A 57,671-nucleotide genomic window follows, 5' to 3' on the forward strand; every position below is an offset into this window, starting at 1 on the left:
CTAAAGTCCAATCTCTTTTAATAATTTCCCCATTGGCTTTATTGGTCCAACGACGTCTTTTGATATGTAAATATACAAACCTGCCTCTTAAAGGGAAATCCTGAATCGTAATCTCATCCATGAAACCCTTGGAAACCAATTCTAGAGCATTGAACTCTTGCGGAGGTTTTATTTTTTCTTCAAAATACAGATGCAATACTTCTTCTGTGTTGCTGGTGGAAACTACTTCAAAGTGATCTACTAAAAAATCAGGAAGCATAAATTTTAAAAGTTCTAAAGCAGTCATGTGTAATTCTTAGACTGCAAATTTCTGATTTTATTTTGATATTCTTCCCCAAGTTTTGTTCTTGATCCAAAATCTATATTCCTGACTCCTCTGAACTGCGCTCTAAAAGCTTTTATTTTAGCATTAAAGCATTCTGCCGAAGCATTTGTGCTTCTGTTGTCAAAATAGTTCAAGATTGACTGGTTGACTACCTATACTTGATATTAATGCTAATTATATCAGAAGTTAAGTCATTAGATCTGGTATAATGGCCATAGCGTATCTCCAGTGTGTTCCAATGTTTCAGTCCAAAAATACCGTCAGGAGGCGTAAATTTTAACCCCATTCCCACAAAATTGCTGTTGAATTTCGATAAGTCATAATTGCTGGTATAATATTGATCATCAGCAGTATGTTGCCCATATGGCTTGAAATACTTGGCAGCACTCTGTGAGTAGTATCTGTAGAAAGGACTGAGCGAAAAAGCCTGAGTCAGTTTTACAGGAATTTCAAGATCTGCCGTATGCGCTTTTAAATTCCAGTCATCGGTATAATAACGGTAATAAGCCCTGATAATGATGTTGTCCCCCATAAAATAGCTGGCTCTGATTCCGAGAGGAATTTTAAAACGTGTATCGGGCATTTTTTCCTGATGAACCGAGCCGTCTGCAAAATAGACCCTGTGGAATGGAAGGCTTAAATAACCACTCTGGCTGATTACATCCCCGACAAGCATTACCTGAAGCCTTTGATTGATAACCTGTGAGTAGCTCAAGGTTCCGGCAAAGGTGTTTCTGTTGGCACTGCCATAACCTTCACTGCCAGGATCTCTAAGCTCTATAGGCTGGATAAGTTTCAGCTGGTCGATAAAAGTCTGGAAGCGGGCTGTAAACTCTCCATTTCTGTCTTTTGTTTTTTGTGAAAAACTGATATTTCCTCCAAAAGACTGATAATCAAACTCTGTTGATGAAGAAACTCCGATGCCAATAGTGCGGCCTTTCTGCTCGTTCTCTCTAAGATAAGTCAGCGATGGATAAAACCTGTTGTCTGATGAAGAGGCTGAGGAATTGGCACTCAGGTCAATCATATCAGAAGAGGCAGAGGTATAGTGGTCAATTCCCGCTTCAATATCAAAGGTATGTTTGATGCCTGTCTGCCCATATTTGATCAGTTTGACATCAATGGTGTTGGCAATATCGGTAAGCTTCTGGGTTCCGATGCCTCCAGTTACGGCGGAATGATCGCCATTCTGGCTGTAATAGCTTGATACGAGATTTACCTCTTCAACTTTAAGCTTTCTGCTTTTATAGCCTGTAGAATCAGCTGGGATATCCTGCGCTCTTGACTGGAACAATGCCAGCAACGCTGCTCCTGTAAGAAATACTCTTTTCATCTTTAATAAGGCATAAAATTAATTGCATCCGCAGCCTCCGCCGCTTTTTCCTGCATTTGCCCCGGAAGCTCCTTCTCGGTAGGATTGGAAACTGAGTTCCGTTTTTTCGATTTTCCTGTTCGAAAGCACCATTTCAGAATCGTTGAGTTTTCCTTTCTGGTATTCCTTTACACTAGTGCAAGAGGCAAGCAGCAGGCCGGCAAGAGCAGTACTGCATAACAATACGAGATTTTTTTTTGTTGGCTTTTTCATGTCAGATTAATGTTTTTGGATGTATAAATTTTATTGCTGTCATCAATTATAATGCAGTATAGATCAGGAATCTGATCTATTAAGAACAATCCAGCTTTGATGCCCATAACAGCTATCGGTGTAGCCATTGCATCTGCAAATTCCACATTTGAGGCTATAATGGTCACACTTTTGATTCCAGTTATGGGAAGGCCTGTTTTTGGGTCAATTGTATGCGAATATTTTTTTCCGTCTATGGTTATATATTTTTCATAGTTTCCCGAGGTGGCAACTGCTTTGCCGGATATCTCCATATAGGAAAATGCAGCATTCGGGGAGTCTGGATCGGCCACGCCGATTGTCCATTTCCTGCCATCGGGTTGTAGCCCCCATGCAGAAAGGTCACCGCTGGCATTAATGATGCCACTTTGGACACCGCGCTGTAGCAGAACCTGTTTGGCCATCTCAGCGGCATATCCTTTTCCTATTCCGCCAAAACCGATTCTCATTCCTTTTTCCTTAAGAAAGACTGTTGTGTTTTCCCTGTCAAGAATGATATTTCGGTAATCGATAAGATGTACCATTTTTTGCGCAGTCTGCGCATCGGGCAGTTTGGTCATGGATTTGTCAAAGTTCCAAAGGCTTTTGTCTATACTTCCATAGGAGATGTCAAAAGCGCCCTGTGTGATTCTTGAAATTCCAATAGATCTTTCAATTAGGCTAAAAATTTCAAGATCTACTTTAACGGGCCTGATTCCGGCATTTTCATTAATCAGATTGGTTTGGCTGTCCTCTTTGTAAGTACTCAAAAGCCTTTCGATCCGGCTTATTTCTTCAATAGCCAGATTGATATTCTCATTTCCCTTTTTTTGATTCTCGGCCACAACTGTAATGGTGAAGCTGTTGCCCATGAGCTTTAGGGTTTGGGAATATTTTTGATTCTCTGATGTGTTATTTTCGGCTCTCACAGATCGATTTTATTTCTGCCGTCCACTGTTCAGGCGATGCTTCCGGTTTTCCATGCCAGATTTTGATCACCTTACCCTGGGCGTCAAGAAGAAGCGTCAGGGGAAAGCTTCCTTCCTTATTGTATATTTCAGCTAAATCCTCATTGCGTTTTATCTGCTCTGCCGTTCCGATATTTTTCTTTTTTCTTGGAAAATCAGCATTGACCAGCACCAGATTTTCATTTGCCATATCGGTGAATCCCTGGCTTTCAAAGTAGTCCCTGCGAAGCACGATGCATGGCCCGCACCAGTCCGAGCCCGAGAAGTTTAGAAGAATCAATTTATGGTCTTTTTCAGCAGTTTTTTTTGCATTATTAAAATCAGGCTCCCAGTTTATGGAAAAGACAGTTGCCAGTACAAGGAATATATTAATTAGTTTCATTTTTTTCCTTTTTTGTTATATACGAAATAACGAATATCTGCGGATCTTATTTCTGCGGGTCGCTTAAGATTAGATTAATTTTTAAGCGGTTATAAGCCCTATTTTCCAAGCTTTAGGCAGTCTTTACTCCAAAAACATATCCGGCCAGGGCCGAGGCAGCCATAGCAAAGGTGCCCCAAATGCAGATCCGAACAACTGCCTTAAGGATATTTGAGCCTCCCGCCTTGGCGGCCAGAATTCCTGAAAAAGCCAAAAAGAGAATCGAGAAAGCATATTGGTAGAAAATCATGTCTTTAATGGGAGCAAAAATTGCCACCAGCAACGGAAGAAAGCCTCCGGTGATGAAGGACACTGCTGATGCAATTGCGGCAGTGAGAGGATTGGCCTGCGTGATTTCGTTGATCCCCAATTCATCCCTTGCGTGGGCTTCAAGAGCGTCATGAGCCATTAATTCAGAAGCTACCTGCTTGGCCAATTTTTCATTTAATCCTCTTCGGATATAAATCTCTGCTAGTTCTTCCAGTTCCTCTTGCGGCATATTCTGTAGAGCCAATTTTTCCCTTTGCAGATCGGCCGATTCAACATCTGACTGCGAACTTACCGAGACATATTCCCCAGCAGCCATAGACAGTGCGCCTGCCACAAGTCCAGCCACTGCAGCAAGCAGGATAGGTTCTCTGGTTATGCTTGCTGCGGCAACACCGATTGTTAGGCTGGTGGTTGAAAGAATGCCGTCGTTGGCTCCAAGGACTGCCGCCCTAAGCCAGCCACTTCTGTTGATGTAATGGTTTTCAGATTCCATAATTTTTTATTTAGCAGTTTCACCCAATTACGGTCTTTGGAGTTTTCTTGAGTGCTTCCAAAATTTGTTTTGATCATTTCCCTGATCTGGAATTGTGTTGTATTTCTGGTACTGTTTTTTATTGATTAAAGTCGTAGATATGAATCTGCTGTGCATGAGGATTTATCACAAAAGAGATTCGGGAAATTGAATCCTTAAACTTTTTGATTTCATTTAGAATATTCCGATTAGGCACAATAATGAGAATGATTTCTGACTCTAGAAAATCTTGTGGGAATATCTTCTCTTTCAAATAATTCCATACCATCAAATAAAGCAGTTAATTTTTGGTTGTTTAAGTTGCTGATTTTTTATCTATGTCGATAAGGGGGGCTGGCTGCATACGGTCTTTAATACTCATTTTTAATAAGCTAAAAAATCATAATAAAATTACCCTAAAATATCTTTTGTTATTAAATTAACTCTATTAGAATAGTTCTAAATTTCATATGAATTGTTTTATTGTGTTTTATTTCTTGTTAATTGTTATTTAAGTTATAATAATACTTATTTTTTACGGTTTTTGTTTTCTGTACTTTTTTGCTTCAGTACATGCTCTGTAAAAATGCTTTTTTTTATAGTTTTGGAATGATTTTTATATGTGAGTGTTTTAGTAGAATCATTAACTATATTAGGCATGAGAAAAAAAAAATGAGTTTTTTTTTACAGGTTATTCGCTTTTTAAGAAAAGACTGTAAAAATTGGATTTCGATAAAATATTCTTAGAAAATCGCCATAAAATTTTCGACAAAAAAATATTTCCTTTGTTTTATTTGAAAAAAAAATATTGAATGTTATTAATAACAAGTAAATGTATTTTTTTGAAATTTTAAGTCGAAATTGTATAGTATATATATATTCAATATGTTAAATTTGCGCAATGTAAAGTGTTGTCTTTACACCAATTTGTTTTTTATTAGAATAATGAGCTATAGTTTATAACTTTATTTGTTATTCTAAATTTCCAGATTTAATCAATAACATTTTGAATCAATACATGGTTGATCCAACTCGTTAAGTTGTAATTGAGAGAAAGGACACAAGTGTATTTAGTTATTAGCTTAGATTTTTCTAGTTAAACTTTTAAACTGAATAATTGATTTTAGGAGTAAACACCAATATGTTACAAAGCTTGATTTCTTATTATTTATATGCGCTTAAAATTTATTCTTCTCCTATTCATATTCTTAGTTTCTTATAGCTTAAGTTATTCCCAGGGCTCGAAATTCGATAAAGTTTTTGATGAGACATCGAAAGTGTTGTTGAGTTCAAACCCAGAAAAGGCTTTGCGAAATACGGCTTATCTTTATGAAATCTCTACAAATAATGTGGAGCGTATTAAAGCTTCTATGCTTAGGGCCACTCTTTTGCGTCAGCACGGTATGCGAAATGAAGCTGTTAGAGCCTTAAAGCGTGCGGATAGTTTGGCAGTGTTGGATAAAAATTATAATCTTCAAGCTAGGATAAATGGTTTTCTTTCGACGATTTATCGCGAATATGAAATTTACAGTCTTGGCAAGGTGTATTTGCAAAGAGCAATTACAGCTAGTAAAAAGATTCAAGATAAAAATGAAAAGTATAAATTTCAAGGAACCTTATCTCAAGAGATCGCTTATTATGCAATGTACAATTCTAATTTTTCCAAAGCAATTCAAGATCTTAAAGCTGGGAAAAAGAAATTTGAATTGGCAGATTCTAGTATTGATAAAAATTTCCATATTGCAGTTAATGATGAACTTATTGGAAAAAATTACCTTTCGCTGCAGAAGATTGATTCGGCTTTGGTTTATTTTCAAAAAGCAGAGAAAGAGCTTTCGGAATCAGAATCTTCTAATAGTCCGCTGAAAGGATTTATTTTTAATGGTTTCGGAAATGTCTATGCAAGAACTGGCGATGATAAAAAGGCGCTTCTTAATTATCAGAAAGCGGAAGAGATTGCTGAAGCTTCTGATTTCTTTACATTGAAACAAGAATTATATACTTCTTTAATGCAATTTTATAAAAAGACGGACTATAAAAAGTATATCAAGTATAATGAATTGAATTTGAAGTTAAAGAAAGACGAGGAGGATAGTCGTAAAAGTAATACAGATGAACTGATTAAAACGTTAAGAGAGGAACAAAAAAATAATCAGTCAAAAAATGATCAGAGTAAAATTATTATTGCTCTTGGCTGTTTTATTTTTATTGTTTTGATTATAATGTTGGTCTATGTATTTAGAAGAAAAAAAGATTACATAAAACCTGAAGCAGTTAGTGAAAATAACGACGTGATGGAAATCGAAGAAGATTTAACACCCAAGCAGGAATCTTCTAAAGAATATATGTCGGAAGCGACGGAAAGTGCTATTTTGGAAAAAATACAAAAGCTAGAGGAATCTCATTTTTATCTTGATAAGGATATTTCTTTAAATTATGTTGCCGTAAAACTCTCAATCAATCAGCGATATTTGTCTTATGTAATAAACAAAAACAAATCAATAGATTTTGCGGGTTATATTAATGAGTTGCGAATACATTATATTACAGATCGTTTGAGAAATGATAGTAACTTTTTAAAGTATAAAATTAGTTTTCTTGCTGATCTCTGTGGTTTTTCTTCTCATAGCCGATTTACAACTACATTTAAAAAGGTTACAGGAGTTTCTCCCTTAACTTTTATTACGGATCTTCAAGAGCAACGTGATGAAGAGAAGAAAGAACTCTAAGGAATCGACTTAAAATATTATTATGATAAAAAACATCAATTTTGATTTTTCGAAATTGGTGTTTTTTCATTTTTAAATTTATCTATTCAAGAGAGTAAAACTAAAAGTATATTTTGTCTTTTTGCTGTATTAAGTAGTTCTTGAATTAGCAGTTTTTTTTATAACAAATGCGACTTTTTTTTGGTTCAATTTAGTTGACTTCTTTAAAAGGAGATGCTGTTAATGAGCGAAAAATAGCATAAATTTTTAGTAAGTTTAGATTGTATTCTTCAATCTTGAATTAGTCGTGTAATCCACTTCTTATTTTCTATTCAAAAAGGCTTGATCAATGGGTTTTTAATAATCATCTGTTATTTAGTTAGTTAGTGATTTTTAAATTGTTTAATGCTTTTTATTTTACGTAATCTAGCAAGCCTTCTTCTAAAATTAAGTCCATCCATTGGTTAATTTCGCCCGGAATTTATGCAGGTTGATGCATAGGAATATTTATTAATGGAAGATATTTCTCTTTGTATTTCTCCTCCATTTGGTATGAAAGAAACACATACTTTTTTTGTTTTTTCAACTTGTTTAGAGTGGCGAATCTGCTGCCTAAAATAAGATGATGGATAAAAAAACGAAAAAATTAAACTTTTAAAATTAGCAGGTCAAGGAAGTCAACACAGCTTCTAATGACCTTGCTTAGTTTAATTATTTCGATTTGTTATAAAATGATTTTTTTAAGAATTTAAATAAAGAAGATTTAAAAGGAAACTTTTATAGAAGAACATTATTTTAAGATTATTGTATGGAAAAAAACTACTCGTCTAAACACAAAAAATCCAATTTTAATACTGTACTTACGTGTTTTTTAGCACTGTTTGCTGTTCTTTTTTTTAGTGAAAGCGCTTATTCTCAGGATTGTTCTGTAAATGCAGGAATACCTGATGAAATTTGTGCCAATGCTCCACTTGTTTTGAATGGTGTTGTAGGAGGTAACATAGTAAGTCATAGGTGGACTCAAATAGCAGGTCCTTCGGTGGTTATTCAAAACCCCAATAATGCTGTAACATCAGTTCTTGGAGCTGTTGGAGGTAATACTTATACCTTTCGGTTATCAGGTACCTGTGCGATAGGAACAACTTATCAAGATGTTAGTTACATAGTGCATCCGATAACTGTGGCAAGAGCCGGCAGTAATATACAAGGCTGTCCTGGTACTTATGCACTGTCTGCAAATGCTCCTTTAAATCCAGGCGAAACAGGATTATGGGTAAAAAGCGGTGCAGATAATGCAGGTGTGACAATAAATAATCCCAATTCACCAAATGCAACGATAACATTGTCTCCAAGTGCAGCTGGTAGTACGCAGTTAACTTGGACGATTACTTCTTCTTCTTGTACATCGTCTTCTTCAATCGTAGTAACCAACTATGGAGGTGAAGTTATTGCAAATGCCGGTCCAGATCAAAATTTATCAGAATGTTACACAGCTACACAGTCCGCAGGTTTAAATGCGTCCATAGGCGGAAATGGAACTGGAACGCAGCAGGGAACATGGTCATTTGTATCTGGTCCTACAATGCCGACGATTACAAATGCTAATACTCCAAATGCAACAGTTTCTAATTTAACACAAGGATCTTATGTATTTAGATGGTTAGTTCAAGGTCCATGTGCGGTTGGTTCTGACACAGTTACTATAAATGTACCTGCAGCAACACAAGATGTTACAACTGCTGGAGGAACAAATAACTCACAAACATTTTGTGACAATTCCATAACTTCGACAATTTTACAAGGAAATATCCCTTTGTACGCAGGGGAAACTGTGGAATGGACTACAAACTCAGGAGCAACTATTGTTTCTCCTGATAGTCCAACCACCCAAATTACGGGGTTAAATTTTAATACTACTACATCTTATACTTTTATCTATAAGATTAAAGGGAATAGTAATGTAAATCCAAATTGTGAAACGCAATCTACTTTTACGGTAAATTATTTTAATAGCCCAACAACTCTTACTTTAAACAATGGCGTAGATACTGTTGTTTTACCAGTAAACACGACTTCAGGAAGTGTACCGATGGTTACAACAGGTGGTAATGCCAGTCAGGCTATATTTGTAAGTGGCCCTGCTGGTGCTTCACCGACAGCCAATGTTAGTGGAGGTAATCTTACTTTTTCAGGTTTAAGCAGACCGGGAACATATACTTTTAGAGCAAGAAGATATACAAGCGGTAGTTTTGCTACTGGCTGCTCAGAAGCATTTGCTGATATTAAAGTTGTGGTTTCATTAAGACCAGAACCATCAAATGCGGGTACTACAGTTGCTTTACTTTGTGGGGTTACATCAACTCAATTATCAGGTAATAATCCAGCTTTAATGGCAACAGCAGGTTTATCAGGTTATTGGTCACAAGTTAGCGGACCTAATACAGCGACTTTTGATAATATAAATAATTATAATCCTAATGTAAGCGGTTTGATTCCGGGGGTCTATGTTTTTAGATGGAATATCTCAGGTGGACCAAATTCAGTTGATACTTTTAGTGAAACATCGATAACAGTATCACAGCCACCGGTTGCAAATGCAGGAGCTACTCCTGTTACTGTATGTGCTGGCAGTTATTTATTGGATGCAGCTCCATTAGTTGATGGTCAAACTGGACAATGGACTCAAGTTGGAGGTCCTTCGACTGTTTCAATTGTAAATCCAGCAAGTCCGCAAACTTATGTTAATGGAATGGCAGAAAGCAGTTCTTATACTTTTAGATGGACTGTGACAAGTGCTGCAACGAATTGTGCCCCTGACTCAAGTGATGTTATTGTGAATACTACAAGTACATTTTCACCGTCTCCCGCAGATGCAGGATCAGATCGATGTCTGCCTTCAGGAACAACTACGGCTGTATTAGCAGCTACAGCTCCAGCTGCGGGTACTACAGGAACTTGGACTCAAAAGTCTGGACCAACAACAGTTGCTTTTAATGATCCTAATAGTCATAATACTAACGTAACAGGATTATCAGACGGAACTTATGAATTTGAATGGACTACATCAGTTGTTGGTTCAGGATGTTCTACTTTTTCAGACATTACAACACTTACAATTGCTGCTATACCAACTTCTGCGGCAGGAGCTAATCAAGATATCTGTACTGATAGTTCAGGGAATAGTGTTACCATGAACGGAAACAATCTTACTCCAGGTTTAGTAGGAACATGGGTTCAGGTTTCAGGAAATAGTTCTTGGACTGTTTCTAATATAAATGATCCCAAAGCGGTATTTAGTAATTTAGCGCCTGGAAACTATGTTTTCAGATGGCTGGTTAAAAGAGGAAATTGTGATTCTGCTTCAAGTGAAGTAAGTTTTAAAGTAAGCTTACCGCCAACTACAGCGGTAGTGACAAACTCACCATTAGCAGTTTGTACTACAAGTACAACTTTAACAGGAAACACCATCACAGCCGGGGTAGGAACTTGGCAGGTTGTTTCTGGGCCAAGTAATCCAATATTTGCTAATGTAAATAGTGGCAATACTGGTATTTCTGGACTTACAACAGGAACTTATGTATTAAGATGGTCTAGTACAAATGGTCCATCATGTGCAACATCGACAGCTGATCTAGTATTAAATGTGAATGCTCCTGCAGACGCTGGACCAGATCAGGTTTTATGTAATGCGACTGAAATTATTTTACAAGGGACAAAGGGTTCTACAGGTACTTGGAGCGTAACTACAGGAACTGGAGCAACCATTACACCGCTTTCTTCTTCTACAGCAAGAGCTTCAATTGTACCCGGAAATAACTATACTTTTAGATACGATATATCTAGTGCGAACGCAGGAGGTTGCGGAGCAAGCAACGATAGCATGACGGTTACCAATAGTGCTTTACCTACAATGCCTGATGCGGGAGTTGACCAAGATATTTGTTTGTCAGCAGGTAACTCTATTACTTTAACTGGTAATACAATTACTTCAGGAACTGGTAGATGGAGTAAAATAAGCGGGCCGGCTGGTGAAACAATAACATCACCAAATTCAAATATTACAAGTGTTACTGGATTAGCGGAAGGATTGTATATTTTTGAATGGAGAGCTAGTAATGGAAGTTGTAATAATTTAAGTGATGTTGTCAGAATTAACGCTTATTCGCCACCGAGCCAAGCTGATGCTGGACCAGATCAAAGTGCTTGTCAATTAGCTACTCAGCTTAATGCAGTAGAACCGACAAGAGGAATTGGAACATGGACATTAACTACTGATCCATCTAATGGAGGAATTGTTATTGACAGTCCAAATAACCCAAAATCGACATTATCAATTGCTAACCCATATTTATTGCCAGTAGGAACCTACACTTTTACTTGGACAGTAAGAAATGGATCTGTTTGTGCTGTAAGTACAGATACTGTAAATATAACATTTACAGGAGCACCTCCAACACCTGCAAACGCAGGACCTGACCAGAATTTATGTAATGCTACTACTGCAGTGATGAATGCTAATCCTGTTAATCCAGGAACGGGGACATGGACACAGGTTTCAGGACCAACAACAGCTATTTTTTCTAATAGATTTAGCGCACAATCTACTGTTTCTGCTTTGACAAATGGAACTTATGAATTTAAGTGGTCAAGTTCTAATGGTGGAGGATGTAATTTAGAGGATACAATGCTGATAACCATTAATCCAGCTATTGCAGCTGTGAATGCTGGTCCAGACCAAACTTTAGGAGAATATAGCACTGTTACTATGGCGGCTACAGATCCTGCACCAAATACAGGAACATGGTCATTTGTATCAGGACCTAACACTCCATTTATTTTAGATGTTAATAGCCCTACTACGCAAATTGCAGGAACTATTCCAGGTAAATATGTGTTTAAATATACCGTTTCAAATAGCTCTTGTGCTGTTGATTCTGATACTGTAGAAATTACATTAATCGGTCAGACTGATTTAAGTTTAGCTAAAACGGCTGATATTGCATCGCCTAGAGTGGGGGATATAGTAACTTTTACAGTTGCTGTTGGAAATAACGGAAATCGTGATGCAACCGGAGTTGCAGTAAGAGATAATTTACCGGCTGGTTTCACTTTAATTACAGGAAGTGTTACTAATCAGGGGAATTATAATGCTGGTGGAAATGCAATAAACTGGTCAGGTTTATCAGTTGCAAATGGAGCTACTTTAAACTTAACTTACAAAGTTAGAGTAAATGCGGCGACAGGAACAGCTAATGAATATAGGAATACAGCTCAAATCACAGCAAGTGATCAGGTTGATCCAAATTCAATACCAAATAATGATATTCCAACAGAAGATGATCAGGCTTCTCTAACGCTTACTCCAATTCCAAATGTTGATTTAGCGATAACAAAAAGAATAAATAATGCCACACCAGATGTGGGAACGAATGTTCAGTTTACACTTGAAGTTGTAAATAACGGACCAAGTACTGCTACGGCAGTAGTGGCAAATGATATTTTACCAAATGGCTATACTTGGTTAAGTACTACTGGAACAGGATATAATAATGTTTCTGGCCAATGGACTATCGGGAATTTAGCGAACGGTGCAAAAGCAACTTTAATTATTAATGCTAGAGTAAATGCAACTGGAAGTTATGTTAATACTGCAACTGTAACCAGCGCTGAAACAGATTCAAATCCTGCTAATAATACAAGCAGTGTTTCTAGTAATCCAAGAGCAATTGCAGATTTAAGTCTAACAAAAACAATAAGTGCAGGGCCATACAATGTTGGTGCTAATGTTACTTTTACAGTAACGGTTACTAATGCTGGACCAAGTGCGGCAACCTCTGTAAATGTATTTGATTATTTGCCAACGGGTTATACTTATGTGAGTCATACAAGTACAGGAACTACATATTCCAATACTACAGGTTCATGGAACATAGGAACTATTCCTAGTGGTGCTTCCAGAGTATTAACTGTTGTGGCAAGAATAAATGCTACTGGTGATTATCGAAATGTTGCCGAAGTAGTTCATTCTAATGAATTTGATCCAGATTCAACACCTGGAAATAATAATCCGGCTGAAGATGATCAACAGCAAGTTGTAATTACGCCAGTTCAGTTAGCGGACTTAGAAGTTATTAAAACTGTAGATGTTGCGTCTCCAAAAGTAGGGGATAATATTAAGTTTAGAATTGCATTGAGAAATGTTGGACCAAGTGATGCAACAGGAGTAATTGTAAATGACTTATTACCTTCAGGTTATACTTTTGTAAGTTATACTTCGACTAATGGAGCTTATAATACAGCGAATGGAAACTGGACACTTTCAGGAAGCGTTTTAAATGGAAAAACAGAATATTTAGATATTACAGCAAAAGTAAATCCTATAACAGGAACAGCTAATGAATATAGAAATATCGCTAGTGTAACGGCAAGTAATCAAACGGATCCAAATCCTGCGAATAATACTTCAGATGCAACTACTGTTCCAACAGCTTTGATTAATTTATCATTAACTAAAGCCGTAAGCAATATTAGTCCATTAGCGGGATCAAATGTAGTGTTTACTGTAAGAGTTTCAAACGCTGGACCAAGCAATGCAACAGGAGTACAGGTTAGAGATTTATTGCCTAGCGGATATACTTATGTTAGTTCGACAGTTTCAAACGGAACTTATACTAATGGAACTGGATTATGGAATATTGGAACTATTGCGAATGGAAGTTCAGCCGTTTTAAATGTTACCGCTACAGTTAATGCGACAGGAAATTATACCAATGTTGCAGAAGTTATTCAGGCGAATGAAACGGATGTAAATTCGACACCAAATAATAATGTCTTAACAGAAGACGATCAAGATGAAATCACAATATCACGTGGTCCATTGGTTGATTTAAGTTTAGTTAAAACAGTTGATAATAATACGCCTAATGTTGGTACTATTGTAAACTTCACAATTACCGTTCATAATGCTGGACCAAGTGATGCAACAGGAGTTGTAGTTACAGATAAATTACCTTCAGGATATTTATTTGTAAACGCTACACCATCTGCTGGAAGTTATAATGATACGCCAGGTTCATGGACACTGGGAACTCTTTCAAACGGAGGAACTGCTACTTTAATTATTCAGGCTCGTGTATTGCCTACTGGAAATTATAATAACGTAGCAGAAGTTACAGGAGCTAATGAAGTAGATAGTAATTCTACTCCGGGAAATAATGACGCTACAGAAAATGATCAAAGCGAAGTTATTGTAACTCCTGTACAGATTGCTGATTTATCGGTTAATAAAATTGTTGATGTAGTTACTCCAAAAGTAGGCGATAACGTAGTCTTTACCATTGCAGTTTCAAATGCAGGGCCAAGTAATGCTACTGGTGTTGTTGTTAGAGATTTATTGCCATCTGGTTATGAATTCGTAAGTGCAGTTCCAACTGCAGGTATGTATAACAGAACAACAGGAAATTGGACAGTTTCAAGACCAATTATTGCAAATACAACAGAAACCATTCAGATAACTGCTAAAGTTCTGAAAAATGGTAGTTATGTAAATAACGCAGAAGTAATTGCAAGCGATCAACAAGATCCGGATTCGACACCAAATGATGGAACCGGAGATGATTTTTCAACAGTAACAACAACACCATCTGCATTGGTAAATCTTGCAGTTGTGAAAAGAATAAATAATGCAACTCCAGATGTAGGATCTACAGTGGTATTTACAATTGATGTTGTAAACAATGGACCAAGTGATGCTACAAATGTGGTTGTGAATGATGTATTGCCGACTGGTTACAATTATGTAAGCGATGATGCAACGGGAAGTTATATCAATACTTCTGGTAACTGGACAATAGGTAACTTGGCAAGCGGAGCAAGAAGAACTTTAAACATTTCTGCTACCGTTAATCCAACAGGTAATTACCTTAATACTGCTACGGCAACAAGTACTGAAACGGATGGGAATCCTACGGATAACACAAGTGAAGTTTCTAGTACTCCAAGAGCGGTTTCTGATTTGAGCTTGCTAAAAACAGTAGTAAATGCATCTCCTAATGTTGGCGAAAATGCAGTATTTACTATTACTGTAAATAATGCAGGGCCAAGTAATGCTACTGGTGTTGTAGTTACAGACAGATTACCATCTGGATATTCTTTTGTAAGTGCAGTGCCTTCAGTAGGAACATATGATAGTAATTCTGGCGGTTGGTCAGTTGGTAATTTAGCTAACAGCGCTAGTGCGACTTTAACTATTACAGCTAGAGTATTAGCGACAGGAAATTATAACAATGTTGCGGAAGTTACAGGTGCAGATCAATTTGATCCTAATTCAATACCTGGAAATAATAATCCGTTAGAAAATGATCAAAGTACTGTAGTAGTTACTCCAGTTAATGTATCAGATTTAGTTACCGTAAAAACAGTTTCGGCTGTTGCTGTGACAGGTATTTCCGCATCAAGACCAAATGAAGGAGATACTATCAGATATAGTATTGTGGTTACAAATAATGGTGGCCCAACTAGTGCTACAGGTGTTGGTTTAACAGATATTCTTCCTGCAGGTTTAACCTATGAAAGCCATACAGTTACTGCTGGAGCTTATAACTATGCGTCTGGAGTATGGACTATTGGAAACTTAGCGGTTAATGGTACAGCTACTTTAGAAATTACAGCAAAAGTAAATTCAGGTACTAAAGGCCAAACAATTATCAATAGAACAACTGCAGCTAAAGGAGATCAAACAGATCCTACAACAGCTGGTGATGATTTAGAAGAAACAATTGTGGTTAGTTTGCCGCCAATTGCTACAAACGATATTAGTAATGGAAATACAACAAATCAGCCTTCAACTCCATTAAACATTCTAACAAATGATAGATTAGGAGATGGAACTCTGGCAACTCCTGCAAATACTATTGTTGATTTAAATCCTAACACACCGGGAGTAGAAACAACATTTACAGTGCCTGGAGAAGGAACATGGAATTATGATGCAACAACTGGTTTAATTGTATTTACGCCACAGACAGGGTTTACATCAGATCCAACGCCATTAGAATATAAATTAACAGAAACACAAACGGGCTTAAGTGACACTGCTACTATAACAGTAACTTATGTGGCTCAGGCACCAATTGCCTATAATGATTTAAGCAGTGGAAATCCTGTAAATACAGCAGTAACAGTAAATCCATTAGCAAACAACGGATCTGGAATAGATGCAGATCCAGATGGAACTATAGATTCTTCAACGGTTCGTTTATTGAGTCCATCAGGAGCAACGGCTATCGTAACAGACTCAAAAGGAATTACAAGTTTTGATGTTCCGAATGAAGGAAAATGGAGTGTTAATCCGGTAACTGGTGCAATTACATTTACGCCATTTCCAACGTTCCATAAAGATCCAACGCCTATTGAATATAATGTAAAAGATAATGATGGCAATGTATCTAATAATGCAAGGGTAACTATAGATTATGTACCAGTTGCAGCCAATGATAGAAATACAACACCGGGAACTCCAGGTTTACCAGTTGTACTAAATGTTTCTGGAAATGATACGGCAGGAGATACAGTTGATGTATCGACAGTAGTACTGGATGCAACAAGTGTCTTTGGAGGAATTCAGGTATCTCCAAGAGAAGTTTCTGTAGTAGGAGTGGGGAACTGGATTGCAGATCCTCTTGGAAATGTAACATTTACTCCAGAGGCAGGATACACAATTGATCCGCCGGTAATTAATTATACGATAAAAGACAATCAAGGAAATAGTTCGAATGTAGCTACTATCACAATAGATTATGCTCCAATCACTTCACCTGATTTATCAATCGGAAATCCAATTAATACACCAGTAGTTGTTGATGTTACAGCTAATGATACAACAGGGGATTTAGTCGATCCAACAACAGTAAGTTTGGTTAATCCAGGAAATGGAACCAACATTGTTCAGGATCCAACAGGAGATATTACAAGCATCACAATTCCTGGAGAAGGAAGATGGAATGTAGATTTAGTAACCGGAAGAGTGACATTTACTCCAAATCCTGGTTTCATTACAGATCCAACTCCGATCAATTATAACATTAGAGATAATGAAGGTAATGTTTCAAATAACAGCTTAATCACGATCAGAGTTATACCTCAGGCAGATTTGGTTGTTACTAAAACAGATAATAAAGAGAAATATGTTCCTGGAACAAATAGTGTTTATACGATAACAGTTAAGAATAATGGACCATCGGTAGCGACTAATGTAGTAGTACTTGATGATATTACAGATCCAATATTGGAAGCTGCAACCACATGGACGGTTGTTGGTACAGGAGGAACAATACTTCCAAATGCAAATGGTACTGGAGATATAAACGCTGGTAATGCAACTATCAGCAGTTTAAATGTTGGAGAATCGGTTACATATACTGTAACAATTGCAGTTCCAAGTAGCTATACTGGTCAGATTGTGAATACAGCAAGTGCAACATCGGCTGTTCAGGATCCGAATGTTAATAATAATTCTCAAACGGATATTGATACTGTAAATGCACTAGCAGAAATTGCACTTACCAAAGCAATTGTAACTGCAGCTCCTCACAGAATAGGAGATAATGTTGAGTTTTTAATTACAGCAGTAAATAATGGGCCAAGTGATGCTACAGGAATAAACATTGTGGATAAACTGCCAAGCGGTTACACTTTTGTTAGCGCAACACCTAGCAGTGGAACTTATAATGCATCGAATGGTTTATGGAATTTAGGAGGTTTAACCAATACCTCTAATGCAACATTAACTGTAATTGCAAGCATTAATGCAACAGGAAATTATACAAACGTTGCTGAGGTTACTAAAGTAGATCAATTAGATCCAAATGGAATTATTCACGGAAACAACACACCGAATGAAATTGATCAGTCAGATGTAACGATTGTTCCGGTAAAAATAGTTGATTTGGTTACAACAAAAACAGTTGATAAATCAAATCCAAATCAAGGAGATATTGTACAATATACAATAACAGTTGTAAATAACGGTCCAAGCACAGCGACTGGAGTAAATCTAACAGATAATTTACCTGTAGGTTTAGCTTATGTATCGCATGTAGCAACTGGAGGAACAGTCAATACCTATTCTGGAGGTCTGTGGAATATTGGAAATATTAACATTGGATCTTCTGCAACATTATTAATCAATGCAAGAGTTACTGCAGCAGGAACGGTTAGTCAAACCCCTATTGTAAATACAGTTACTCCTGCAACAGGAAATGAATCAGATCCAACAACAGTTGGAGACGATTTAACAGAGCCAATTATAGTGACAAGTTCAGATTTAGTAACTGAAAAAACAGTAAGTAAAACAAACCCTAGCGAAGGTGAAACAATTACTTACACTATTAGAGTGACTAATAACGGTCCAAGTGATGCAACAGGAGTTCGTTTAACAGACATTCTTCCAATTGGAGTTACTTATGTGAGCAACAATCAAGGAGCCGATTATAATTATGGTTCTGGTATTTGGACTATAGGTGATCTTGCAAACGGAGCAACTAAAGTTTTAGATATTAATGTATTAATTAACTCTGGATCTGCAGGTAAAACGATTGTAAATACAACGACTGCTGCTAAAGGAGATCAATCAGATCCAACAACTGCTGGTGATGATTTAACAGAAACTATCGTAGTTCAAAATGGTGCCGATGTTGTATTGACTAAAGTAGTAAACAATAGTACACCTAACATTGGAGAAACCGTAACTTATACTGTTACCGTAACCAATAAAGGAACAACATTAGTAACAAACTTGGTAGTAAAAGATGATCTGCCAGCTGGTTTAACGTTTGTTTCAGCTACTCCAGGAAAAGGAGTGTGGACAACACCAAACTGGACAGTAGGTACATTACAACCAGGCGAAGAAGGATCTATCGAAATTAAAGCAATTGTAGGATTAGATCAGGGAGGTAATGTATTAGTAAATACAGTATCGAATACACAGGATCAGTTTGATACAAACAGAACGCCAGATGATCCAACCGAAGCAATAACTGTAACGAACTTAGATTTAGCAGTTGTTAAAACAGTAAACAATGCTACACCAAATGAAGGAGAAACCATTCGTTATACTATTAGAGTGACAAACAACGGTGCTAGTGATGCGACCAATGTAAGTTTAGTAGATAAATTACCTGTAGGAGTTACTTATGTAAGTGATGTAGTTTCAGCAGGAAATTATAACAACGGTTCTGGATTATGGACAATTGGTAATCTTGTAAATGGTGCTGTTGCAACGCTTACAATTGATGCAACAGTAAATGCAGGAACTTATGGTACAACAATTACAAATACTACTAGTGCAGTAAAAGCGGATCAGGCAGATTCTAATCCGGCAAATAACATTGGCAGTGTGGCTATTGTACCAACGGCTTACATAGACTTGAGTTTATCAAAAGAAATTGTTGGAAATGTTACGAATCCTGCTGTAGGCGATGTAATCACTTTTGAAATTAGAGTGATGAACGACGGACCTACAAAAGCAACAGGAGTAGAAGTAGTAGATTTAATTCCTTCTGGATATAAGTTTATCACGTATAGTTCGACTATTGGAACATACAGCCCTTCAACAGGTCTTTGGAAAGTAGGTTTTGTAGAACCTGGAAACACAGCAGTTTTATTGGTAGATGTTAGAGTTCTGGATAATGGAAATTACATGAACTGTGCAGAAATTACTAAAGCCAACGAACCAGATATTGATTCTACTCCAGGTAATGGAAATGATTTAGAGGATGATTATGCTTGTGCTGCGGCAGCGCCTAATCAGTCGGTGGATTTGGCTGTTGTTAAGACAATCTTGAAGAATACAATGAATCCAAAAGTAAATTCTGAGATTTCATTCGAGATTCAGTTAACAAACAATGGAGATATAGATGCAACAGGTGTTGTCGTATCAGATGTACTACCTTCTGGTTATACATTCGTTAATTATAGTTCTACTAGAGGAGCTTATGATTATGTAACAGGAGACTGGAAAGTAGGCAAGATATTAAACGGAGAAACAGAGATTTTGATTGTTGATGTTATTGTTAACGAATCTGGAAACTATCAAAATTGTGCAAGTATAAAAGCAATGCACCAAACAGATATAGATCCAGCTAACAATCAAAGTTGTATTACGGCAGCTCCAATAGCTCTAATCGATTTAGAATTAACTAAAGAGGTAGATATCTTAAAACCAGTTGCTGAAACTAATGTTGAATTTACAATAACATTATCAAACAGAGGACCGAGTAGAGGAACAGGTGTAGTGGTAAAAGATTTACTTCCGTCAGGATTCAAATTCTTAAATGCTACTACAACGATTGGAACTTACGATGCGGTTACAGGAATATGGAACATAGGAACTATTGATATCAATGCAATAGAAACATTAAAAGTAACAGCTTATGTATTACCTGCAGGTGATTTTACCAATGTGGCAGAAGTGATTGCAGCAAATGAAGTTGATATCGATTCTACTCCTGGAAATAATAAATTACAGGAAGACGATCAAGATGCTGTGACATTAGAACCTACAGTTCCTTTAAACATCCCTGAAGGATTCACTCCAAATGGTGATGGTATAAATGATGTTTTTGAAATAGAACATTTACAAGTATTGTATCCAAACTTTAGTATGGAGATTGTAAATAGATATGGAAATCTTGTGTACAAGTACAAACATAATGGAGACAAGTTTACAACGCCATTATGGTGGGATGGTCATTCAACAGGAAGACTTAATGTCTCTGGAGAGACAGTTCCAGCTGGAACTTATTTCTATACTATTCACTTCAACAATAACGAAAGAAAGCCACAAACAGGCTGGGTATATTTAAAAAAATAAAACTATTCTTTAAGGAGAGAAGAGGTTAAAAATCTTCTCTCCTTTCAAAAATTAAACTCATTTTTATGAAAAAAATTAAAATACTAATTGGATTTTTTGTTTTGATATTTTCCACTAGTACTGTTTTTGCTCAACAAGATCCTCAGTATACACAATACATGTATAACATGAACATTATAAATCCGGCTTACGCAGGTTCAAAAGGATTTACAAGTATCGGTATCCTAGGAAGAACACAGTGGGTTGGAGTTGATGGTGCGCCTCAAACGGCAACATTGTCTATCAATGGCCCTGTAGGAAAAAATGTGGGATTAGGATTCTCTGTTATTCACGATGAAATCGGACCTGTTAAAGAAGACAACGCATACGTTGATTTCTCCTATACTTTAAATCTTTCTGAAGAAGATAAGTTCGCATTTGGTATTAAAGCTGGAGCAACTTTTTTGAATATACGAGAATTTACGACAGTAGATCCAGATCCGTTAAACGCACCAATAAATCAGGTTGCACCTAATTTCGGTGTGGGTGTAATGTACTATAATGAGCGTTTTTATGCTGGTTTATCTGTGCCGAATTTTATTGAATCAAGATATTTGGACCAGAAAAACGGAATCTATTCGTCTGCTTCAGAAAAAGCACACATTTTCTTTACTTCTGGATATGTGTTTGATTTGGATGAAAACCTAAAACTGAAACCTTCAACCATGTTAAAAGCAGCGTCAGGAGCACCTCTTTCAGTTGATTTGTCTTTAAACTTATTAGTGCAGGAAAAAGTAGAGTTTGGACTTTCAATGAGATTAGATGACTCAGTGAGTGCAATGGTAGGATATAACATAAGCGAAGGTATAAGAATTGGTTATGCTTACGATTATACGACTTCTAATTATGGAGTGTTTAATTCAGGTTCTCATGAGATTATGATACTATTTGATTTGTATAAGAAAAAAATAAAAAGTCCTCGTTTCTTCTAGATAAAAAATAAGATATGAAAAAAATTACTTTAATTATAGTATTGTTATTTGGAGCTGGCGTTTATTCTCAAAATTACAATATCAAAAATATAGAAGCCAATACTAAATACTCTGATTTTGGTGTAACCTATTATGGTGAAAACACGGCAATATATGCGTCATCAAAAAAGACCAAACAGTCGAGAAATAAAAAATGGTATTTAAACAAGCAACCATTTTTAGATTTGTACAAAGCAACTATAACCAATACAGGCGAATTTACAGAATCAGAATTGTTTTCAAAAGACCTGAATACTAAGATGCATGAATCTAATGTAACCTTTACAAAAGATTTAAAAACAGTCTATTTTTCTAGAGATAACTACAATAGTAAAAAGTATAAGACAGATGATAAAGGCTGGGTTTTAATTCAATTGTATAAAGCTGATATCGATGCTGAAGGGAATTGGAAAAATATAATAAAATTGCCATTCAACAGTGATCAGTTTGATACAGGACATCCGTCATTAAATTCGAATGATACTAAGTTGTATTTTACATCAAACAGACCAGGTTCATTGGGACTTACAGATATTTGGGCAGTAGATATCAATAAAGATGGAACTTATGGCGAGCCTTATAATTTAGGACCGGAAGTAAACACAGTTAAAAGTGAAATGTTTCCTCACATTGATGCTGATGATGTACTTTATTACTCTTCAAATGGTAAAAAAGATGGAAATGGCGGTTTAGATATCTATGCTATAGAAATTCAAAATAAAAAAGGAGTAGGAGAAGCAGTTAATTTAGGTTTCCCTATAAACAGTGCAAAAGACGATTTCTCTTTAGTTTTCCAAAACGGAAAAAAAACAGGTCACTTTTCTTCTAACAGAGAGGGTGGAAAAGGAGATGATGATATCTACTTTTTCGAAGAATTAGTTAATCCGATTGCTACAAAATGTAAACAATTTGTTCAGGGAACTGTTCGTGAAAAAGAATCACAAGCACTTTTGCCTGGAGCTTTAGTAACTCTATATGATGCAAAAGGAGATAAAGTTGAAAGCACAATTGCAGATCAATTTGCTGTTTTTAATTTTAAAGTAAATTGTGATTCTTCATATAAAGTAACTGCTGTAAAAGATTACTATGATATGGACGAAAAGACTTTTGCCTCATCAAACGAAGCCAATTTGGAGCTCGCGCTTAATCTGGATTTAACTTCAGGTGAATTTGTTTATGTAAGAGGTAAACTAATGGTCAAAATTAATCCAATATATTTTGATTTAGATAAGTCGTTTATCCGACCTGATGCACAGATTGAACTTGAGCGAGTAGTGAGAATTATGGAGAAATATCCAAAACTTAAAATTAATTTAGGTTCACATACAGATAGCAGGGCACATGATGATTACAACTGGTCTCTGTCTACAAGAAGAGCAAGATCTACTAAAAACTGGATTGTAAGAAAGGGAATTGATCCGGCTAGAATCAAAGCTGAAGGTTTTGGTGAAACAGAATTGGTCAATAAATGTTCAAATGGTGTGAATTGTTCAGAAGAAGACCACCAATTAAACAGAAGAACCGAATTTGTTATCGTGAATCCTGAAGTAATAAAGGAAGTTGATGGTGCAGTAGATTTGGTTTCTACAAAAAGTAACGATATACGTTAATCAAAAGATATACAATAATCAAAGAGTCTATTTCATCGCGAAATAGACTTTTTTGCTTTTTAGATGTACTCAGAAAATAATAAACACTTTTTTGGATGTTAGTTTTATTTATGCTGTTTTAGTTAAATTTAGAAATAATAATTTATTGATCTTAATTATATCAATGATATGAGAATAGCAATACTAGGAGCACATTTAGTAGGGAAGACTACATTAGCAGAAAAACTGCAAGAATCATTTCCTAATTACGAGCTTTATCCGGAGCCTTATTTTGAAATGCAGGAAATGGGTTTTGTTTTTTCTGAAATACCAACTTCAGATGATTATATGGCACAGTTAGACTATTCCTTAAAACAAATTTTAAGAAGCAACAAAAATGCGATTTTCGACCGCTGTCTTATTGATCTTTTAGCGTATGCTTTAGCAGTTGATGATTCCGTAAATTTTCAGTCAGTGTTTAATAAAATTCAAGACGCGATTAATAAAATTGATGTTTTTGTGCTTGTTCCAATTGAAGACCGCGATAGAATTTCATGCCCAAATTCCCAGTTGCCAGAACTTAGAAATGAAGTAAATAATATGATAGTTGAATTGATTAATGATTTTGATTTAGAAGTAATTCAAGTCAAAGGAAATGTATCTGATAGATTAAATCAAATTCAGAAGAGAATACTTCGGTTAGAGTTTTAAAAAGATTCTTTTTAAGATTAACAAGAAAGGAATGTCTCAAAGGTGCAGCTCATTTTATGTAAGCTTCAAAGAAGCGGCATATTTATAGGAAAGGGTAAATATTTCCAATATAAAGCTCCAGAGAGCGACATGTTTTTTTGCAATCTATACTATATTCCGCACCTCTGGAGCTTTTTTTCATTTTCTCATTGAAACTCTATAAATATTCAACCCCTCTTGGGTTTATGGTAATGTTTTTTAGAAAATATTACCTTTTACTAAAAGAGGCTGTCCTTTTGAAACAGCCTTTCATCAACTTTAATATAATTATTATATAAAAATAGAGCTATTAGTTAGTCTGTTTTTAAAATCAATTGCTGTCCAGTTGTGATTAATCCAGGAACATAAAACGTTATGGTTGCATTGAAAAATGAATTAGCTGGAATGCTCCAGTTTGCCAGATTCTGTGCTGGTTGTGTTGGAGTGGTGTAAATGTTTTTTAAAGCTCCATTTAAATAAAGAGGCCCATTAAAAGTAAATGAAGGTGAATTAGTTCCAGATGTAAAATTGGAGGCAAATGTAAGTGATACATTTTTTGCAGTGCTATTGGCGTTGTTGAGTTTAAGCGTTAAGCTATATTTATGTCCGTAGTTTCCATAGGTATTTTGTGAGGCTCCATTTAGTTTATAAGAGTATGGAGCGTTTTGATTTTGGAGATAAGTGCCACTTACTGCAAATTTAGAACTTGTATTCAAACATAATCCCATGTATGCAGGGCCGGTAGGTAAATCAATATCTGTAGTACCCGACCAGCCAGAATCGGTATAAATACCTGCTTCTCGGCCATAAGTGTTAGTGCTTTCTGTATAAATATCTCCCGCAGCGGCACTCTGAGTAGCGGTTACAGCATCATTAATATCTCCCGTTGAAGTAACAACAGTATAGACATATACGCCTTGTGAAGCGGTTATTTCATAAGAACCATCTACCATATTGTTGTTTGCTAATGTTGCTTTGTAAACTTCATAAACTTTTGAAGGATTAATTGTAACATTACTAAAAGTAGTTCGAGGTGTGTTTTGAAGCCAGTCTTTGGAAACAAAATAACTTTGTCCAGTTGCACTTCCATTTAATGGTTTTTCAGCGTTTGTATAGGTAGATCCTTTTCCAGAAATGGTAACAGCTGAAGTTTGTGGATTTGAAACTAAAACATGCAGGTATTTTGTAGAACCAGATTGATTGATGTGGAATAAATAAACACCAAAAGTACCAGAAAGTGGATTTGAAGAACCGCCTCTATTAGCATCAACTCTTGCATTTTGCATTAACCATCCGTTCCCTTTTATAATTTCGGGATTGTTACTTTTCCAAATCGGTTTTTCGGACAGGTTACCGCTTAAATATTTTAAATTTTGAGGTGGTACAATCGAAGTTGACAAAGTTCCAGAAGTCCAATCAGATGAAACTAATGAATTTAAAGCTAATTGTGTTTTTGCTGTTGTATGGGGTGTGTTCTGAACAGCTGTTTCAACAGTAGTTTTTTCAAATGATTCCTCGTTTGAACAAGCATATGTAAGAAATCCCGTAATAACAAAGCATAGTAGTTTTTTTGTTTTCATGGTTGGTTAGATTTAATAGATTTGACAATCAGTTAGTTGTTGGCTAAAATAACAAAAAATTAATATCTTTTATTTTATTTTTAAAAATATTTAAAAAGTATTTCATTGTTAGTTTATATTTTTTTTAAATCTTTGAATAAAATAAAAAACAACTATTTTTAAGCTGTTTTTTCTTATTTGCTTGAATGTTGTAAAAAATCATGATATTAGGACTAGAAACTATCGAAGTCTAAATTGTAAGATTGCATTGCGATTTTTGTAGTGAAAAAAAGAAAGGGTTAAGTTAAAAATGGATTATGTTTGTATAAGAATTTAGTAAAATCGAAGATAAATGAACTTAAAAGATTTACTTGATGTTAGTAAAGACAATAGTCTTTCCGGGCAAAAATGGCACATGCTGAGGCAGTCAATTGTGAAAAGATTACTTTCTGCAGGAAATGCTACAATTGCCGAAATAAGCTCTGAATTACAATCCAGTGTTCCTACTGTGACCAAGGCTGTAAATGAACTTTTGCAGGAAGGTAATGTTGTGGATATGGGAAAAATTACCAATAGCGGAGGACGAAGACCTTCACTATATAGCATCAATCCTACTTGTGCTTTTTTTCTTGGTGTTGAAGTCGGAAGAACTCATATGTCTATTGGATTGCAGGATATCAAAAATGAATTTATAAGCCTTGATTTACGTGTTCCATTTGCATTGAAAAATTCTCAGGAATCTCTTTTGGAATTTTGCGCTTTAATAAATAATTATATTGAAGAAAGCTCTGTAGAGAAAAAATTGATTGTAGGGATTTGTATTAACTTTTCTGGTCGTATCAATTCAATGGAGGGTTTTAGCTATAATTATTTCTTTAGTGAAAACAGACCGCTTACAGAGATTATATCAGAGCAGCTTGGACTTCCGGTTCATCTTGAAAACGATACTCGTGCAATGGCCTTTGGTGAATACTGTGAAGGTGTTGTAGATGATGAGCAGAATATAATTTTCTTAAACTACAGCTGGGGAGTAGCCATTGGTATTATGACCGATGGTAAACTTTATTATGGAAAATCAGGATATTCTGGGGAGTTTGGACACAGTACTCTTTTTGAAAATGAGATTATTTGTCAATGCGGTAAACTGGGTTGTCTTGAAACAGAAATTTCTGGTTGGTCTTTGGTTCGGCAATTTAAAGAAGCCCTGAAAGAAGGAAAACATTCTAAAATTGAATTGAATGAAAATGAAGATCTCCAGCATTTGGATATAATCTCGGGTGCTATTAATCTGGAAGATAGTTTATGTATAGAATTAGTGACCAGACAAAGCGAAAAAATGGGGCGTTATCTGTCTATTTTACTGAATATATTCAATCCGGATCTGCTTGTAATTGGTGGAGACTTCTCTCAATTGGGCGATTTTGCGCTTTTACCGATTCAATCAGCACTTAAGAAACATTCTCTAGGTTTGGTAAATCGAGATATGAAATTAAAAAAATCAACTTTAGGGCATCGTGTAGGTGTTATTGGTGCCTGCTGTATTGTAAAGGAAAAGATGCTTTCACCTTTTTTTAAATAAGTATTTTTTCCAATATAAATTTCTTCAAAACTCTATAATTTATTTTATAGAGTTTTTTTATTCCCTCTCAGGAGTATTAAAAGTCTTCTTTTTTAAAACTAAAAGTTTTTAAAATTTTAAGAATAGATTTTGTTTTTTTAGTGTCTGCTGATAATTACATAAATCTGCTTCTCATTTTAAAATTGCTAATTATTCTCCTTTTTTGTCTTGATTTAAAATTGATATAAAGATTTTTTATCCGAATTAAGTCATTACTCTGAAAAATATCCTTAAAAAACTGAAAATATTTAAAATATTTTTTTTTGTGTCCATGTACCGTATTTGCTAAGGATTTCTCCAATATGGTAAATATTTATTAAAATTTTTTAATAATTCATTAATAAAAAAATTTAATAACTAAGTTATGGTTAATAAAATTTTATATATTTGCTGTAACCAAAAAAACAAAACCAATGTATAATATCTTAAAAATAACCTGGATACCTATTTTGTTATTTTCACTTTTTTGCTGTGCAGGCACTCCAAAATCGGTTAATGATAAAACTCCAATTAAAGGAGTATGGGTAACTAATGTTGCGTCAAAAGCTTTAGATTCTAAAGAAAGTATTATTGAAACAGTTGCGCTTTGCAAAAAATCAGGTATTACAGATATTTATGTTGTGGTTTGGAATAGAGGAACCACTTTATATCCAAGTAAGATAATGAAAGACTTATTTGGAAAACCTATAATGGAACGTTTTGGTGATCGTGATCCATTACAAGAAATGATAGATGCAGGACATAAAGTAAAAATAAAAGTACACGCATGGTTTGAGTTTGGTTTTGCTTCTTCTTATGGAGAAAATGGAGGAGCAATCCTGAAAAAGTTTCCAAACTGGAAAGCAATTGATAATAAAGGAAACCTTGTTACAAAAAACGGTTTTGAATGGATGAATGCTATGGATCCAGAAGTTCAGAATTTTGTAAAATCATTAATTGTCGAGGTTGTTAAAAATTATAATGTTGACGGTATTCAAGGAGATGACCGTTTGCCGGCAATGCCTTCGCTTGGAGGTTATGACCCTTATACGGTAGCTTTATACAAACAAGAACATAACGGAAATCTTCCTCCAGATGATTATAAAGATGCGGACTGGCTTACTTGGCGAGCTGATAAATTAACTGTTTTTCTAGGAGAACTTTATAAAGAGCTAAAAGCAATCAAACCTAAATTGATCGTGAGTATGGCTCCGAGTATTCATCCTTGGGCAAAAGAAGAATATTTGCAGGATTGGCCAACATGGCTAAACAAGGGCTACTGCGATTATGTAATTCCTCAGGTTTACAGAAAAACAATTGAAAGTTATACCACTACATTAGAAGACCAGATAAAATTTCTCAATAAAAATCAGAAGGATAAATTCTTTTCAGGAGTCCTCCTTCAAGTAAATGGAGTAAACCCCAAACTCGATTTTTTGAAACAGATGATTGAAACCAACAGAAAGCTTGGTGTAAAAGGGGAATCCTTCTTTTTTTATGAAGGACTGAAAGCCTTCCCAGACTATTTTTCTAAGGAATACAAAAAAAAATAGATTAAAAAAAATACCACAAAAACAGGTCGTTGTTACAACGACAGGTATAGTATTGTCTAAAAAATAATTAATTAGAATCTGGATATGAAAACAAGAGCCTTGTCTATTGATGCTTTAAGAGGATTTGCAATTATTGCAATGATTCTTTCAGGACAAATTATCCTTACGCATTTACCAGCTTGGATGGCGCACGCTCAAGTGCCGCCCAATTCATCTTTTAATCCAAATATCTACGGAATAACTTGGGTAGATCTTGTTTTTCCTTTCTTTTTATTTTCGATGGGTGCTGCATTTCCTTTTGCTTTGGGAGGCAAATTAGAGAATGGTGCGAATAAATGGAAGTTATGCTTAAGTTCATTTTTTAGAGGTTTGAAATTAGTCTTTTTTGCTGTTTTCTTTATGCATATGAGACCATTTGTCATTAGCAGTCCAGTTGATGTTAAAGCCTGCCTTATTTCTTTAGCTTCTTATGCCTTGATGTTTGCGATGTTTATGACAGATTTTCCATTTTCAAAATATTTTAAAAAACCAAAAGAAATTTCTTTAATAGCTAAAACTATTGCTTTCGTTCTAGGTTTTGCGTTAATGTTTTCACTTGATTATCAAGGAAAAGAAAATCATAATTTTGATATTTATTATAGCGATATTATCTTAATTGTTCTTGCTGATATGGCTTTTTTAGCCAGTGTTATTTATATTTTTACATTCAAAAAAACAGTTTATAGAGTATTGGTGTTGCCATTTATCATGGCTGTTTTTTTAGCAAGTCAAAATCAGGGTTGGGTAAAACAATTGTATGATTTTACTCCGTTTGCATGGGCTTATAAGTTCTACTATTTGAAATATTTTTTCATTGTAATTCCAGGAACTCTTGCCGGAGAATACATAAAGGAGTGGACAGTTGCTCCCCAAAATGAAGTAAGACAAAATGATAGATTAGCAATTTCGGCAAGTTTACTTTCTTTGGCAGTCATTGTAAGTAATGTTTACTTTTTATTTACGCGTCAATTAGAAGTCAATCTTGGAGTTACTTTAGTCTTATTGGTTTTAAATTATTTTATTTTAAAATCAGATACTTTCGAATTTAGTGTTTTTTGGAAAAAACTTTTTTTAGCGGGAGCTTACTGTTTATTGCTTGGATTGTTTCTTGAAGCTTATGAAGGTGGAATACGAAAAGATTCTTCAACCTACAGTTATTATTTTGTAACATCTGGACTGGCTTTTTTTGCAGTACTATTTTTCTCTGTGATTTGTGATTATTTCAAATGCATTAGAGCTACTAAATTTTTGGTTTTAACAGGTCAGAACCCAATGATTGCCTATGTCACTACCTCAATGTTTGTAATGCCTATTTTGACTATTCTAACGGTTACAGATTATTTTGACGTATTTAATGAAAATGCTTTTACAGGATTTTTGAGAGGTTTTATACTCACTGTATTAGCGGTTTTGATAACGATCTTTTTCTCTAGAAAGAAAATATTTTGGAGAACCTAAATGATTCCATCTTGCTATTAAAATATTATATATTATGAAAATTCAAATAATCGCATTTTTTTTATTTTGTTATGGGTATTCTCAGAATATCACCAAAAAAACGGTTGACGTTTTAGTAATTGGAGGCTCTACCAGCGGAACTTCTGCTGGTATTGCATCTTCCAGATTGGGAGCCAATACTTTGATTGTCGAAGAGTCTCCATGGATAGGTGGCATGTTTACTTCGCAAGGAGTGGGCGCTTGTGATGGCAATCATAATTTAGATTCTGGAATCTGGAACGAATTCAGAGGTGCACTTAGAGATTATTACGGAGGCGCAGCAGCACTTGAAACGGGCTGGGTAAGCAATACGCTTTTTGAACCATCTGTAGGAAATAAGATTTTCAATCAAATAGTAGCAAAAGAGAAAAAGCTTGAAATTATTCATGGATTTTATATCGAATCGATTAAAAAATCTGGAAATAAAGTGGTTGGTGCTACTTTTAAAAATGATAAAAATGAGGTTTTAGAGGTTACTGCCAAGGTTACAATCGATGCGACCGACATTGGCGAAAGCCTTAAAATGGCAGGAACTGCCTATCGATTGGGTATGGATTCCAGAGCGGAAACTAAAGAAGCAAATGCACCTCTAAAAGCAAATAATATTGTTCAGGATTTAACTTGGGTTGCTGTACTAAAAGATTTTGGAGCTGGTACTGACAAAACAATCGCTAAACCTGAAAATTATGATGCCAGTCATTTTGAAGGTTCTTGTGCAGAAACAGTTGATAACAAACAAATTGATTGTGATAAAATGTTGACTTACGGAAAATTGCCTAACAACAAATACATGATCAATTGGCCTAAAAAAGGAAACGATGTTTATTTGAACGTTATCGAAATGTCTAGAGAAGAGCGAAACAAAGAACTTCTGAAAGCAAGAAATTTTACTTTGCAGTTTGTTTATTACATTCAAAAAGAGCTTGGTTATAAAAATTTGGGCTTAGCAGATGATGAATTTGCAACATCAGATTTATTGGCATATGCGCCGTATCACAGAGAAGGCCGTAGATTAAAAGGAGTTTCTTTTTTAACCTATAATCATGTTGCAGATCCTTACAATCAAAAACAAGCTTTATATAAAACAGGAATTTCAGTTGGGGATTATCCTGTAGATCATCATCATGATAAAAATCCAGCTGCTCCGCATGTAGGTTTTCCGCCTGTGCCGTCTTATAATATTCCTTTAGGAGCTTTGATTCCAGAAAAAGTGGATGGTTTTATTGTTTCAGACAAAGCTATTTCTGTTTCAAATCTTATAAATGGAGCAACAAGATTACAGCCTATAGTACTTTTAACTGGACAGGCAGCAGGAACTTTAGCCGCTTTGGCTGCTAACAAAAATCAAGATGTCCGCAATGTTTCTGTTAGAAGTGTACAGCAATCTTTATTAGATCAAAAAGCGTACATCATGCCACTTTTCGATGTAAAACCGACCGACCCAGCTTTTGAAACTATTCAGAAAGTTACAGCAACGGGAATATTAAAAACAAAAGGCGAAAGCTATCAGTGGGCTAACAGAACTTGGTTTTATCCGGAACAAAATATTTCGGTTCAGGAATTTACAGAAGGCCTAAATCAGTTTGATAAAAAAAATAAGATTGTTAAAAACACAGCGCTTCTTACAGAACAAGAAGCAGTTAATCTTTTAATAAAAGCAGGTGCCAAAATTCAAAAAGGAAATTTTTCGGCAAAGCCAATAAACAAAAGAGATTTGGCAGTTTTAATTGAAGAAAATCTGCATCCGTTTGAAACTGAAATTGATTTTTCAGGAAATACTAAAACTAAAAAGAAGTAAGATGTTTAAGGTTCTTTGTTTTTTCTTTTCGACTCTTTTCATGGGACTTTACGCTCAGGAGAACACTCAGGTTTTTCATAATTATTTCTATGATCAAAGACGTTCATTTTTTGAGACAATGCCTGCAGGTAAAAATGAAATCATTTTGTTAGGAGACAGTTTAACGAATTGTGCCAATTGGGATGAAATTTTTTCAAACCAAAATGTCAAAAACAGAGGGATTTCGGGAGACATAACATTGGGAGTTTTAGACAGAATGGATGAAATCATAAGGCGTAAACCTAAAAAAATATTTATCCTGATAGGAATTAATGACATAGCCCAAAAGATAAGTTCCGAAATAATCCTCAAGAATTATCAAGGAATAGTATCAAGACTGAAAAATGATAGCCCTAGAACGAAAATTTACATTCAAAGCATTTTACCTACGAATGATGAGTTTGATACATTCAAAAATCATCAAGGGAAAATGTCCATTATAAAAGAGGTCAATATAGAATTAGAAAAATTGGCGAAGGAGAATAATACCGGGTTTATTAATCTTTTTCCACATTTTTTGGATGAGAATGGAAAGCTGAGCAAATCATATACCAACGACGGATTGCATCTTTTGGGACCTGGTTACCTGTTATGGGCGTCCATTTTAAAAAAATACATTGATTAAGAATAGCTAAACTAAAAAAATATAGAGTAAATGTTAGAAACTAAAAAAGATATCAAATTAGAGCAGCTTCAAAATGCTGATTTGCACCAATATGCAGACTTGTACAAAGACGAATTATTGAAAGAAGTCATTCCTTTTTGGGAAAAATATTCTATTGATAATCAATACGGCGGTTATTTTACTTGTCTGGACAGACAAGGTAACGTTTACGATACTGACAAATTTATCTGGTTGCAGGGAAGACAAGTATGGACTTTTTCTATGCTGTATAATAAAGTAGAAAAAAAAGAGGAATGGCTTGATATAGCGCTTCATGGAGCAAAATTTTTATTGGAAAACGGAAGAGATGAAGAGGGCAATTGGTATTTTTCTTTAAACCAAAAAGGAGAGCCTTTAGTCGTTCCCTATAACATATTCTCGGACTGCTTCGCTGCAATGGCTTTTGGCGAATTATATAAAGCAACAAATGACGATTTACACAAAGAGGTTGCTGTCAATACTTATAACAACATTCTTTCAAGACAAAATAACCCAAAAGGGAAGTGGAGTAAAGTATACAGCGGTACCAGAGAATTGAAAAACTTTTCACTACCGATGATTTTATGTAACCTGTCACTATTGCTGGAAGAAGTAATTGGTAAAGAAGTCGTAGACGAAATGGTGCCACCGCTTATCGAAGATATTATGACCAATTTCTTGAACAAAGAACATGGCATCATCATGGAAAACGTAGGGGCAAATGGTGCTTTTTGTGACAGTTTTGAAGGAAGAATTATTAATCCGGGACACGGAAATGAATCGATGTGGTTCTTGATAGATATTGCGACTAGATACAATAAACCAGAGCTGATTAAACAGTGTGAAGAGATTTTAATCAAAACAACAGAATTTGGATGGGATAAAGAATTTGGAGGGATCTATTATTTCTTAGATATAAAGGGCCATCCAACACAAGAACTGCAATGGAATCAAAAATTATGGTGGGTGCATATTGAAACCATGATTTCTTTCGCGAAAGCATACAAACTAACAGGAAATGAAAAATCTAAAGAATGGTTTATAAAATTACACGATTATACATGGAATCACTTTAGAGATGAAGAGTACAAAGGAGAATGGTTTGGTTATTTGACCAGAGAAGGCCAACCGCTCCTTGAAGCAAAAGGAGGAAAATGGAAAGGATGTTTTCACGTTCCACGAGGGCTGTACGAATTGTGGACAACCTTAAAATAAAAAAAATTAACTAACCAATTTAAATTATGTAACTATGAAAAAAATGATGTTTTTTTTATTGTTTTGTTTGGCTTCAGTAGCAATACAGGCACAATCAAGACAATTAAAAGGATCTGTTATTGACCCTGACGGTATGCCGCTGATTGGAGCTAATATTGTTGTTGAGGGATCAAAGGAAGGAGTTTCAACGGATTTTGATGGAAATTTTCAAATTAATGTCCCGGCTGGCAAAAACGCGATAAAGGTCAGCTACATGGGACACAAAGACATGACTGTTGACATAACAGGGAAAAATACTGTAAAAGTACAAATGGAAACCATTGCAAATCAAATGCAGGAAGTTGTCGTTGTAGGTTATGGAACTCAGAAAAAGGAAACGGTAACTGGTGCTCTTGGAATTGTTAAAGGAGCAGATCTTAATAAAAGAGCTGTCGCTTCTTTGTCTACAGCGTTACAAGGGACTATTGCCGGTGTGACGGTGCAACAAACTTCCGGAGAACCAGGTTCAGATGGTGCCAACATTAGAATTAGAGGTATTGGTTCTGTAAATTCAAATACGTTTCCGTTAGTTTTAGTAGATGGAATTGAAATGGATATGAATCAAGTTGATATGAATACAGTAGAATCTGTTTCTGTATTAAAAGATGCCGCTTCTGCTTCGATCTATGGTTCAAGAGCTTCAAATGGAGTTATCCTGATTACGACAAAAAGAGGTAAAGAAGGAAAAATGAGATTGGTTTTTGATTCTTACACCACTATCCAAACCCCTGTTAACATGCCAAAAGTAGTCAAAGCTGCAGATTATCTGCAGTCTGAACTGAATGCCGCTGACAATGCAGGATTACAGCAAGCACCTGGAGTGAGAGAAGCAAAAGAACAAATGATTGCTGATCAAAGAGCATACAAACCTGATAACTGGAACAGATACGATACAGATTGGAAAGATGCTACTATAAAAAATAGTGCTTTAATGAACAGCAATAATGTTACTTTGTCTGGAGGTAGTAAAGATTTAAAATATTTTGGAGCATTAACCTCTCTTCACCAAGGAGGTTTAATTGCCAACAATAATTTTAAACGAATGAATATTAGATTAAACACTGATGCTAATATTAACAGCTGGTTAAAACTGAATAATGAGTTTTCATACAGAACATCCACACAAATAACACCTGGAATTTCAACTCCAAAAGGCATTATTAATAAGGCTTTGTATATGCTTCCAACACTTTCTGCAGTTAAAGAATTAGATGGCAATTGGGGATATGGAAAAAATGGAGACAACCCAGTTGCGAATGCTGAGGCTTCTGGTCGAAATACTATGATTAGACCAGAAATATTATTAAATGCTACTTTAATTGCTACGCCGGTAAAAGACTTGGAAATATTGGGGCAATACAGCTATAGAAAAACAGATGCGAGAGGTACCTATATTATGACACCATACGCAACTTCATTGAAAGGACTTTTCCAAGGATATTACCCATCTAAAGAAGCAACAGTATCAGAATCTTATACTGAAAATGTGAGAAATTATTTTAGAGCTCAAGCTTCTTATTCTAAAAAGTTTGGAGAACACGAAACTAAATTGATGATTGGTACACAAAGTGAAAATAATGAAGCTAGAGATTTTAGTGCAGCTAGAAACAGTTTTGAATTAGAAAGATATTATTTAAGTAATGGAACAGGAACTCCAACCGTATATGGAGGCGCGAGTGAATGGTCTATGTCTTCTTTTTATGGAAGATTTAATTATAACTATGCTGGTAAATACCTTTTTGAAACAAGTGGTCGTTATGACGGATCTTCACGTTTTTCAGATGGTTTAAAGTGGGGATTTTTCCCTTCGTTCTCTGTTGGATGGGTAGTAAGCAAAGAAAAATTCATGGAGCCAATTTTAGATTATGTTAGTGATTTTAAATTAAGAGCATCTGTAGGAACTCTAGGAAATCAGGACATTGGGAATTATCCTTATGCTTCTACAATTGATACAGGTTATAGTTATTGGATTGATAAACAATTAGCACCTGGAGTAGCACAAACGACATTGTCGAATCCAAATATTACATGGGAAAAATCAAGACAAACCAATTTTGGTTTAGATGCCACTTTTTTCAAAAGAAAGCTTTCTGCTACACTTGATTATTATATAAAAGATGTTTATGATATGCTTATGGTTTACCCTGTGCCTTATTATGTAGGACTTAATGCTACATATAGCAATGCTGGAGACATGCGTAATAAAGGTTGGGAAACGACTCTTAGTTACAAAAACAAAATAGGAGAGTTCAATTATAGTATAACTGCAGCACTTAGTAATAATGAAAACGAAATTACTAGATTGTATGGTCAGTATTCAGACAGGTCAATAACTGTAGGATATCCAAGAGGTGGAATTTGGGGCTATAAAACAGATGGATATTATGTTGACGCGGCAGATGTTGCCAACTCTCCAAAATTATCGAGTTCTGCTAAGCCAGGCTATGTAAAATATGTAAAAATGGATCAGAGTGGTTTGAATCCAAATCAAATTACAGAAAGTGATAAAGTATATTTAGGAGATCCTTTTCCTCATTATGAGTATAGTTTAAATCTTACAGCAAACTACAAAAACTTCGATCTTACTTGCTTTTTCCAAGGAGTTGGAGAAAGAAAGGTTTTAATGAGTGGCATTGGAGTAAAACCGTTTGCAAACGGATCAAACTTATTTACACACCAATTAGATTCTTGGACACCAGACAATCAAGATGCTGCATATCCTATTTTAGTTCCAGAAGCTAATTCGGCAGATAACTTTGTTACTTCTGATAAATGGGTTAAAAATGGAGCTTATTTAAGATTAAAAAATGTTGTTTTAGGATATAGTCTTCCAAAATCATTCTTAGAAAAAGCGCATGTTGACGGTCTTCGTCTTTATGTAAGCGGACAAAATTTATGGACATTAAGTCATTTCGTTTCCGGATACGATCCTGAGGTAAATTATGGAGGAAGTCTAGGAGGAGAGTTTTATCCAATTATGCAGACGGTAACATTTGGTGCTAATTTAAAATTTTAACAAAATGAACTTAATCAGAAAAACAATAGTAGGATTAGCCCTTGTTATCGGGTTTGGATCTTGTGATGATTATCTTGACAAAGAGCCTTTAAGTGATTATTTGTCATCTAACTTTTATAATAATGAAGCGGCAATAAAACAAGGAGCTAATGGTGCTTACCAAGGTTTGTATATGGAGTCAAGCCAGCTACCTTTTTTTACTTTGTATGATATGTACACGCCAATGGGTATCGAGCGAGCTGATAATAGTTCAATCGGTGTGAACAATATTGTTCTTGAAAGCAATTTTGTAGTAGAATCACAATGGGCCAATTTTTACAAAGGTGTAGCAAGAGCCAATACTGTTTTGGAGGGATCTGCTCCTTACATTAATAGCTTAAGTGATAAAGCCAAACAATATATTGCTGAGGTAAAGGTTATTAGAGCCACTCATTATCACTATTTAACAGCATTGTACGGAGATGTTCCATTTTTTACCAAATCGGTTACGCCAGAAGAACAAAAAGCAATTGCCAGAACGCCTTGGACAGAAATTGTCGATTATTTATTGAATGATTTAGAAGAAGCTAGTACACAATTACCATGGCAGGCTGATGAGTTTGGAAGAATTGACAGATCATATGCTCTAGGATTAAAAGCTAGAATGGCTTTGTATGCTGGATCTTGGTGTAAAGAAGGTTTTGGAGAGAAAGGAGTGAAAGATCCTGCTAAAGCAGCTGTTTATTTTGATATTGCAGCTCAGACAGCAAAACGTATTATGGCAGAATCTGGCAGAGCATTGGATCCAAACTTTGATGATTTATTTACAAGAGCGGGTCAGTTGACGCCAGCTGCGAAAAAGGAAAATATTTTTGCACTGGCTTACTCAGATCAGGCATCAAAAAAGACACATTATCAATCTTTTGGAGAAATTGCTAGAACCGTTGGTGGTCAATCTGGTAGATTTCCAACACAGTTGCTGGTAGATACCTATGAAATGGCTAATGGAAAAAGAATTGATGAAGCAGGTTCAGGGTATGATCCTAAAAAGCCATTTCTAAATCGAGATCCTCGTTTAAAACTTACCATTTATACACATCAAGATCACATTATTGCAAGTTCTGGAGGAGTTAAACAAAATATCTTAATGGAATTGTATAAACCAACAACTTTATCATTTGATGCTGCTGGTAATTCAACATCGATTTCAAATCTAGATTATACTGGCTCTGTAGCACAATATGGTTACATTCAAAGCGGTGTGGGATATTTATGGAGAAAATACAATTATTTTAATGACGAGATTGTTTCTGAGCCATCTTATAATATTTTAATGATGCGTTATGCTGAAATTTTATTGATCTATGCCGAAGCAAAAATTGAATTAAATCAAATTGACGGTACAGTTAATAGTGCTATCAATGAAGTAAGAAGCAGAGTCAATATGCCTGGAACAACATCATCAGATCCTGTAAGACTTAGACAATTGGTGCGCAGAGAACGTAAAGTAGAATTGGCAAGAGAAACGGGTTTGCACTTTTTTGATATGAGACGTTGGAGGACTGGAGCTTTAGAAAATGCCGAAAAAACGTATGGATTTCCATTGGCAACTGGCGTAATTCCTGCTTCGGGTAATAATCCAGGTACTTATCCTGACGGTTATACTCAGGTAACTCCAGATATGGTTCCAACCTATGGAGGTGCTGGATCTGCCAGAGATTTGAACGATTTAGCACTTTATGCTGCATACGGAAGCAAACTACGCCAAAGAGATGCAGACAGACCTAATAACTGGAAAGACAAATACTATTTATGGCCAATCCCGCAAACAGAAAGAAATAAAGCACCATGGCTTTCTCAAAATGATGGATATGGACAATAATCGTAAAACAAAAAACACAGTGAAGAATAGTTTGGTTTATTTATTCTTTTTATTTTGTCAGGTTGGGCTTTTTGCCCAATCTGATAAAATTACTCTTGAGGCCGCGAGCTCTGATCCAACATTAGTGGTAAGAGGGAACGAATTGAGTGTGGAAAGTGTGAATCAGTTTGATGACAAAGTTTTCATCAAAACGACAGATTCAAAACTTGATTTTCCTATAACTGGAGTTTTAATTGACAAAAATAATCTGGTGATTGATGTTTTTGTCAATCAGCTAATAGATTGCTCTAAAATAACAGATGGAAATTATTTAGTGGCGGTACAAGTATCAAAAAATGCAGCGGCAGAATCTTTTTTCAAGAGTCATTTTAAAAAGAAGGATGTTGTCAAACTTAGAAAAAACGGTAACATCTCAAACTTGAAAGAGATTTTGGGTCATCAGTCGGCGCAACTTAAAATTGATCGTGACAAATTTACTACTGTTTATGAAAAGCAGTTTATTGTGAATTGTGAATTGATCAATAAGAGTGCAGGAAATAAGTATCAGGTTGTTGTTTCCAATCAAAATGGACAAAAGGCTATTCAAAATAAGTTGACTCTAAATTGCAAACTGCAAAAAGGAGTTAATTACATCAATATTGTTCTTTTAGAGAATTCGCAAAAAATAAGCGAGGAAAATCTGGTTGTTTTTTGTAAAGATAAAGATGCAGCGGAGTCGAAAATTAAAGTGTTGTGGATTGAACAATTTCCTAATGCAAAGGTGTTGACGAATCGTGTAGCTGTTGATTCAATGTTGAAAAACGCTAAAATTGCTGGGTTCACACATTTGGTTTTAGATGTAAAAGGCCCGGAAGGTTATGTTTCGTACAGAAAAAACAATTTGTCGCACAGTCCTTATTTTACCAATACTTCAAACCCGAATAAAAAGATTGCAGATGATGGGTTTGATTTGCTTGGTGAATTGACAGATGGAGCAAAAAAGAGCGGATTTAAGATGTTTGTGAGTTTTAATTTCTTTACGGAAGGGAATGTAACTACTCAAGATTATGCGGTTTTAAAGTCACATCCTGAATGGGAAGAAATGGTACAGCGTCCAGAGGACAAAGGTCAGATTTTAAAAATTTCAGAATCTAAAGTAGGTCAGGAAGCCAAACAAGGAAAACGTGTTGCATTGGCATTTGTTAATCCTGCAAATCCTGAGGTAGTCGATTTTCAGCTTTTGCGTGTAAAAGAAGTTTTGGATAATTATGCAGTAGATGGCATCGTTTTGGACAGAACCCGTTTTGATAATTTTTATGCTGATTTTAGCGAATTGTCAAAAAATAAATTTGCAGAATATCTTAAACAAAAAGGCAAAAAACTAGATAATTTTCCAAATGATGCCTTTAGTATTGATAGTGAAGGTAAGATGGTTGAGGGTAAACATTTTATAGATTGGATTACTTTCAGAAGTACATTGATCAAAGATTTTGCTTCTAAAGTAAGAAAGGTAGTTAATGAATATAAAGCTTCGGCAAAACCTAATCTTCAGTTGGCAGCTTATGTTGGTTCTTGGTATGAAACCTATTATCAAAATGGCGTAAACTGGGCTAGCAGTACATTTAAGTACAATCCTGTATTAGGATTTCCAGAGTCAAAGTTCTATTCAGCTGAATATTCAAAAACTAGCTATGTAGATAATTTAGATTTTATAATGATTGGGACTTACTATAAAACAGATAAAGAGATAGCAAAATATGTGACTTTAGGAAATATTTTGTTAGATGGAAAAATACCGGTATCTGCCTCATTAAGTTTACCAGATTTGAATGATAGTGAAAGAAGAATCGCTATTAAATCGGCATTTAAAAATTCTTCAGGGCTTATGATTTTTGATTTATGTTACATTAACTGGCCCGAATTTTTAGATCAAATCAAAGGAATACAGACAATAAAAAATTAATTAGTATGATTTTAAAAACAAAAAATAGTATAAGCATGTTAGTGTGCTTATTTATAGGGATACTGCTTTTTTCGTCTTGTGAAGCAGATAAAGTTGACAATCGTGCTTTTGAAGGCGCAAAAATTGTCGCTCTTAAATTGGATGGAACATTGTATACTTCTACAATTGACGGTTCAAATGAAATCAAAGTGGTTTTAAAACCAGGACTTCCTCTTACCGCTATTAAAACAGAGGTTTTGGTTGCGAATGGTTCGTTAACTGATTTTGAAAATAATGTGCCACACGATTTTACAAAACCAATAGATGTTACAGTAAAAGGTGAGGACGGAAATGTATCAAAATGGAAATTAATTGTACAGTCACCGCCAAAATTGAATTATCTAGAAGTGGTTGGTATGACTATTCCTCAGGAGAAGGTACATTTTGGAAAAACGACAATTATTGTGGAGATTCCATTAGGTACAAATGTGTCAAATTTGACGGTTAACTACACATGGGTAAACGGAACAATGACTAATTATACCAATGGAAGTACAAAGGATTATACAATCGCATTGCCAAATAAACCACCATTTAAAATGGAAGTTTTAGGTGCTGATGGTGTTACTAAATATTATTACGATGTGATTTTTACATCAGATCCTGTTGGTCCGGCTACAATTCAATCAATGGTTATCAATGATATTTTAACTACTCAAATGGTTATTGTAGATGCTGCCAAGAATATTGTGCAACCTGTTTTACCTTCATTGACAAATTTAAAAGCAGCAACTGTACAAATTAATCCTGGTTACGGATGTACTATTGATCCAGCTTTTACAGGAGCTAATATTGATATGCTGCAAGGATTTAAAGTGAAAATCACAGGAACTAATGGTGTGGAAACTGAGTTTACAGTGAAAAATGCACTTATTGATCCAACATTAGTTTTCGCCAGAACACAAGCACAACTGCAATTAGCTGCAGATGCAGGTTCTTCTGCAGCCTTTTCAAATGGGTCTGTATTAGTAACTTCACATTCTATGGCAACTGGGGCTACTCTGACTTATGGTATTAATGCCTATGATTTAAGCGGTAATTTTGTAAATGGATTATCTAAAGCAGGTACAAATTTTGATAACGGTGCAGTAACTGGTATTCGTAAAATGGCTACTGATGCAAACGGTAAAATTTTAGGTGTACAATTAGGTGCTGGTGCTGCTGCAACTACTGCTTTAAAAATTTTCAAATGGAATTCTAAAGATGATACAGCTCCGCAAGCTTATATTAACTATACAGGCACTTCACTTGGATTAACTTACGGCCCAAGAGCTGCCGGAATTAATATCTCAGGATCGTTAGACGGAGATGCAGTAATTACTGTGGGTATGGCTCAAAAAACAGATGTACTGGTTTGGACTGTAACTAGCGGGGTTTTAAATCCAACACCTACAATTAAGGCTTATAATTATACTGGAACAGGTTATTATTATAGTATAGAGCCAAATGATGCTGGATTTGTAGGTATAGCTTCAGGAACTAATTTTAATGGGATAAACTTGTTGAGCAGTTCAATGGTTGAAAGTGCAAAAGTTAACGGAATACCAACTTCAGATGGTAGAGTTTTTACATACAAAGGGCGTAAATACTTGGCAACAGTTATAATTCCTGGAGACAATAAAGCAATTTTCAGAATGTTTGACATTACTGATTCTTCGCAATCTACATTAGATAATCCAATTATGAACATTGTTTCAACCACTGTAGCTACGAATGCTAACAGAACGGTTGATGCTGATTTTGCTGTAATCAATGGCAAGCTTCATGTTGCTTTCCTTGCGACAAATGATAAACTGGCAGTATATAATCTAGGATTCTAAAAATTATTTAAAGAGGCTGTATCAAATAACAGCCTCTTTATTACTATTTATAATGTTTGATAATTGAGTATCAGTATTCGAAAAAGCGGACATTAAATATTTTGATACATTGATATTATGAAAAAGTTTTTGATTTTTTTAAGCGCGTTAATTGTTTCTTGTACTTCAAGTAATGATTATCCGCCAGTACAGCCAGTAGTAAAACCTACTGTTGGAAAAGGAATAAAAGGAGTTTGGGTAACCAATGTTGCCTCTCCGGCACTTAGCTCAGCTGCTAATATTAAAGAAACTGTTAGGGTTTGTAAAGAATCTGGAATTACAGACATTTACGTGGTGGTTTGGAATAAAGGAAGAACACTTTATCCGAGTGAAATCATGAATAAAGAATTTGGCATTTCAATTATGGAAGGATATGAAGGAAGAGATCCTCTTCTGGAAATGATAACTGAAGCGCATAAAGAAACAATAAAAGTACATGCCTGGTTTGAATACGGATTTGCGGCTTCTAATAATCAGCAGGGAGGAGTTATTCTTAAAAAGTACCCTTTATGGGCTGCTAAAGATAAAACAGGTGCACTTTTAACTTCAAGCAGTGGATTTGAATGGATGAATGGAATCAATCCCGATGTTCAGAATTTTATGAAATCTCTGATTCTAGAAGTGGTAAAAAAATATGATGTAGACGGCATTCAGGGCGATGACAGGTTACCAGCAATGCCAATTGCAGGAGGTTATGATGATTATACAGTACAGCTTTATAAAAGAGAAAAAGGTGTAAATCCGCCAACGAGTGAAAATGATGCTACATGGAAAGACTGGAGAGCTAATAAACTCACAGAATTTTTAGGCGATTTATACAAAGCTGTAAAAGCGGCAAAATCTACTGTAATTGTTTCGATGGCGCCCAGCGTACACCCATGGGCTAAGGATAATTATTTGCAGGATTGGCCAACATGGCTGGATAAAAAGTACTGCGATTATGTAATTCCTCAGATTTACCGTTACGATTTATCAGCCTACACTCAGACCTTAAAAGCGCAAGTGGGGTACGTTAAAAACAGTGCAGATCTTTCAAAGTTATATGCAGGAGTTTTAATTCAATCTGGAACTTACAATGCAACAAATCAATTTGTAGAACAGATGGTAAATGAGAACAGAAACAATGGTGTAACTGGAGAAGCATTCTTCTTTTTTGAAGGATTAAAATACAATTCAGATTATTTCACTAAAACATATCCAAAAAAATAGTATGACATGAAAAGACAATATATTTTAAAGGCATTTTTCATTACGGCAGTCTTTGTGTCAAGTATTGCTTATATGTCATGCTCCAGTGATAGTTACGAGCCTGTTCAGCCTGTTACGAAAAAAAGTCTGGAGGAACAGATTAAAACAGGATTTATTGATGAGGTATTGCCTGCTACAACAAGTCCTTGTTTTCAGGGAGCCTTTTATCGAAAAGCAATGTCTAGCCAAGATTACTGGCTTGGAATTAAAGGAGAATTTATTGTTCCTACTCTTATAAATGACCCGGACAGAGTTAACCCGGCAAAACCAGCCCAATATCTTGATAATGCATCAGTTTATCTTGGAGGAACTTCTGACGGACAGGAAACAGATATTGGATTGACGTGGGAAGTAATCAAAGATGATAATGGTGTTGTTAGTGCAGACAGAAAAGCCTTCAGACCATTTTTGAGAAGAACGGCATATAAGTCTGAAGAAGCGGCTTTATATAAAAATGCACCTGCTGAAAAAAGATATTACTGGTATCCTGGTGAAACTGTCACAATGAGTGTGCAGGTTATTAGTGCAAAAAAAATTCGTTTTATAGTTGACGGAGCAGGAAAACACTATGAAGAAGATTTTGATGTTGCAGGATATCAGCCTGGTATCAAAGCAGTTTTTAAAAGAGTGAATGCGATAGATCAGGTATCGAATGAAGGGAAACCTGTTCAGGCTACAAAAGCAAAAGTGACAGGCGGAAAATGGAATAAAGTAGTTTTATTTAGAAAAGTTGATGGAGTTATTTATGAAGCGCCTATGAGCACTAAGCGTTTCACAGATATGAGATGTCCGGCTCCTGCTAATTTTACTGTTACAAAATTTGCAACAGATGATTCAGAGTCAATTGATATTATGGGAACTCCTTAATAATTAAGTGAAAGCTGGTCTTTTAGATTGCTTATAACAACCTATAATATGCCCCAAATAAAAACGACTGTCGGGCAAAATACTTGCCCGATGGAAGTTTTTAATCAATTAAAATTAATTTTTGAAAAAGTTTTACTAATGCGTCTAAAAATATTTTTATCGGTTTTGCTTCTGACCGTCTGCAATATATTTTCGCAAGAGGTAACGTCTTCATTTGCTTCTAAAAAAAGCAGAGAACATCTAATGATAAAACTAAAAGATTCGATCATAAAAAAAGAAGCAGACCATTTTTTTAACAATCAAAAAGTAAATTGGAACGCCTATTCTTGGGCTACAACTTTGATTATTGATGATTCACCACAAAATCATGCAGTCCTGAAAAAAGCATTAAAAGAGTACAAACAATTCTCAAAATCTGAACTGCAAAAAGTATTCGAATCAGTTTTTGCCTGTTTTCCACATGATTTTGTTGATGAGGTTACTGTAATTGCAGAAAACGAAACTGAAAGTGAGAAGGTTTTTGCAAGTGCTGTTAACTATTTAGCCCGAAACAATAAAGATGTTAGTTATTTATTAAAAACAAAATTCAATAATAACGATAAACCCATTTTACAAGCTTTAAGAAATCAGTTTCTAACAAGTTACAAACCGATTTCTTTTAAAGAATTGAAAAAATTAATTGAATTTAATTCTAATAAAAAAATCAAGTTTTTGTATTCAGTACAGCATCAGAACAGGGATAAAATTGGTAAAGTTTTTATTCAGAATGAAAATGGAAAACTTGTCGGAAAAGAAAGGAAAATTATGGTAATCGATCAATTGGCGAGAAGTGCGACCAATCTTCCAATGTATATTACCAATGGAAATACTCCAGTTGGATTATTTCGCATAAATAATTTAGCCGTTTCAGAAAATGTATTTATTGGGCCAACAAAAAGTTTTGCTACTTATATGCCTTTTGAATGTTCGGCTGATTTGTTTTTTAATGATTCAACAAAAGACTTCTCTTTGACTAATTATCTGTCTTTTTTTCCAGGAGAAATGAGGAATAATTTGAGTTTACAGCAATCGTATTGGGCAGGAAAAGCAGGAAGGTCAGAAATTTATTTTCACGGTACTACCATTGATCAAAATTTATATATTGGCAAAGAATTCTATGGACAGACACCTTCTCTGGGATGTCTCTGCACAAGCGAGATTTGGAATGATGATGGAAAACTTATTAGCAGTGATCAGCAGAAATTAGTAGATGCATGGATGCAGTCAGGAAATGAAGATGGTTATGCGTATGTTTTAGAACTTAATGAATCAGACTGGAAAATGTTTGAAAAAAATATAAATACATTATTATAAAATGAGAAAAATTCTTCCAATACTGTTACTCGCTTTTTTGAGTTCTTCAGTAAAAATAACAGCTCAAAAAGTGCAAAACCTGACCCAATATGTAAATCCATTTATTGGTACTGGCGGACATGGTCATACCTTCCCCGGAGCAGTAGTTCCTTTTGGTATGGTACAGCTAAGCCCGGATACTAGAACGTTGGAATGGGATGCCTGCAGTGGTTATTATACAGATGACAACAGTATTTTAGGATTTTCACACCGACATTTGAGCGGTACCGGAATGACCGATTTTGCAGATTTTCTTTTTACTCCTTTTTCTGGTAAACTGCAATTGGAAAAGGGAAGTCTTAAAGAATATTATCCGTTGAATTTTTCACATAAAAACGAAAAAGCTTCCGCTGGTTTTTATACTGTGAATTTTGATAATGGCATTAAAGCTTCAATGACAGCGTCAACTCGTGTTGGATTTCATGAGTATAAATTTCCTTCTAAGGAAGCAGGAATTATTATTGATTTACATCACAACTTACACAATCAAAAGGTTTTGGAATCTTCAATAGAAATTATCAGTGATACCGAAATTAGAGGAATGCGATTAACAGAAGGTTGGTCTAAAAGAGATTATGTTTATTTTCATGCAAAATTCAATAAACCTTTTAAAGCTGCATTGTATCAGGATAACAAAGCAGTATCTGGCAAACAGTTAAAAGCAAATCATATCAAAGCTGTTCTTTACTTTGAAAATCCTGAAACGGTACAAGTAAGAGTTGGAATTTCTCCTGTTGATGAAAAAGGGGCATTACAGAATCTGGATGCCGAAATTCCAAACTGGGATTTTAATAAAACGAAACAACAAGCAACAGCATTATGGGAAAAGCAGCTGGAGAAAATTAAAATCGAAGGCGGAACAAAAGAACAAAAAACAATTTTTTATACAGGATTGTATCATGCTTTTATTCATCCGTCAACTTATTCAGATGTGGATAAAAGATACCGCGGACAAGACCTTAAAATTCATACGCTTTCTTCAGGAACCTATTATACTGTTTTTTCGCTTTGGGACACCTACAGAGCACAAATGCCTTTAATTGATTTAATCAGTCCTTCAAAAACAAATGAATTTATTAATTCGCTTCTGCTAAAATACCAACAGGGAGGTTTATTGCCAATGTGGGATTTGGCCGCAAACTATACAGGAACCATGATTGGTGCTCACGCTACATCAGTAATTGCAGATGCTTATACTAAAAATATACGTGGTTACGATACCGAGTTGGCTTACAAAGCCATGTTGAGGTCGATACCGTATGATACAACTGGAGTAAAAGTAAATCATCCTGCAATTTGGGAGTGGCTGATGACAAAAGGGAAAAAATACAACGAGGAAATGGGCTTTATTCCGGCAGACAAAGATGTAATTTATGCTACTTCAAGAGGTTTGGAATATGCTTATAATGACTGGGCATTGGCGCAGGTTGCCAAAGACATGGGAAAAACAGAAGATTATAAATGGCTTTCAGAACGTGGCATGCGCTACAAAAAATACTATGATAAAGAAACAGGTTTTATGCGTGCTTTGGATAGTAACGGAAAATTTATTGGCCCATTCAATCCTTCCTTTTCAGATCACATGAACAGTCCTTATTGTGAAGGAAATGCCTGGCAGTGGACATGGTTTGTACCTCAGGATGTTCCAGGATTAATAGATTTAATGGGAGGGAAAAATGCCTTCGAGAAAAATTTAGATGCCCTTTTTAATACTACTGCAAAAGTCGAAGGTTCTGAAGCATCTGCAGATATTTCGGGATTAATCGGACAATATGCACACGGAAATGAGCCTAGCCATCATATAATCTATTTTTATAATTATATAGGTAAGCCATACAAAACACAAGAATTGGCTGATAAAATCATGAAAGAGCAATACCGAAACGCTCCAGATGGTTTAAGCGGTAATGAAGATTGCGGGCAAATGTCGTCTTGGTATATTTTAAATGCCATAGGTTTTTATCAGGTTGCTCCAGCAGATCCAACTTACACGATTTCAAGACCATTATTTGATAAAGTAACTATCAATTTGGAAAACGGAAAAAAATTGACGGTAAGAACAATAAACAATTCTCCTCAAAATAAATATGTAGAATCAGTGACTTTGAACGGAAAAACATTGAATTCTTTATTTTTTACGCATGATCAGATTGCAACAGGTGGAGAATTGGTTTTTAAAATGACGAATAAGATTGTGAAAAACTAAAATAAAACACACTTAATCTGCCAATTCTTCCGCTAAAAATTTGCTCGCAGATTTAGCAGATAGGCAGATAAAATGTAGACACAGATAAACAGAATTAAAATGATTGGAAAAAAATCCGCTGAATCAGCCGAATCTGCGGGCTAAAAAAAATATCGCAGATTTAGCAGATTGGTAGATAAAATATAGCCACAGATTAAGAGGATAAAAAGATTAGAAAAAATCTGCTTGATCTGCAAAATCTGCGGGAGAAAAAATCCTTCCAATCTTTTTATCTCGATAGCTATCGGGAGTGGAAAAAAAGCAAGCAGTATGTTTTAATTCATAAAATATATTTAAACATGAAAAAGTATATTATTTTTATTGTTCTTCTTTTTGGAGTTTTCCTGCTTTCAGCACAGGAAAAAAAGTATGAGATTTACAGAACAATTCCATTAGCGCAAAACATAAATTCGGTTTCAGGAAAACCATTTGTTCTTTCGTCAAAAACAAAAATTTATTCTCCAAAAAATGATAGCGGTTTAAATCGAATTGCTGTTTTTCTGTCAGAATATATTGAAATTGCAAAAGGAATAAAAGTTCAAGTTACAAATTCGCCTCTTAAAGAAAATGTTATTGTTCTAGAAAATAGTTTAAAAAGCAACAATTCAGAAGCTTATACTTTTGATGTAAATCAAAACAAAATCAATATAAACGGAGCATCAAGTGCTGGAACTTTCTATGGTGTTCAGCTATTGCGTAAAGTATTGCTTGAAAATGAAGCCAAATTACAAATCGAACTTCCTGCCGTTGCCATTACAGATTACCCAAGATTTGCTTATCGCGGTATGCATTTAGATGTTGCCCGTCATTTTGCATCGGTAGAATTTGTTAAAAAATATATTGATTTATTGGCTTTGCATAACATCAATACTTTTCATTGGCACTTAACAGACGATCAGGGATGGCGCGTAGAAATCAAAAAATATCCAAAATTAACTCAGGTTGGAGCGATAAGAACTGAAACACAAGTAGGGAAACAGGTTGGGGTTTATGATGGAAAACCTCATGGAGGATTTTATACACAGGAACAGATTAAGGAAGTTGTAGCTTACGCTCAAAAACGTTTTATAACGACTATTCCCGAAATCGATTTACCTGGTCATATGGTTGCTGCATTGGCATCTTATCCGGAACTGGGTTGTGTAGGAGAAGGGTATGAAGTATATAAAAAATGGGGAGTTTCGGACGATGTTCTTTGTATTGGAAATGAAAAAACGTTTACTTTTTTAGAAGATGTTTTTACAGAATTAATTCCGCTTTTTCCTTCCAAATACTATCATATCGGAGGTGATGAATGTCCTAAAAAAAGATGGGAAAAATGTCCTAAATGCCAGGCTAAAATTGCAGAATTGGGGCTGAAAAAAGACAGCCAGCATAGTGCCGAAGAAAAGCTTCAGAGTTATTGCATGTCCAGAATTGAAAAATTCTTAAATGCAAGAGGAAAGCAGGTAATTGGCTGGGATGAAATATTGGAAGGTGGTATTGCTCCAAACGCAACCATAATGTCATGGAGAAGTTCTCAGGCAGGAGTTGATGCCGTAAAACAAGGACATAAAGCGATTATGACACCAAGCTCACATGTTTATTTTGACTATTACCAAAGTACTGATGCGGCTTCAGAACCACTAGCAATTGGCGGTTTTATCAACATGGAACGTGTTTATTCCTTTGAACCAATTCCAAATGGACTAACTCAAGAGGAGAAAAAATTGGTTATTGGTGCACAGGCAAATCTTTGGAGAGAATATATAAATACTGATTCCCAGACAGAATACATGGTTTTGCCAAGACTTGCTGCTTTAAGCGAAGTAGTCTGGATGGAGCCTGAAAAAAAGAATTATGGTGATTTTTTGAATCGATTATCTGGTTTTTTGAAAATCTATGATAAACTGAATTACAATTATGCCAAACATATTTTGGAAGTTTCTCCAGAATACAAAGTCGATACAGAAAACGGTCAATTGATTCTAAACTTAAAAACTTCCAGTAAATCGCCTATTTATTATACTTTGGATGGTTCAGAGCCTACTTTAAAAAGTACAAAATATACAGAAAGTATAATTATAACGAATCCTGTAACAGTAAAAGCGACTGTTATTTCAGAGAATTATACGAGCAAAGTCTTTACCAAAAAGTTTGAATTCAACAAAGCTACAGCAAAACCAATTGTATTAAAAAATGAACCTATTGAGCGTTATCGTTTTAATGGCGGAAAAACATTGGTTGACGGAAGAATAGGAACGACGGCATTTAGTACCGGAGACTGGATAGCACTTTACAAAGATGATTTTGAAGCCACTATCGATTTAAAATCCATCCAACAGATATCAGAAGTGAGTATGAACACCTTTACATCTCCAAACGACTGGATTTTTGGTCCTAAAGAGTTTCAGGTTCTTGTCTCTGCAGATGGAATAAATTTCAATCCAGTTCATAGTGAAGATTTGAAAATTGCCCAAAAAGGAGATGGTCCTAAAATTATCAATTTGAAAGCTGTTTTTACTTCACAGGATGCAAGATATGTAAAAATCAAAGCACCAATTTTTGAACAGATTCCAGAATGGCATTATTCTGCTGGACAGCCGACATTTTTGTTTGTAGACGAAATTACAATTAACTAAATACCATATAAATAACCATGAAAAACAGTTGTTTAATTCCATTATGTACTCTCTCATTTATACTTTTTTTGGCCGGTTGTCCGGAAAGCAATTCTCAGTCAAAAGCAGCTAAAAAAATAAGTATAGAAAAGCAGATTAAAACCAAATTTGAAAATGAAATATTGCCTCCGGCTTCAAGTCCATGTTTTGCTGGAGCCTATTACAGAAAAGCATATTCGAGCAAAGATTATTGGCTAGGAATAGGAGGAACGGTGACGTTGCCGGTTATAGCATACGATCCGTCAAGAACCAATCCTAAGAAATCGGGTGCCTATTTAGACAATGCATCAGTGTATTTAGGAGGAAATTCAGACGAACAGGAAACAGATATTGGTTTAACCTGGGAAGTAATTCGTGAGACAGATGGTTCTATAAGTAAAGAACATAAAGCATTTCGTCCATTTTTGCGTCGCACGGGTTATAAATCAGGGCAAACTGCATATTATATGAATGCGCCAGCTGAAGCTAAATATTATTGGTATTCGGGAGAAACCGTTACAATGAGTCTTCAGTTGATTGAATCCAAAAAATTGAAATTTATTGTTGAAGGAGCCGGAAAAAAGTACGAACAAATATTTGATGTTGATGGTTATGACCCGACAGTTATGGCACAATACAAAAGAGTAAATGCAATCGATCAAGTAGCAAATGAAGGAAAACCAGCTCAGGCTACAACAGCAAAAGTAACTGGTGCCAAATGGGTAGAAGCTTTTTTGTTTCGTTCTGTAGATGGAAATGTAGTAAAAGCACCCATGCATACGAAACGATTTACAGATATGCAATGTCCTGCCAAAAGTCACTTTAAATTGAGTTCTTTTGGCGAAAGTGGCGAATCAATTGATATTTTTGGTTCAGATAAAAAAAAAAAATAACTACTAAGCTATAAAAACATAAAAAATGAAAACCAGAAGAGATTTTTTGAGCCAATTAGGATTGGGAGCAGCATCTGCAATAAGTATTCCGTTATTGAGTTCTTTTGAGAGTGATTCGTCTATAAAAGACATTGAAAAGCCAGGGATAATTACTGATGAACGTCCGGAATTAGTAGTGCCTAAAGGAAATGCATTAAGGATTACAGGAACTTTCTTAGATGAAATTTCACATGATATTCCACATCAGAACTGGGGAGAAAAAGAATGGGATCGCGATTTTGCTCACATGAAAGCTATTGGTATCGATACCGTTATTATGATTCGCTCGGGGTATAGAAAATTCATTACCTACAATTCAGAATATTTAATCAATAAAAGAGGCTGTTATAAACCAGGTGTTGATCTTTTAGATATGTACCTGCGTTTGGCAGATAAACATAAAATGAAGTTTTATTTCGGATTATACGATTCTGGAGTGTATTGGGATACAGGAGATATGACAACCGAAATAGAAGCAAATAAATTTGTGATTGAAGAGGTTTGGAAAAAATACGGACATTACAAAAGTTTCTCAGGCTGGTATTTAAGTGGAGAGATCAGCCGTAAAACCAAAGGCGCTATCGAATCATTCAGAACTTTGGGACAACTATGTAAAGATGTTTCTGGCGGATTGCCAACTTTTATGTCGCCTTGGATTGATGGCAAAAAAGCAGTAATGGCAGCATCTGGAAAATTGTCTAAAGAAGATGCCGTTTCTGTTCAGGAACATGAAAAAGAATGGGGTGAAATCTTCGACGGAATCAAAGGCGCTGTTGATGCCTGTGCATTTCAGGACGGACATATTGATTATGATGAATTGGACGCCTTTTTCTCGGTAAACAAAAAATTAGGAGATAAATACGGACTAGAATGCTGGACAAATGCAGAAACTTTTGACAGAGATATGCCAATTAAATTCTTCCCAATCAAATTTGAGAAACTGAGATTAAAACTTGAAGCAGCGCAGCGAGCTGGATATCAAAAAGGAATCACTTTCGAGTTTTCTCATTTTATGAGTCCGCAATCTGCTTATTTACAGGCGGGACATTTGTACGATCGTTACAAAGAATATTTCGGAATAAAATAGAATGAAGATTATATTTTTAACTAACCAAAGCAACCACAAAAAATGAATCAAAAAGAAAATTTTAAATACATAATCTTCCTATCTGTAATAGGTGCTATTGGTGGATTTCTTTTCGGCTATGACGTAGCTGTTATATCTGGTACTATTGAACAAGTAGCTAAACAATTTGGATTAGATAATGTCTCAACTGGCTGGTATGTTGGTTGTGCTTTAATCGGCTCAATTATCGGAGTTGCTTTTGCAGGAAAGATATCAGATGTTTTAGGACGTAAATGGACGATGCTTCTGGCAGCAACTTTATTTACAGTTTCGGCAGCAGGCTGTATGTTTGTAAACAGTTTTGAAGCTCTTATTTGGGCTAGAATACTGGGAGGAATGGGAATTGGTGTTGCTTCTGTTGTGTCACCGCTATATATTTCTGAGGTTTCCCCAGCACGTTTTAGAGGAACTTTGGTAACACTTTATCAATTAGCTATTACAGTTGGTATCGTTGCCTCTTATTTTGCCAATGCAAAAGTTTTAAGTTTAGCTACTTCTGGCCAATTTGAGGCAGAATGGACAAAAGTTATTTTCCAGACCGAATATTGGAGAGGAATGTTAGGATTGTGTGGCGTGCCTTCTTTCTTATTTTTCTTGATTATCTTTTTTATTCCAGAAAGTCCGAGATGGCAGATTTCTAAAAATAATCTGGAAGCAGCAGAAAAAACGTTAACACAATTATTTGGTGCACAGGAAGCTCAGGAACAAATGGAAAACACAAAGAAATCAATTTCAAATAAAGAAAAGTCAGACTGGAGAATTTTATTTCAGCCGGGTTATAGAACCGCTTTATTTATCGGGATGAGTCTTGCAATTCTTGGACAATTCATGGGAGTAAATGTCATTTTTTATTATGGGCCAATTATCTTTAAAGAAGCAGGAATGGCATCACAGGGATCACTGGATTTTCAGATTGTGATTGGGGTTGTAAACGTACTTTCAACTATTTTAGGAATGTATCTGGTAGATAAAATCGGAAGAAAACAATTAGTATATGTAGGAGTAACTGGAATGTTTGCCATGCTTATTGCTATCGGTGCTTATTTTTATTTACAATTCAACAATCCAAACATTCTGTTGTATTTAATCATTGGTTATATTTTCTTCTGTGCCATTTCAATTTGTGTTGTCATTTGGGTTTTAATATCAGAAATGTATCCAGTGAAAGTCCGTGGGTTGGCAATGTCAATGGCAGGTTTTTCTCTTTGGATTGGTTCTTATCTCATCGGACAGTTAACTCCTGTATTACTAGAATCGCTAAGTCCTGCAATTTCATTTTGGATTTTTGCAGTAATGTGTATTCCATATCTTTTAATAACACGTTTCTACGTACCTGAAACAACGGGTAAATCTTTAGAGGAAATTGAAGATATCTGGATTGCTCATTAATTTAATAAACGTTGACAATAATTTTTTTAAACACATAGAGACATAGTCTTTCATTATCTATTAAAGGCGTTTCACTTGCATAAAAGCACATAGCTATATGTGAGAAACTAGTTTGTTTCATTCAACTTTGCAACAGAAAGAAAAATCTATGTTTCTATGTGTTTCAAAAAACATATATTAATAACTTACTAATCCAAATTATCAAACCAAAACCAATTATGAAATTTTCAAAGCTTGAAGCTAAAGAATCAAAATCAATTCTAAATGCAGCCGTAATTGTAGCGGCACTGGGATATTTTGTTGATATATACGATCTTTTGCTTTTCGGAATTGTTCGAACAGATAGTCTAAAAGATCTTGGAATAACAGGCGATGCCATTCGCAATCAGGGGGAATATCTAATCAGCATGCAGATGTTCGGAATGCTGTTTGGCGGTATATTATGGGGAATTTTAGGAGATAAAAAAGGTAGGATCTCTGTTTTGTTTGGCTCTATCCTTATTTATTCGGTTGCCAATATCGCAAACGGAATGGTAGATACAATTGGAGCGTATGCCTTTTGGAGACTTATCGCAGGAATTGGACTTGCGGGAGAACTTGGAGCAGGAATCACACTTGTAGCAGAATCTCTTCCAAAAGAAAAACGCGGTTATGGAACTATGATTGTAGCTTCTGTTGGAGTTTCTGGAGCCGTTGCCGCATATCTTATTTATGAGATTTTTCAGGACTGGCGTTTATGTTATTATGCAGGAGGAGTTTTGGGAATCTTATTATTGTTTTTAAGAATAAGTATTACCGAATCCGGAATCTTTAAAAAAGTTCAGGAACAAAACGAAGCCAAGGGAGATTTTTTATCGCTCTTTACTAATAAAAAAAGATTTTTTAAATACATCAATTGTATTCTGATTGGAATGCCGCTTTGGTTTTTGGTTGGAGTACTCATTACTTTCTCGCCCGAATTTGCAAAAGCATTAAACGTACAGCAGGCAGAAACAATAGAAGCGGGAAAAGCGATAGCATTTTGTTATGCAGGATTGGTCTTTGGAGATATCGCCAGCGGACTTTTGAGTCAATGGCTAAAAAGCAGAAAAAAAGTGATGTATTGGTTTTTGGTGTTTAATCTTGCCATGATCTTTGTATATCTTTTGGCTGACGGAATCTCAACAACATTATTTTATTTATTGTGTTTAGTAATGGGGGCTTCTGTTGGATATTGGGTATTGTTTGTGACTATTGCAGCAGAACAGTTTGGAACCAACATTAGGGCTACAGTTACTACTACTGTACCAAACTTTGTACGTGGTTCATTGCCTTTAATCATATTAGTCTATTCCTATTTTAGAGATACCATTTTTGATAGCAATATTATTAGTGCAGGAATGGTCGTAGGAACCCTTATATCTCTTATTGCATTGCTGGCATTGTCACAGTTAAAAGAAACTTTTCATGTGGACCTAGATTATTCTGAAAAGCCTGATAAAACATATAGTTAAATTATTTCATTAACCTATTTGAGTGGTTTAAAGGGTTTGGTTACCAATTGCACTAGTTGAATTCAATGCAGCGTTTTTTTAGTAAAAAATCAATTTTACTTGTAGAATATTGAAGAAGACTGTTTTTGGATAATTTGACGGAAAAGGAAGGTAGCAATACCTTCCTTTTTATTATGAGGCTTGAAAAATATAGTTTAATTTTCTGATTCTTTAGAACAGCAATTAATTGAGAAATATTTTGAAAGGAAAGAGAAATTTACCTTCATTTAAATGAATTACTAAAAAACGAAATTATGTACAGATTCCTTTTTTTATTTTACATCTTATGCCTTTTTTCAAATTGTAAAACGCTAAAAAATAACCCAATTAATCAAGTTTTAAAGAGTGATAATAATGCTATAAAAAAAGTGGCAGGTGAGCCTGAATCCTACGAGTTACAAATTATATATACTGCTGTAAAAAGAAAAAACAATGGAAAAGTTGTTTTAACAGATTATAAATTCAACGTTGATGCTTCAAATTATTATTATCCTGCCAGTACAGTTAAACTTCCTATTGCAGTTTTAGCTTTAGAAAAACTGAGCAAGATGAAAGGCGTTGATGTAAACACCGTTTTTGATGTTAATAATGGTGAAAGTAAATTTTCTTTTTCAGATGATTTGCGTAAAATCTTTGCAGTAAGTTCAAATGAAGCAAGCAATGACTTTTATGAATTGATGGGACGTGACTATATTAATCAAGAATTAAAGAATAAAGGATTAAAAGAAGTCCGTATCGCGCATCGTTTATCAGCTCCAAATTCAGGAGCTTCAGAAACAAAAAAGATTAGCTTTTATAAAAATGATGGTGAGGGAATTACTATTCCAAGTGTTAGCGACAGTAAAATTACACCTTTGAAAATCAATAAAATATTAAAAGGTAAAGGATATTATGAGAATGGTAAACTAGTTAATGCGCCAATGGATTTTAGCAATAAAAATTACCTTCCGCTAGAAACACTGCACGGCATTATGAAAAGAATTATTTTTCCTGAAAATTTTTCAAAGAAACAACGTTTTGATTTATCACCAGAAAATAGAGAACTTCTTTTGTATGACATGCAGAATTTACCCAGAAATGCAGGTTATGATCCAAGCGAATATTATGATGGTTACTGCAAGTTTTTTATGTTTGGCGATACCAAAGGAGCTATTCCCAGCAACATAAAAATGTACAACAAAGTTGGTGATGCTTACGGAACATTAGTAGATTGTGCATACATCGTAGATGAAGTTAATGAAGTAGAATTTATAATCAGTGCAACTTTATTGATAAACGAAGATCAAATTTTCAATGATGATACTTACGAATATGACCAAATTGGATTACCGTTTCTAGGAGAGCTTGGAAGGGCTTTCTACGATTTGAATTTGAAGGAAAAAAAGTGAAATCATCATATAGGTATTTCATTATGTTTTTTTTGGATATATAGGAGTAAATTCTATTTCTAGATTCCGACAGGTTTCCAAAATCTGCCGGTTTTGTTTTTTTATACATATATATAATAGTGTATTCCTATTTTCTGGTAGAGACGCACCGCAGTGCGTCTACTGTGTATAGCGGATATGAGATAAGAAAGACGTGCAACTGGAAATTGGAAT

Annotated in this window: 32 protein-coding genes and 1 pseudogene; 25 read left to right on the top strand and 8 right to left on the bottom strand. The window is 35.2% G+C overall.

What is annotated here, in order from left to right; genetic code table 11:
* The 7 genes and pseudogenes from BM289_RS25000 to BM289_RS25030 form a co-directional block, all read right to left on the bottom strand.
* Nucleotides 1–286 (bottom strand): ISAon1 family transposase N-terminal region protein (locus tag BM289_RS25000; protein WP_143102129.1); only part of this gene is annotated, 286 nt, incomplete at its 3' end.
* A pseudogene (locus BM289_RS25765) lies at nt 283–462 on the bottom strand (transposase); the annotation flags it as partial. The pseudogene BM289_RS25765 and the gene BM289_RS25000, both read right to left, overlap by 4 nt.
* Nucleotides 463–473: 11 nt before the next feature.
* Complete coding sequence (locus BM289_RS25010; protein ID WP_091499287.1) at nt 474–1,658, bottom strand: DUF3570 domain-containing protein; 1,185 nt, start codon at nt 1,656–1,658, stop codon at nt 474–476.
* A gap of 18 nt (nt 1,659–1,676) precedes the next feature.
* On the bottom strand, nt 1,677–1,910 hold the full coding sequence (locus tag BM289_RS25015) for a DUF4266 domain-containing protein (protein WP_091499289.1): 234 nt from the start codon (nt 1,908–1,910) through the stop codon (nt 1,677–1,679).
* The gene (locus BM289_RS25020; protein WP_091499291.1) at nt 1,907–2,800 is read right to left on the bottom strand and encodes an FAD:protein FMN transferase; all 894 of its coding nucleotides are present in this window, start codon (nt 2,798–2,800) and stop codon (nt 1,907–1,909) included. Before BM289_RS25020 ends, BM289_RS25015 begins: the two co-directional genes overlap by 4 nt.
* A gap of 40 nt (nt 2,801–2,840) precedes the next feature.
* The gene (locus BM289_RS25025; RefSeq protein ID WP_091499294.1) at nt 2,841–3,278 is read right to left on the bottom strand and encodes a thioredoxin family protein; all 438 of its coding nucleotides are present in this window, start codon (nt 3,276–3,278) and stop codon (nt 2,841–2,843) included.
* A gap of 112 nt (nt 3,279–3,390) precedes the next feature.
* Nucleotides 3,391–4,080, bottom strand: a complete 690-nt coding sequence (locus BM289_RS25030; RefSeq protein ID WP_091499297.1) for a VIT1/CCC1 transporter family protein — start codon at nt 4,078–4,080, stop codon at nt 3,391–3,393.
* A gap of 1,301 nt (nt 4,081–5,381) precedes the next feature.
* Between BM289_RS25030 and BM289_RS25035 the strand changes: the two genes are divergently transcribed.
* The 5 genes from BM289_RS25035 to BM289_RS25055 all read left to right on the top strand — a co-directional run bounded on the left by BM289_RS25035 (nt 5,382) and on the right by BM289_RS25055 (nt 23,986).
* Complete coding sequence (locus tag BM289_RS25035; RefSeq protein ID WP_167365505.1) at nt 5,382–6,827, top strand: helix-turn-helix domain-containing protein; 1,446 nt, start codon at nt 5,382–5,384, stop codon at nt 6,825–6,827.
* A gap of 787 nt (nt 6,828–7,614) precedes the next feature.
* The gene (locus tag BM289_RS25040; protein ID WP_091499302.1) at nt 7,615–20,676 is read left to right on the top strand and encodes a PKD domain-containing protein; all 13,062 of its coding nucleotides are present in this window, start codon (nt 7,615–7,617) and stop codon (nt 20,674–20,676) included.
* 65 nt (nt 20,677–20,741) lie between these two features.
* Nucleotides 20,742–21,647: a PorP/SprF family type IX secretion system membrane protein gene (locus tag BM289_RS25045; protein ID WP_091499305.1), complete on the top strand. Its 906-nt coding sequence runs from the start codon at nt 20,742–20,744 to the stop codon at nt 21,645–21,647.
* A 14-nt stretch (nt 21,648–21,661) separates the two neighbouring features.
* Nucleotides 21,662–23,296, top strand: coding sequence for an OmpA family protein (locus tag BM289_RS25050; RefSeq protein WP_091499307.1), 1,635 nt, complete (start codon nt 21,662–21,664; stop codon nt 23,294–23,296).
* A gap of 168 nt (nt 23,297–23,464) precedes the next feature.
* Nucleotides 23,465–23,986 (top strand): ATP/GTP-binding protein, encoded by a 522-nt coding sequence (locus BM289_RS25055; protein WP_091499310.1) that lies wholly within the window; start codon nt 23,465–23,467, stop codon nt 23,984–23,986.
* 332 nt (nt 23,987–24,318) lie between these two features.
* On the opposite strand, the gene BM289_RS25060 is transcribed toward BM289_RS25055, so the two are convergent.
* A complete protein-coding gene (locus BM289_RS25060; RefSeq protein ID WP_091499313.1) occupies nt 24,319–25,584 on the bottom strand; it encodes a DUF3370 family protein in 1,266 nt (421 codons plus the stop codon).
* A 331-nt stretch (nt 25,585–25,915) separates the two neighbouring features.
* On the opposite strand from BM289_RS25060, the gene BM289_RS25065 reads away from it, so the two are divergent.
* The 20 genes from BM289_RS25065 (at nt 25,916) to BM289_RS25160 (ending at nt 57,458) form a co-directional block, all read left to right on the top strand.
* Nucleotides 25,916–27,142 carry an ROK family protein gene (locus BM289_RS25065; RefSeq protein WP_091499315.1) on the top strand — a complete coding sequence of 409 codons (1,227 nt, stop codon included), beginning with the start codon at nt 25,916–25,918 and terminating at the stop codon, nt 27,140–27,142.
* Nucleotides 27,143–27,594: 452 nt separating this feature from the next.
* Nucleotides 27,595–28,713 carry a glycoside hydrolase family 10-like protein gene (locus BM289_RS25070; protein ID WP_091499318.1) on the top strand — a complete coding sequence of 373 codons (1,119 nt, stop codon included), beginning with the start codon at nt 27,595–27,597 and terminating at the stop codon, nt 28,711–28,713.
* An 84-nt stretch (nt 28,714–28,797) separates the two neighbouring features.
* On the top strand, nt 28,798–30,210 hold the full coding sequence (locus tag BM289_RS25075; RefSeq protein ID WP_091499321.1) for a DUF5009 domain-containing protein: 1,413 nt from the start codon (nt 28,798–28,800) through the stop codon (nt 30,208–30,210).
* A gap of 34 nt (nt 30,211–30,244) precedes the next feature.
* Nucleotides 30,245–32,047 carry an FAD-dependent oxidoreductase gene (locus BM289_RS25080; protein ID WP_091499323.1) on the top strand — a complete coding sequence of 601 codons (1,803 nt, stop codon included), beginning with the start codon at nt 30,245–30,247 and terminating at the stop codon, nt 32,045–32,047.
* A 1-nt stretch (nt 32,048) separates the two neighbouring features.
* Nucleotides 32,049–32,711 carry a GDSL-type esterase/lipase family protein gene (locus tag BM289_RS25085; RefSeq protein ID WP_091499360.1) on the top strand — a complete coding sequence of 221 codons (663 nt, stop codon included), beginning with the start codon at nt 32,049–32,051 and terminating at the stop codon, nt 32,709–32,711.
* Nucleotides 32,712–32,741: 30 nt separating this feature from the next.
* A complete protein-coding gene (locus BM289_RS25090; RefSeq protein ID WP_091499326.1) occupies nt 32,742–33,944 on the top strand; it encodes a n-acyl-d-glucosamine 2-epimerase in 1,203 nt (400 codons plus the stop codon).
* Between the two features lie 34 nt (nt 33,945–33,978).
* Nucleotides 33,979–36,999, top strand: coding sequence for a SusC/RagA family TonB-linked outer membrane protein (locus tag BM289_RS25095; RefSeq protein WP_091499329.1), 3,021 nt, complete (start codon nt 33,979–33,981; stop codon nt 36,997–36,999).
* Nucleotides 37,000–37,003: 4 nt separating this feature from the next.
* Entirely contained in the window at nt 37,004–38,860 is a 1,857-nt protein-coding gene (locus BM289_RS25100; protein ID WP_091499331.1) for a RagB/SusD family nutrient uptake outer membrane protein, read from the top strand.
* Complete coding sequence (locus tag BM289_RS25105; RefSeq protein WP_091499363.1) at nt 38,850–40,802, top strand: family 10 glycosylhydrolase; 1,953 nt, start codon at nt 38,850–38,852, stop codon at nt 40,800–40,802. Before BM289_RS25100 ends, BM289_RS25105 begins: the two co-directional genes overlap by 11 nt.
* Nucleotides 40,803–40,807: 5 nt before the next feature.
* Complete coding sequence (locus tag BM289_RS25110) at nt 40,808–42,661, top strand: hypothetical protein (RefSeq protein ID WP_167365506.1); 1,854 nt, start codon at nt 40,808–40,810, stop codon at nt 42,659–42,661.
* A 117-nt stretch (nt 42,662–42,778) separates the two neighbouring features.
* On the top strand, nt 42,779–43,909 hold the full coding sequence (locus BM289_RS25115) for a glycoside hydrolase family 10-like protein (RefSeq protein ID WP_091499336.1): 1,131 nt from the start codon (nt 42,779–42,781) through the stop codon (nt 43,907–43,909).
* A 6-nt stretch (nt 43,910–43,915) separates the two neighbouring features.
* Entirely contained in the window at nt 43,916–44,815 is a 900-nt protein-coding gene (locus BM289_RS25120) for a hypothetical protein (protein ID WP_091499339.1), read from the top strand.
* A 48-nt stretch (nt 44,816–44,863) separates the two neighbouring features.
* On the top strand, nt 44,864–46,168 hold the full coding sequence (locus BM289_RS25125; RefSeq protein WP_143102130.1) for a hypothetical protein: 1,305 nt from the start codon (nt 44,864–44,866) through the stop codon (nt 46,166–46,168).
* Between the two features lies 1 nt (nt 46,169).
* Nucleotides 46,170–48,413: a GH92 family glycosyl hydrolase gene (locus BM289_RS25130; RefSeq protein WP_091499344.1), complete on the top strand. Its 2,244-nt coding sequence runs from the start codon at nt 46,170–46,172 to the stop codon at nt 48,411–48,413.
* A gap of 338 nt (nt 48,414–48,751) precedes the next feature.
* Entirely contained in the window at nt 48,752–51,073 is a 2,322-nt protein-coding gene (locus tag BM289_RS25135; RefSeq protein ID WP_091499347.1) for a glycoside hydrolase family 20 protein, read from the top strand.
* Nucleotides 51,074–51,090: 17 nt separating this feature from the next.
* On the top strand, nt 51,091–51,984 hold the full coding sequence (locus BM289_RS25140; RefSeq protein ID WP_091499350.1) for a hypothetical protein: 894 nt from the start codon (nt 51,091–51,093) through the stop codon (nt 51,982–51,984).
* Nucleotides 51,985–52,009: 25 nt separating this feature from the next.
* Nucleotides 52,010–53,110: a DUF4434 domain-containing protein gene (locus BM289_RS25145; protein ID WP_091499352.1), complete on the top strand. Its 1,101-nt coding sequence runs from the start codon at nt 52,010–52,012 to the stop codon at nt 53,108–53,110.
* A gap of 42 nt (nt 53,111–53,152) precedes the next feature.
* Nucleotides 53,153–54,538 (top strand): sugar porter family MFS transporter, encoded by a 1,386-nt coding sequence (locus BM289_RS25150; RefSeq protein WP_091499355.1) that lies wholly within the window; start codon nt 53,153–53,155, stop codon nt 54,536–54,538.
* Between the two features lie 218 nt (nt 54,539–54,756).
* Nucleotides 54,757–56,031: an MFS transporter gene (locus tag BM289_RS25155; protein WP_091499366.1), complete on the top strand. Its 1,275-nt coding sequence runs from the start codon at nt 54,757–54,759 to the stop codon at nt 56,029–56,031.
* Nucleotides 56,032–56,324: 293 nt separating this feature from the next.
* Nucleotides 56,325–57,458: a serine hydrolase gene (locus BM289_RS25160; RefSeq protein ID WP_091499358.1), complete on the top strand. Its 1,134-nt coding sequence runs from the start codon at nt 56,325–56,327 to the stop codon at nt 57,456–57,458.
* Nucleotides 57,459–57,671 lie beyond the last annotated feature (213 nt).

The sequence above is a fragment of the Flavobacterium phragmitis genome, assembly GCF_900112575.1.
Taxonomy (GTDB): domain Bacteria; phylum Bacteroidota; class Bacteroidia; order Flavobacteriales; family Flavobacteriaceae; genus Flavobacterium; species Flavobacterium phragmitis.

Excerpts from the sequence above, each read along its gene's own strand:
- BM289_RS25100 (WP_091499331.1), top strand. The coding sequence starts at position 37,004 with ATGAACTTAATCAGAAAAACAATAGTAGGATTAGCCCTTGTTATCGGG.
- BM289_RS25090 (WP_091499326.1), top strand. The coding sequence starts at position 32,742 with ATGTTAGAAACTAAAAAAGATATCAAATTAGAGCAGCTTCAAAATGCT.
- BM289_RS25050 (WP_091499307.1), top strand. The coding sequence starts at position 21,662 with ATGAAAAAAATTACTTTAATTATAGTATTGTTATTTGGAGCTGGCGTT.
- BM289_RS25055 (WP_091499310.1), top strand. The coding sequence starts at position 23,465 with ATGAGAATAGCAATACTAGGAGCACATTTAGTAGGGAAGACTACATTA.
- BM289_RS25010 (WP_091499287.1), bottom strand. The coding sequence starts at position 1,658 with ATGAAAAGAGTATTTCTTACAGGAGCAGCGTTGCTGGCATTGTTCCAG.
- BM289_RS25105 (WP_091499363.1), top strand. The coding sequence starts at position 38,850 with ATGGACAATAATCGTAAAACAAAAAACACAGTGAAGAATAGTTTGGTT.
- BM289_RS25150 (WP_091499355.1), top strand. The coding sequence starts at position 53,153 with ATGAATCAAAAAGAAAATTTTAAATACATAATCTTCCTATCTGTAATA.
- BM289_RS25045 (WP_091499305.1), top strand. The coding sequence starts at position 20,742 with ATGAAAAAAATTAAAATACTAATTGGATTTTTTGTTTTGATATTTTCC.
- BM289_RS25145 (WP_091499352.1), top strand. The coding sequence starts at position 52,010 with ATGAAAACCAGAAGAGATTTTTTGAGCCAATTAGGATTGGGAGCAGCA.
- BM289_RS25070 (WP_091499318.1), top strand. The coding sequence starts at position 27,595 with ATGTATAATATCTTAAAAATAACCTGGATACCTATTTTGTTATTTTCA.
- BM289_RS25030 (WP_091499297.1), bottom strand. The coding sequence starts at position 4,080 with ATGGAATCTGAAAACCATTACATCAACAGAAGTGGCTGGCTTAGGGCG.
- BM289_RS25085 (WP_091499360.1), top strand. The coding sequence starts at position 32,049 with ATGTTTAAGGTTCTTTGTTTTTTCTTTTCGACTCTTTTCATGGGACTT.
- BM289_RS25115 (WP_091499336.1), top strand. The coding sequence starts at position 42,779 with ATGAAAAAGTTTTTGATTTTTTTAAGCGCGTTAATTGTTTCTTGTACT.
- BM289_RS25040 (WP_091499302.1), top strand. The coding sequence starts at position 7,615 with ATGGAAAAAAACTACTCGTCTAAACACAAAAAATCCAATTTTAATACT.
- BM289_RS25060 (WP_091499313.1), bottom strand. The coding sequence starts at position 25,584 with ATGAAAACAAAAAAACTACTATGCTTTGTTATTACGGGATTTCTTACA.
- BM289_RS25130 (WP_091499344.1), top strand. The coding sequence starts at position 46,170 with ATGAGAAAAATTCTTCCAATACTGTTACTCGCTTTTTTGAGTTCTTCA.
- BM289_RS25125 (WP_143102130.1), top strand. The coding sequence starts at position 44,864 with ATGCCCCAAATAAAAACGACTGTCGGGCAAAATACTTGCCCGATGGAA.
- BM289_RS25075 (WP_091499321.1), top strand. The coding sequence starts at position 28,798 with ATGAAAACAAGAGCCTTGTCTATTGATGCTTTAAGAGGATTTGCAATT.
- BM289_RS25080 (WP_091499323.1), top strand. The coding sequence starts at position 30,245 with ATGAAAATTCAAATAATCGCATTTTTTTTATTTTGTTATGGGTATTCT.
- BM289_RS25140 (WP_091499350.1), top strand. The coding sequence starts at position 51,091 with ATGAAAAACAGTTGTTTAATTCCATTATGTACTCTCTCATTTATACTT.
- BM289_RS25025 (WP_091499294.1), bottom strand. The coding sequence starts at position 3,278 with ATGAAACTAATTAATATATTCCTTGTACTGGCAACTGTCTTTTCCATA.
- BM289_RS25020 (WP_091499291.1), bottom strand. The coding sequence starts at position 2,800 with ATGGGCAACAGCTTCACCATTACAGTTGTGGCCGAGAATCAAAAAAAG.
- BM289_RS25015 (WP_091499289.1), bottom strand. The coding sequence starts at position 1,910 with ATGAAAAAGCCAACAAAAAAAAATCTCGTATTGTTATGCAGTACTGCT.
- BM289_RS25120 (WP_091499339.1), top strand. The coding sequence starts at position 43,916 with ATGAAAAGACAATATATTTTAAAGGCATTTTTCATTACGGCAGTCTTT.
- BM289_RS25110 (WP_167365506.1), top strand. The coding sequence starts at position 40,808 with ATGATTTTAAAAACAAAAAATAGTATAAGCATGTTAGTGTGCTTATTT.
- BM289_RS25095 (WP_091499329.1), top strand. The coding sequence starts at position 33,979 with ATGAAAAAAATGATGTTTTTTTTATTGTTTTGTTTGGCTTCAGTAGCA.
- BM289_RS25065 (WP_091499315.1), top strand. The coding sequence starts at position 25,916 with ATGAACTTAAAAGATTTACTTGATGTTAGTAAAGACAATAGTCTTTCC.
- BM289_RS25155 (WP_091499366.1), top strand. The coding sequence starts at position 54,757 with ATGAAATTTTCAAAGCTTGAAGCTAAAGAATCAAAATCAATTCTAAAT.
- BM289_RS25135 (WP_091499347.1), top strand. The coding sequence starts at position 48,752 with ATGAAAAAGTATATTATTTTTATTGTTCTTCTTTTTGGAGTTTTCCTG.
- BM289_RS25160 (WP_091499358.1), top strand. The coding sequence starts at position 56,325 with ATGTACAGATTCCTTTTTTTATTTTACATCTTATGCCTTTTTTCAAAT.